Below are 56,476 nucleotides of genomic sequence, written 5' to 3' on the forward strand. Positions count from 1 at the left end.
GATGTCCTGCGCGAACATATTCACATCGACGGCATGCCGCTGCATGTGGTCGATACCGCCGGCCTGCGCGACACCACCGACCGGGTCGAGCAGATTGGCGTCCAGCGCGCCCTGGACGCCATCGCCGGCGCCGATCGGGTGCTGCTGGTGGTGGATGCCAGCGCGCCGGAAGCCCGGGATCCCCAGGCGCTCTGGCCGGAGCTGCTGAGCACCCGGCCGCCGCTGGACAAGCTGACGGTGATCCGCAACAAGGCCGATCTCACCGGCGAGGTTACCGGCCTGCTGGCCACCAGCGAACCGGTCGAGATCGCCCTCAGCGCCACCGATGGCGGCGGTGTCGAAGCCTTGCGCGAGCACCTCAAGGCCTGCATGGGCTTCGAGCAGACCACCGAGGGCGGCTTCAGCGCCCGGCGGCGTCACCTGGATGCCCTGCAAAGAGCCGCCAGTGCCCTGGACCATGGCTATCGTCAGCTCACCCTGGCCGGCTCCGGCGAGCTGCTGGCCGAAGACCTGCGCCAGGCCCAGCAGGTGCTCGGCGAGATCACCGGCGCTTTCAGCTCCGACGACCTGCTCGGCCGCATCTTCTCCAGCTTCTGTATCGGCAAGTAATTTCCCGCCCGCCGTTCCAGGCCTGTGCAAGGCAGGCCTTGACTGTCCTCATCTCTCCCTTCCAGAGCCCTGTTGATAACCCTGCCTGAGGTCTGCCCATAAATCGGTGCATGAGTTGTCCATGACTGCGCATGTGGATAAACAGGCAAAGGCTCCACAGGATGCTGAGAGCTTGTATCCATCCACAGCACAAGACATGCACGGGGCTCAGGTTTTCCCCAGCCCAGTGCTGACGAGGGCTGGATAACCTTATCCACAGCGAAGTGCCTGCATATACATAAGCTCTATATCAGTCCTTTTAAAACTTTCTTCCCTATTGTTTATATTGGAGGTCTCTCTTGACGGCTGGTCATTTTTTGGCCAGAACCCCTTCTGCAAGAGCCGCTCAGGCCTTATACTTGCCGGCTTTCCTTTGAATTCCTGCCAACAGGCACGAGGTGCGTGGTGGACTTTCCTTCCCGTTTCGACGTCATCGTGATCGGTGGCGGCCATGCCGGTACCGAAGCGGCCCTGGCGGCCGCTCGCATGGGTGTGCGCACCCTGCTGCTCACGCATAATGTGGAAACTCTCGGCCAGATGAGCTGCAACCCCGCCATTGGCGGCATCGGCAAGAGCCATCTGGTCAAGGAGATCGATGCCTTGGGCGGCGCCATGGCCGCGGCCACGGACCTCGCCGGCATTCAGTTCCGCATTCTCAACAGCCGCAAGGGACCTGCCGTGCGCGCCACTCGCGCCCAGGCCGACCGCGTGCTGTACAAGGCGGCCATCCGCCATACGCTGGAAAACCAGCCGAACCTGTGGATATTCCAGCAGGCCTGTGACGACCTCATCGTCGAAGGCGATCGCGTCGCCGGCGTGGTCACCCAGATGGGCCTGAAATTCCATGCCGACAACGTGGTGCTGACCGCCGGGACCTTCCTCGGTGGTCTTATCCACATCGGCCTGCAGAACCACAGCGGTGGACGAGCGGGCGATCCGCCGGCCATCGCCCTGGCTCAGCGCCTGCGGGAACTGCCGCTGCGGGTATCGCGGCTGAAGACCGGTACGCCACCGCGCATCGACGGCCGCTCGGTGGATTTCTCGGTGATGACCGAGCAGCCCGGAGATACCCCCCTGCCGGTGATGTCCTTTCTCGGCAATCGCGAGCAGCATCCGGCGCAGGTCAGCTGCTGGATCACCCATACCAACGCCCGCACCCACGACATCATCCGCGCCAACCTGGATCGTTCGCCCATGTACTCGGGCGTGATCGAAGGGGTAGGGCCGCGCTACTGCCCGTCCATCGAAGACAAGATCCATCGCTTCGCCGACAAGGACAGCCATCAGGTCTTTCTCGAACCCGAGGGCCTGACCACCCACGAGCTCTACCCCAACGGCATCTCCACCTCGCTGCCCTTCGATGTGCAGCTCGAGGTGGTGCGTTCCATGCGTGGCATGGAGAACGCCCACATCCTGCGGCCCGGCTACGCCATCGAATACGACTTCTTCGATCCGCGGGATCTCAAGTACAGCCTGGAAACCAAGGTCATCGCCGGCCTGTTCTTCGCCGGCCAGATCAATGGCACCACCGGTTACGAAGAAGCCGGCGCCCAGGGTCTGCTCGCCGGGGCCAACGCCGCGCTGCGCGCTCAGGGCCGTGAAGCCTGGTGTCCGCGCCGCGACGAGGCCTACCTCGGCGTCCTGGTGGATGACCTCATCACCCTGGGCACCCAGGAGCCCTACCGGATGTTCACCTCGCGCGCCGAGTACCGGCTGATCCTGCGCGAAGACAACGCCGACCTGCGCCTGACCGAAAAGGGCCGCGAGCTGGGCCTGGTGGACGACCAGCGCTGGGCGCTGTTCGAAGCCAAGCGCGAGGGCATCGTCCTGGAAGAGCAGCGTCTCAAGGCCACCTGGATCCGTCCGGGAACGCCCCAGGGCACGGCGGTCGCCGAGCGTTTCGGCACGCCGCTCAATCACGAATACAACCTGCAGAACCTGCTGGCCCGGCCGGAGATCGACTATGCCGGCCTGATGGCCGCGGTGGGCGAGACGCCGGCCGAGACCCAGGTCGCCGAGCAGATCGAGATCAAGACCAAGTACGCCGGCTACATCGATCGCCAGCAGGACGAGATCCAGCGACTGCGCGCCAGCGATGCCGTGGCGCTGCCCGCGGAGCTCGACTACGCCAGCATTTCCGGACTGTCCAAGGAGATCCAGCACAAGCTGGCCCAGGCCCGTCCCGAGACCCTGGGGCAGGCCTCGCGCATTCCCGGCGTCACGCCAGCGGCGGTCTCGCTGCTGCTGATCCACCTCAAGAAGCGCAGCGCCGGTCGCAGCCTGGAGCACAGCGCCTGATGGCCAGCGCGATCCAAGCCAACGAACTGCGTCAGGGCGCCGAGACCCTCGGCGTGGCCCTGACCGCCGCCGTGGAAGAGCGGTTGCTGGGCTACCTGGACCTGCTGGTCAAGTGGAACAAGGCCTACAACCTCACCGCGGTGCGCGATCCCAACGAGATGGTCTCGCGGCACCTGCTGGACAGCCTCAGCATCGTCCCCTACGTAGGCGCGGGGCAGTGGCTGGATGTCGGCAGCGGCGGCGGCATGCCGGGCATTCCCCTGGCGATCCTCTTTCCCGAATCACGCTTCACCTTGCTCGACAGCAACGGCAAGAAGACCCGCTTCCTGACCCAGGCCAGGATCGAACTGGGCCTGGCCAATCTCGACGTGGTCCACGCCCGCGTCGAGGCCTACCAGCCTGCCGCGCCCTTCACCGGCATCGTCTCGCGGGCGTTCAGCGCCATCGACGACTTCGCCACCTGGACGCGCCACCTGGGCGACAACCAAACACAGTGGCTGGCGATGAAGGGGCTGCACCCCGACGACGAACTGGCCAAGCTACCAGCGGATTTCCAAGTTGCGGCGGCGCACGTCCTCGCGGTTCCCGGTTGCCAAGGCCAGCGGCACTTGCTGATACTGCGCCGCACGAACGGAGAGGGGTAAGGCGGTACATGGCCAAGGTTTACGCGATAGCCAACCAGAAGGGCGGGGTGGGCAAGACCACCACGTGCATCAATCTCGCCGCTTCTCTGGCCGCCACCAACCGGCGCAAGGTGCTGCTGATCGACCTCGATCCCCAGGGTAACGCCACCATGGGCAGTGGGGTGGACAAGCATGCCCTGGAGCATTCGGTGCTGGACGTCCTCACCGGCGCCTGCGGTCTGCTCGACGCCATGCACTTCTCCGAGCACGGCGGCTACCAGCTGCTGCCCTCGAACCGCGACGTCACCGCCGCGGAAGTTGAGCTGCTGGAGATGAGCGGGCGCGAGAGTCGCCTACGCGACGCTCTGGCCCCCGTGCGGGACAACTACGACTACGTGCTCATCGACTGCCCGCCGTCGCTGTCCATGCTGACCATCAACGGGCTGGTGGCCGCCGACGGCGTGATCATCCCCATGCAGTGCGAATACTTCGCCCTGGAAGGCCTGACCGATCTGATCGGCAGCATCCAGCACATCGCCCAGCGGTTGAATCCGCAGCTCAAGATCGAAGGCCTGCTGCGCACCATGTTCGATCCGCGCATCGGCCTGGCCAACGACGTCGCCGCCCAGCTCAAGCAGCACTTCGGCGACGAGCTCTACGAAACCATCATTCCGCGCAACGTCCGCCTGGCCGAAGCCCCCAGCTACGGCATGCCCGCGCTGGTCTACGACAAGAGCTCCAAGGGGGCCGCGGCCTATCTGGAGCTGGCCAGCGAGCTGGTCAAACGTCAGCGCAAGGCGGCTCGCGTCGCCAAGACTGCCTAAGGAATCCCCATGGCTGTGAAGAAACGAGGTCTGGGCCGCGGTCTCGACGCCCTGCTCGGCGGTGCCAGCGTCAAGGTTCTGCAGGAGCAGGCCGCCGCTACCCCGGTCAGCGAACTGCAATCGCTGCCGGTGGACATCATCCAGCGCGGCAAGTACCAGCCGCGCCGGCACATGGATCCGACCGCTCTGGAAGAGCTGGCCAACTCCATTCGCGTCCAAGGGCTGATGCAGCCCATCGTGGTGCGTGCCATCGGCGAAGGCCGTTACGAGATCATCGCCGGTGAACGCCGCTGGCGTGCCAGCCAGCAGGCCGGCCTGGACCGCATCCCCGCCCTGGTGCGCGACGTCCCCGACCAGGTGGCCATCGCCCTGGCGCTGATCGAGAACATCCAGCGGCAGAATCTCAATCCGCTGGAAGAGGCCATGGCCCTGCAGCGGTTGCAGGACGAATTCGAGCTGACCCAGGCCCAGGTGGCCGAAGCCGTCGGCAAGTCGCGCTCGGGCGTGACCAATCTGCTGCGCCTGCTGGCGCTGGCCGAGGACGCCAAGGACCTGCTGGCCAAGGGCGAGCTGGAAATGGGCCATGCCCGGGCGCTGCTCGGTCTGCCCAAGGCCCGCCAGGCCGAAGGGGCGCGGCACGTTGTCGCACGGGGTCTCACCGTCCGCCAGACCGAGGCCCTGGTGCGCCAGTGGCTCAGCGGAACGGAGCCGGTTGAGAAGGCACCAGCCGTGGATCCGGACATCAGCCGTCTGGAGCAGCGTCTGGCCGAGCGTTTGGGCGCCAACGTGCAGATCCGCCATGGCGAGAAAGGCAAGGGTCAACTGGTGATCCGCTATACCTCTTTGGACGAACTTCAAGGCGTACTGGCGCACATTCGCTGACACAAATGCCTTCCGGCAATAAAGGCAATCTGTCCGGGGTGGCTTGAACCACCCCTGGCGCGCCCCTATACTTTGCCCGCTTTTTGTCGGCACAAAGCATGCCAGTGAAAACAACTATTAAGCCGACACCAGAGGACTTCGAGCCGATGGACCGCCGCACGCCCAAACGCCTGCCCTTCCATCATCAGCCTGCCTTTCGCCTGCTGCTCGTCCAACTGGCTGTCGCGTCGTGTGCCGCCGTTGTCTTGTATTGCTTCGTCGGTAAGGTCGCCGGTTATTCCGGATTGTTGGGTGGGCTGATTGCCTGGCTGCCCAATCTGTATTTTTCGTTCAAGGCGTTCCGCTATCGCGGCGCCCATGCCGCCCGAGACATCGTCCGTTCTTTCTACTCGGGCGAGGCGGGCAAACTGATTCTCACGGCAGTGCTCTTTGCACTGACGTTTGCCGGGGTAAAACCGCTTTCGGCTCCTGCACTGTTCGGCGTCTATCTGTTGACGCTGATGGTCAATGCTGGCGCGCCCTTGCTACTGAAAAAACCGACTAGACCTTAAGGCATTCGAGGCACACATGGCAGCAGACTCCGCTTCGGGCTACATCCAGCACCACCTGCAGAACCTGACCTATGGTATGCATCCGGTGAACGGCTGGAGCTTCGCCCACACCCCCGCTGAAGCTAAGGAAATGGGCTTCTGGGCCTTCCACGTGGACACCCTCGGCTGGTCGGTCGCCCTCGGCCTGATCTTCCTGGTGCTGTTCCGCAGCATCGCCAAGAAGGCCACCAGCGGTCAGCCCGGCGGCCTGCAGAACTTCGTCGAAGTGCTGGTGGAATTCGTCGACGGCAGCGTCCGTGACACCTTCCATGGCAAGAACGCCCTGATCGCGCCCCTGGCCCTGACCATCTTCGTCTGGATCTTCCTGATGAACCTGATGGACCTGGTGCCGGTGGACTGGCTGCCGTCCGTGGCCGGCATGCTGTTCGGCGAGCACACCTACTTCCGCGTGGTGCCCACCACCGACCCGAACGCCACCCTGGGCATGGCCCTGTCGGTGTTTGGCCTGATCATCTTCTACAGCATCAAGATGAAGGGTCTCGGCGGTTTCTTCGGCGAGCTGACCCTGCACCCCTTCAGCAGCAAGAATCCGCTGCTGCAGATCATCCTGATTCCGATCAACTTCCTGCTCGAATTCGTCACCCTGATCGCCAAGCCGATCTCGCTGGCACTGCGACTGTTCGGCAACATGTATGCGGGCGAGCTGATCTTCATCCTGATTGCCATCATGTTCGCCAACGGTCTGGCACTGGGCGGTCTGGGTATCGTGCTGCAGTGGGCGTGGGCGGTGTTCCACATCCTCATCATCACCCTGCAGGCCTTCATCTTCATGATGCTGACCATCGTCTACCTGTCGATGGCGCACGAAGAAAGTCACTAAGGAATGGCTTCCGGACGCTGCTGACGGCGTCCGGGGGCGGTTCTGCCGTGAGTCCCGGAGGACCTCGTCCGCCGGGTAACTTGGGAAAACTTTTTCGCTTCAACCTTAACCAAGACGACTAAAAAAGTCGGGAGGAAAGATGGAAACTGTAGTTGGTTTGACCGCGATCGCCGTTGCTCTGCTGATTGGCCTGGGCGCTCTGGGTACCGCCATTGGCTTCGGTCTGCTGGGTGGCAAGTTCCTCGAAGGCGCCGCTCGTCAGCCGGAAATGGTTCCGATGCTGCAAGTCAAGATGTTCATCGTCGCCGGTCTGCTCGACGCCGTGACCATGATCGGTGTTGGTATCGCCCTGTTCTTCACCTTCGCTAACCCCTTCGTTGGTCAGATCGCCGGCTGATCACCCTCGCGGGTGTAGGCAGGACTGATGGACAACGAACGAGCGAGGTGTTGGCGTGAACATTAATGCAACCCTGATAGGCCAGTCCGTTGCCTTCTTCATCTTCGTGCTCTTCTGCATGAAGTACGTGTGGCCGCCGATCATCTCGGCGCTGCGTGAGCGTGAGAAGAAGATTGCCGATGGCCTTGACGCTGCCAACCGCGCGGCTCGTGATCTGGAAGTGGCACAGCAGCAAGCCAACCAGAAAGTGAACGAAGCCAAGGGCCAAGCAGCCGAGATCATCGAGCAAGCCAACAAGCGTGCCGCTCAGATCGTCGAGGACGCACAGGCCAAGGCCCGTGCCGAAGGCGACCGGATCAAGGCGCAGGCTCAGGCGGAAATCGAGCAGGAAATCAACACCGCGAAGGACGCTCTGCGTGCTCGCGTCGGCGTGCTGGCCGTGGCCGGCGCCGAGAAGATCCTCGGATCGACCGTTGATGCCAATGCTCATGCCCAGTTGGTCGACCGACTGGCAGCGGAAATCTAAGCGAGGCCACCAATGGCAGAACTGAACACGCTGGCCCGGCCCTATGCCAAGGCGGCTTTCGAGTTCGCACAGTCCCAGCAGCAGCTGACCCAATGGTCGGCCGCGCTCGGGCTGCTCGCCGCGGTATCCCAAGATGGGACCGTGCGCCAGCTGCTTCAGCAGCCGCAGTTGACTGCGGACGCCAAGGCCGGATTGCTCATCGACGTATGTGGCGATCAGCTGGATGCACAGTCCCAGAACTTCGTTCGGACCGTGGCAGAAAACAACCGGATCGACCTGTTCCCGGCCATCGCCGAGATCTACGAGGCGTACAAGGCCGAGCAGGAAAAATCCATCGAGGCGGAAGTCACCAGTGCTTTCGCCCTGAGCGAAGAACAGCAAGACAAACTCGCCAAGGCTCTCAGCGCAAGGCTAGGTCGACACGTGCGACTTAATGCATCCGAGGATGCGAGCCTGATCGGTGGTGTGGTTATCCGCGCCGGCGACTTGGTAATCGATGGCTCCGTTCGCGGCAAGCTCGCGCAACTGGCCGAAGCGTTGAAACCTTGAGTTTGAAGGGGCAGTAGCATGCAGCAACTCAATCCTTCCGAAATTAGTGAAATCATCAAGGGTCGCATCGACAAGCTCGACGTGACCTCGCAAGCCCGCAACGAAGGCACCATCGTCAGCGTGTCCGACGGTATCGTGCGGATCTTCGGTCTGGCCGACGTCATGTACGGCGAAATGATCGAATTCCCGGGCGGCATCTACGGTATGGCGCTGAACCTGGAGCAAGACTCCGTCGGCGCCGTGGTCCTGGGTAGCTACCTGGGTCTGGCCGAAGGCATGAGCGCCAAGTGCACCGGCCGCATCCTGGAAGTCCCGGTCGGTCCGGAACTGCTGGGTCGCGTCGTCGACGCCCTGGGCAACCCCATCGATGGCAAGGGTCCGCTGAACGCCAGCGCCACCGACGCCGTCGAGAAGGTCGCGCCGGGCGTGATCTGGCGTCAGTCGGTCGACCAGCCGGTGCAGACCGGCTACAAGGCCGTCGATGCCATGATCCCGGTTGGTCGTGGTCAGCGTGAGCTGATCATCGGTGACCGTCAGATCGGCAAGACCGCCATGGCGATCGATGCCATCATCAACCAGAAGAACAGCGGCATCCGCTGCGTCTACGTCGCCATTGGTCAGAAGCAGTCGACCATCGCCAACGTGGTACGCAAGCTGGAAGAGAACGGCGCTCTGCACAACACCATCGTGGTGGCAGCCAGTGCGTCCGAATCGGCTGCCCTGCAGTTCCTGGCGCCCTACTCGGGTTGCACCATGGGCGAATACTTCCGCGACCGCGGTGAAGACGCCCTGATCGTCTATGACGATCTGTCCAAGCAGGCCGTGGCCTATCGCCAGATCTCCCTGCTGCTGCGTCGTCCGCCGGGCCGTGAAGCCTATCCCGGCGACGTGTTCTATCTCCACAGCCGTCTGCTCGAGCGCGCGTCCCGCGTCTCCGCCGACTACGTCGAGAAGTTCACCAACGGCGCCGTGACCGGCAAGACCGGCTCGCTGACCGCGCTGCCGATCATCGAGACCCAGGCCGGCGACGTGTCCGCCTTCGTTCCGACCAACGTGATCTCCATCACCGACGGCCAGATCTTCCTGGAAGCCGGCCTGTTCAACTCGGGCATCCGCCCGGCGGTCAACGCCGGTGTCTCGGTATCCCGTGTGGGTGGTGCGGCCCAGACCAAGATCATCAAGAAGCTGTCCGGCGGTATCCGTACCGCGCTGGCCCAGTACCGTGAACTGGCGGCCTTCGCCCAGTTCGCCTCGGACCTGGACGAAGCCACCCGCAAGCAGCTCGAGCATGGTCAGCGCGTCACCGAGCTGATGAAGCAGAAGCAGTACGCGCCCATGTCCATCGCCGAGATGTCCCTGAGCCTGTACGCCGCCGAGCGTGGTTTCCTGAGCGATGTGTCCCTGGACAAGATCGGTAGCTTCGAGCAGGCCCTGATCGCCTACTTCAACCGCGATCACGCCGACCTGATGGCCAAGATCAACGTGAAGGGCGACTTCAACGACGAGATCGACGCCGGCATCAAGGCGGGAATCGAGAAGTTCAAGGCCACGCAAACCTGGTAAGCCGCGACGGGGGCGCCAGCCCCCGTTTGCCAACCCGATAGGTGTCACATGGCAGGCGCAAAAGAGATTCGCGGCAAGATCGCGAGCATCAAAAGCACACAGAAGATCACCAGCGCCATGGAAAAGGTTGCGGTCAGCAAGATGCGTAAGGCTCAGGCCCGCATGGCTGCCAGCAAGCCTTATGCCGAGCGCATCCGCGCTGTGATCGGCCACCTGGCCAACGCCAACCCCGAGTACCGCCATGCCTTCATGGTGGAACGCGAGGTCAAGCGCGTCGGTTACATCGTGGTCAGCTCCGATCGGGGTCTGGCCGGTGGTCTGAACACCAACCTGTTCAAGGCTCTGGTCCGCGACATGAGCGACCAGCGCGGCAAGGGTGTGGAAATCGATCTGGCGGTGATCGGGGCCAAGGGTGCCTCCTTCTTCCGCAGCTTCGGCGGCAACGTGGTCGCGGCCATCAGCCACCTCGGCGAAGCCCCGGCGATCGGCGATCTGATCGGCAGCATCAAGGTGATGCTGGATGCCTACCTGAACGGCCGTATCGACCGTCTGTACGTGGTGTCCAACGTCTTCGTCAACACCATGACCCAAAAGCCGACCATCCAGCAGCTGGTGCCCCTGGTGCCGGCCGAGGGCGGTGAGCTGCAAGGCAAGCATTGGGACTATCTCTACGAGCCCGACGCCAAGACCCTGCTCGACGGTCTGCTGGTGCGCTACGTGGAATCCCAGGTGTACCAGGCCGTGGTCGAGAACGCTGCCAGCGAACAGGCCGCGCGGATGATCGCGATGAAGAACGCCACCGACAACGCCGGCGATCTCATCAAGGAGCTGCAGCTGGTCTACAACAAGGCTCGCCAGGCTGCGATCACCCAAGAAATTTCGGAAATCGTCGGCGGCGCCGCCGCGGTCTGACGGACAGCTTAAACATTCGAGGAACGCGAAATGAGTAGCGGACGTATCGTACAAATCATCGGCGCCGTGATCGACGTGGAATTCCCGCGCGACGCGGTACCGCGCGTCTTTGACGCCCTCAAGGTGCAGGGTGCCGAAACCACTCTGGAAGTCCAGCAGCAGCTGGGTGACGGCGTGGTCCGTACCATCGCCATGGGTAGCACCGAAGGCCTCAAGCGCGGCCTGAACGTCGGCAACACCGGCGAGGCCATCAAGGTCCCGGTCGGCGTCAAGACCCTCGGCCGCATCATGGACGTGCTGGGCAACCCCATCGACGAAGCCGGCCCCATCGGCGAGGAAGAGCGTTGGGAAATCCACCGCAAGGCCCCGTCCTATGCCGAGCAGGCAGGTGGTAACGACCTGCTGGAAACCGGCATCAAGGTCATCGACCTGGTCTGCCCCTTCGCCAAGGGCGGCAAGGTCGGCCTGTTCGGCGGCGCCGGCGTGGGCAAGACCGTCAACATGATGGAACTCATCCGTAACATCGCCATCGAGCACAGCGGTTATTCCGTGTTCGCCGGCGTGGGCGAGCGTACCCGTGAAGGGAACGACTTCTACCACGAGATGAAGGACTCCAACGTTCTGGACAAGGTCGCCCTGGTCTATGGCCAGATGAACGAGCCGCCGGGCAACCGTCTGCGCGTGGCCCTGACCGGTCTGACCATGGCCGAGAAATTCCGTGACGAAGGCCGTGACGTCCTGCTGTTCGTCGACAACATCTACCGCTACACCCTGGCCGGTACCGAAGTGTCCGCGCTGCTGGGTCGTATGCCGTCCGCGGTGGGCTACCAGCCGACCCTGGCCGAAGAGATGGGTGTCCTGCAGGAGCGCATCACCTCCACCAAGCTGGGTTCGATCACCTCCGTACAGGCCGTTTACGTCCCGGCGGATGACTTGACCGACCCGTCCCCGGCGACCACCTTCGCCCACCTGGACGCCACCGTGGTTCTGTCCCGTGACATCGCCTCCCTGGGTATCTACCCGGCGGTCGATCCCCTGGACTCCACCTCGCGCCAGCTGGACCCGAACGTGATCGGCCAGGAGCACTACGACACCGCTCGCGGCGTCCAGTACGTGCTGCAGCGCTACAAGGAGCTGAAGGACATCATCGCGATCCTGGGCATGGACGAACTGTCCGAGTCCGACAAGCAGCTGGTATCCCGCGCGCGTAAGATCCAGCGCTTCCTGTCCCAGCCGTTCTTCGTGGCCGAAGTCTTCACCGGTTCGCCCGGCAAGTACGTGTCCCTCAAGGACACCATCGCCGGCTTCTCCGGGATCCTGCGTGGCGACTACGATCACCTGCCCGAGCAGGCGTTCTACATGGTCGGCGGCATCGACGAAGCCATCGAGAAAGCCAAGAAACTGTAACTGCCGCGCCCGGCAACGGGCGCTCTTAGAGGCACGCTATGGCCAAGACAGTCCAATGCGACATCGTCAGCGCGGAAGGGGAAATCTTCTCCGGCGCGGTGGAGATGATCATCGCCCACGGCCACCTGGGTGATCTGGGTATCGCCCCGGGCCATGCGCCGCTGCTCACCGATCTGAAACCGGGCCCCATCCGCCTGGTCAAGGCCGGGGGCGCCGAGGAGGTGTTCTACATCTCCGGCGGTTTTCTGGAAGTGCAGCCGAATGTCGTCGAAGTGCTGGCCGATACCGCCAGCCGCGCCGGTGACATCGACGAAGCTGCCGCTCTGGAAGCCAAGCAGCGCGCCGAGGCAGCCCTGAGCGACAAGGGCACGGAGTTCGACTACACCGCTGCCGCCACTCAGCTCGCCGAAGCCGCCGCCCAGCTGCGCACCATCCAGCAGCTCAAGCGGCAAGCCAAGCGCTAAGCGCAAGGTCAGGCTGTAACGACAAGGGTAGCTTCGGCTACCCTTTTCTTTTGTCGCCCAAAAAGTGGGCGAGAAATTTCGCGTGGTCGGACTCGGAAGGCGCCTGTCGCCTTCGGTTACCGGCCCGTCTCTTCCCTCTGTCTCCGAGGTTCCGATGTCCCTGGAAATCGTCATCCTGGCTGCTGGCCAGGGCACCCGCATGAGATCCGCTCTACCCAAGGTGCTGCACCCCGTGGCCGGTCGCAGCATGCTGGGGCATGTCCTCGACCGCGCCCGCGAACTGCAGCCGGCGGGCATCCACGTCGTCATCGGCCATGGCGCCGACCAGGTTCGCAGCCAGCTGGCCGCCGACGACGTGAGCTTCGTGGTCCAGGCCGAGCAGCTCGGTACCGGCCATGCCGTGGCCCAGGCGGCGCCGGCGCTGACGGCGGAGCGGGTACTGATCCTCTATGGCGATGTCCCCCTGATCCAGACCGAGACCCTGCAACGCCTGCTGCAGCAGGTGGATGACCAGCACCTGGCGCTTTTGACCGTGGAGCTGGACGATCCCACCGGCTATGGCCGCATCCTGCGCGATGACCAGGGGCGGGTAACCGCCATCGTCGAGCACAAGGATGCCAGCGACGCCCAGCGTGCTATTCGCGAAGGCAATACCGGCATCCTCGCGGTGCCGGGTCGGCGGCTGGCGGACTGGTTGGGCCGCCTGTCCAACAGCAACGCTCAGGGCGAGTATTACCTGACCGACGTCATCGCCCTGGCAGTGGCGGATGGCCTGACCATCGCCACCAGCCAGCCGGCGGACGCCATGGAGGTCCAGGGCGCCAATGATCGCCGGCAACTGGCGCAGCTGGAGCGGCACTTCCAGCAGCGTGCCGCCGAGCGCCTGATGCTGCAGGGCGTGACCCTGCTGGATCCCCTGCGCTTCGATCAGCGCGGCGAGGTCGAGGCCGGCCGCGACGTCTCCATCGATGTCAACGTCATCCTCGAAGGTCGGGTAGTGCTGGAAGATGGCGTGAGCATCGGCCCGAATTGCGTGATCAAGGACAGCGTCCTCAAACGCGGCGCCATCATCAAGGCCAACAGTCATCTGGATGGTGCCGTGGTAGGGGAGGGCGCCGACGTCGGTCCCTTCGCTCGCCTGCGACCCGGCAGCGAACTGGGCAGCAAGGCCCATGTGGGTAACTTCGTCGAACTGAAGAACGCCCATTTGCAGGCCGGCGCCAAGGCCGGGCACCTGAGCTACCTGGGTGATGCCAGCATAGGTCCAGACAGCAACATAGGGGCAGGCACTATCACCTGCAACTACGATGGCGCCAACAAGTTTCGAACCGAAATCGGCGCGGACGTCTTCGTGGGTTCCAACAGTTCCCTGGTAGCGCCGGTTACCCTGGGTGCGGGGGCAACTACCGCTGCAGGTTCGGTCATCACTGCGGATGTACCAGAGGATACCCTGGCGCTGGGGCGGGCCCGCCAAGTCAACAAGACCGGCTGGCAGCGACCGAAGAAGGCCCCCAAGACTTGACGGCCGCTCGCTATTAGGTTTTGATTCGATCCATTATCTTTCGAATCGAAATTTATGACCCGTCGCAATACCGCACAGCGCCGTCATGCCATCCTCGCCCAGCTTCAGGAGCAGGGCGAGGTCAGCGTGGACGGGCTGGCCCGTCAGCTGGAGACCTCCGAGGTCACCATCCGCAAGGACCTGGCCGCCCTCGAGCGCAATGGCCTGCTCCTGCGTCGTTACGGCGGCGCGGTGGCCATGCCCCAGGAACTGCTGGCCGAGGCACCGCCTCAGGCGTCGCCCTTCAAGCAGGCCATCGCCCGGGCCGCGGCCCAGCGCCTGCGCGAACATGCACGGATCATCATCGACTGCGGCAGCACCACGGCGGCGCTGATTCCCCAGCTCGATCGCCGCCCCGGGCTGGTGGTCATGACCAATTCCCTGCAGGTGGCCATGGCGCTGCGCGAGCTGGAGCAGGAGCCCATGCTGCTGATGACCGGTGGCACCTGGGATCCGCATTCGGAATCCTTCCAGGGCCAGGTCGCCGAGCAGGTGCTCAGATCCTACGATTTCGACCAGCTGTTCATCGGCGCCGACGGCCTCGATCCGGAGCGGGGCACCACCACCTTCAACGAGCACCTGTCGCTGTCGCGGGTGATGGCCGAGGTGGCGCGGGAGGTAGTGGTCATGGCCGAAGCGAGCAAGCTGGGCAGGCGAATTCCCAATCTGGAACTACCTTGGGAAAGAGTGGATGTGCTCATCACCGATGAGCGACTGCCCGCCGAAGCGGCCCGGGCGATCGAAACTCGCGGGGTGCAGGTCATCTGCGCCCCGGTGGACAACTAGACAATCAGGTCATCCACAGCCGGCCCAGTCGGGTCGCTGTGGATAAGACCGGCAACGGGAGGTAAGCATGTGTGGAATCGTCGGCGCCATTGCCGAGCGTAACATCACCGCCATTCTGGTCGAGGGTCTCAAGCGCCTGGAATACCGCGGTTACGACAGTGCCGGCCTGGCGTTGCTGGATGCCCAGGGCGAGTTGCAGCGCCTGCGCCGTATCGGCAAGGTCAGCGAACTGGAAGCGGCCCTGCTGGCCGACCCCCTGGCCGGTCGCCTGGGCATCGCCCACACCCGCTGGGCTACCCACGGTGCACCCACCGAAGCCAATGCCCACCCGCATTTCTCCCAGGGTGACGTGGCGGTGGTGCACAACGGCATCATCGAGAACCACGAAACCCTGCGCGCCCAGCTCAAGGCTCAGGGGTATGTCTTCACCTCCCAGACCGATACCGAGGTCATCGTTCACCTGCTGCACCTCAAGCTGCAGGACAGTGGCGACCTGACCATGGCGCTCAAGGCAGCGGTCAAGGAGCTGCACGGTGCCTACGGCCTGGCGGCGGTCTGGCGCCAGCAGCCGGATCGCCTGGTGGCGACCCGCAGCGGCAGTCCCCTGGTGATCGGCCTCGGCCTTGGCGAGAACTACCTGGCCTCCGACCAACTGGCGCTGCGCCAGGTGACCGACCGCTTCGTCTACCTGGAAGAGGGCGACGTAGCCGAGATCCACCTGGATCAGGTCAATCTCTGGAATGTGGATGGCGAGCCGGTACAGCGCGAGACGGTGCAGTACCACGAAGGCAGCGAGGCCGCCGACAAGGGCGCCTATCGCCACTTTATGCTCAAGGAGATCCACGAGCAGCCCAGCGTGGTCCAGCGCACCCTGGAAGGGCGCCTCGGCGAAGGTCAGGTGCTGCCCGAAGCCTTTGGTCCGGCGGCCTCCGAGTTGTTCGCCAAGGTCCGTCAGGTCCAGATCGTCGCCTGCGGCACCAGCTTCCATGCCGGTTCGGTCGCGCGCTACTGGATCGAGGAATACGTGGGCATTCCCTGCCAGGTGGAGGTGGCCAGCGAATTCCGCTATCGCCGCGTCGCCGTCAGCCCGGACACCCTGTTCGTCACCATCTCTCAGTCCGGCGAGACCGCCGATACCCTGGCGGCCCTTCGCATGGCCAAGCAATCCGGCTATCTGAGCAGCCTGGCGATCTGCAACGTGGCGACCAGCTCGCTGGTGCGCGAATCCCAGTTGAGCTTTTTGACCCAGGCCGGTCCCGAGATCGGCGTGGCTTCGACCAAGGCCTTCACCACCCAGCTGGTTTCGCTGCTCCTGCTGACCCTGAGCTTGGGCCGCTGCCAGCAACGCCTGGATGCCGGCATCGAAGCCGAACTGGTGGCCGAGTTGCGCCGCCTGCCGGCGCGCCTGGACGAAGCCCTGGCCATGGACAAGACCGTGGAAAAGCTGGCGGAATCCTTTGCTGAAAAGCACCACACCCTGTTCCTCGGACGTGGCGAGCAGTACCCGGTGGCCATGGAGGGGGCGCTCAAGCTCAAGGAGATCTCCTACATCCACGCTGAGGCCTATCCGGCCGGTGAGCTCAAGCATGGTCCCCTGGCCCTGGTCGACGCCGATATGCCGGTGGTGACGGTTGCGCCCAACAACGAGTTGCTGGAAAAGCTCAAGTCCAACCTGCAGGAGGTACGGGCGCGGGGTGGCCAGTTGATCGTCTTCGCCGACGAGCGCGCGGCCTTCGAGGAAGGCGAAGGCACCCGCATCGTGCCCATGCCGCATATCCACGATGCCCTGTCGCCGATCCTCTACACCATACCGCTGCAGCTGCTGTCCTATCACGTAGCCGTGTTCAAGGGCACCGACGTGGACCAGCCGCGTAACCTGGCCAAGTCGGTGACCGTGGAATAAACGGTTCCACGTGGAACCTCAGGGCACGCGCCAGTTGCCCTGATTCTGCTGCCGGCAGGCGACGGCCAGGAAGCGGCCGTCGCCAGGTTCGCCGTAGTAGTGGATATTCTGTCGGTAGGGCACGCCCGGGCTGCGTGCGCCCTGACAGATGCCGATCTCACCGACCGGGCAGCGGTCGACGAAGTGGACCTCGGTCTGCTGGTCCTTGAGTTGCGGATGGCAGAAGCCGTCGCGGAACAGCTGGGCGGGGATGTCGATATTGCTCTGGCAGACCTGCACGTCCACACTGCCCTGGCGACTGCGGATCACGCAGGCATCGGCGAGCGCCAACGACGGCAACAGCAGCAGAGTCATCAGCAATCGCCACATTCCAGCCCATCTCCCTGATGAAATCGCCACTCTAGCATCCGACCTCTCGCCATGCGCCTCGCCGATATCAAGACCCATGTGATCGCCGGTCCCCTGGGCGCCGGCAAGACCACCCTGATCCGCCAGCTGTTCGCCCAGCGTCCCGCCAATGAGCGTTGGGCGATCCTGGTCAACGAATTCGGCCAGGTCGGTCTCGACGCTGCGCTCATGACTCGCGATGATGCGGGCCTGAGTATCGCCGAGGTCCCGGGTGGTTGCCTGTGCTGCGTCCAAGGCGTGCCCCTGCAGGTAGCCCTCACCCGGTTGCTCCGGCGCGCGCGACCGCAGCGGCTGTTCATCGAGCCTTCCGGCCTGGGCCATCCCGCCAGCCTCTATCGGCAACTCCAGGCGCCGCCCTGGACCGGGGTACTGACTCTGCAACCCCTGATCTGGGTGGTGGATGCCGGACAACTACTGGCAGGCCAGGCCCTGCCTGAGGCCCAACAACAGGCACTGGAGCAGGCTGGTCTGATCGTGCTCAACAAGAGCGCCGGCCTGGATCGGACGGGCTTGCCTGCGCGACTGGGCGACCGGCCACTGTATTGGACCGAAGGCGGGCGGATCACCCTGGCCGAACTGCCTTTGGTTGACGGTGAGGCGTCGGCTGACCATGAGGTACCCCAGCTCGGAGTGGCTTCCAGTCCCCAGGCACTGTTGCTACCCGGGCGCCCGCTGCGCTTTAGCCATACCCAGGAAGGACACCATGCCGTCGGTTGGCGCTGGCATCCCAGCCACCGCTTCGATGGCCCGGCGTTGCTGGCCCTGCTGGGTGGTCTCCCCGGGCTGCTCAGGCTGAAGGCGGTCCTGCAGTTGGCGGATGGTTGGCAGGCCTACAATGGTGTAGCTGAGCAGGGCGATTGGGAGTCGACCCTGTGGCGCCGCGACAATCGGCTGGAGTTGATCCTGGATGAGATGCCGGACCTAGAGGCGCTCGAAAAAGGCCTGCGCGGCACCATTCGCGACATTTGAGGTTGCCAAATCTTTTCAGTTAATGATAATGATTATTAAATTTACTTCCTCTGCGTATAGCTCCCATGGCTCCAACGTCCCTTGCCAAGCCTGAACCTCTCGTAGTTGCTGCGCGTTCCGACGGTGATGAGGTGGAATCCGTTCAGGGTCCCGTCAGGGCCGCCCTGGCAGGTGACGTGGAGCCCGTGGCGGGGGTCAATGCCAAGCGTAGCGAACCCTCGGCCACCATCCTGTCGTTCCGCATGCCCGAGCGTAACGAAGAGATCGTGACGCCGGTGCTGACCCCGGTTGGTGCGGCCGAGCCGGGCGAGCAGCTACCGCGCGGCCGCGGCTGGGGCACTGCCTCGGCGCTGTCGTTGATCATGCACGCCAGCATGGCGGTGGCCTTGTTCATGGTGGTTCAGGCGCCGCCAGAGTTGAAGATCGCCAAGGGCGATGAGCCCATGCAGGTCAGCTTCATCCAATTGCCCAAGCCGGTTCCCGAGCCGCCTGCGCCAACCCCGGCACCGCCCGCGCCGCCGCCACCGCAACCCGAACCGCCGCCACCGGAGCCGCCCAAGCCCGTGGAACCGCCGAAACCGGTGGAGCCACCCAAGCCGGTGGTGGAGAAGCCCAAACCCAAGCCGAAGCCCAAGCCGGTCGAGCACAGCCAGCAGAAGCCGCTGCCGAAAAAGGTCGAACCGGCCCCGGAGCCCGTGGCCCAGGCGACGCCGTCACCAGCACCGGCGGCAACAGCTGCGCCCAGTCAGCCGGCACCGGCCGTCGCGCCTTCCGGTCCGCCAAAGACCGCCGGCCTGCCCACTGGCAGTATCGACGACGCCGACATCCGGCCGATCAAGATGACACCGCCGGAGTATCCGGAAATGCTGCGTCGCCGCGGCGTGGGCGGCGAAGTAAGGGTGATGTTCACCGTGACCGCCGACGGTCGACTGGCTGACATCCAGGTACTGGAAGCCTCCAACAAGCAACTGGAGCGCGCCGTGCTCGACGTGCTGGGCGAATGGCGCTTCGCCCCCCGGGTTTCCGGCGGTCAGATCGTGCCGCGCAAGGCCACCAAGACCTTCAACTTCAAGATCCAGCGCCGCTAGGTCGCTAGGTCGCTAAGCGGCGGAGCCCCTGGGCGCCGCCTCATGTTCCCCGGGCCGCTCCAGGCCCAGATAGCGGAACATGCCATGGGCGATCTCGCGTTCGCCCATGATCACCTCATCCACGCCATGATTCTCCAGATGCCGGATCTCGTCATCGTGATGGGCACGGGCGAGGATATGCAGGTCCGGCGCCAGCTCGCGAGCGCGGCGGGCGATCTCGGCGGCCTCGAAGCCGTTGGGAATCGCCAGCAGCAGGGCGCGTGCCTCCTTGAGCTTGGCCCGCGCCAGCACCTTGTCCTGGGTCGCGTTGCCCAGGATCGCGGTGAAGCCCTGCTGGCGTAGCGCCGTGACGTGTTCCGGCTCGTCCGCGATCACGATCAGCGGCGGTCCCTGGCGATCCAGGCGATCGCAGATGTAGCGACCCACCCGTCCATAGCCCACCAGCACCAGGTGGCCGCTCTGCTCGATCTGCTCGGGTTCGTCGTCCAGTTCCGGTGCGTGCTTGCCCTTGGCATTGATCAGCCGACGACCTTCGCGGCGCTCCATCCACGGCTGCAGGCGATCGATACCGTGGAACAGCAGGGGATTGAGGATGATGGAGATGATGGCGGCGGCCAGGATGAGGTCGTGGGCGCCCTGGTCGATCAGTTTCAGCGATAGGCCGAGGCTGGCCAGGATGAAAGAGAACTCGCCAATCTGCGCCAGGCTGGCGGCGATGGTCAGGGCCACGCTCAGGGGGCGGCGATAGGCCAGGACGATCAGAGTCGCGGCGATGGACTTGCCGAGGACGATCACCGCCACCGTCGCCAGCACCGCCAGGGGTTGCTCCAGCAGGATCTCCGGATCGAACAGGCAACCTACGGAAAAGAAGAACAGCACGGCGAAGGCTTCGCGCAGGGGCAGCGAATTTTCCGCAGCGTCATGGCTGAGTTCCGATTCGTTGAGCACCACGCCGGCAAAGAAGGCGCCCAGGGCGAAGGACACCCCGAACAGCGAGGCCGAGCCATAGGCGATGCCCATGGCGATGGCCAGGGTCGCCAGGGTGAAGAGTTCGCGTGAACCGGTACGGACCACCCGGGCCAGCAGCCAGGGAATGACCCGCCGGCCCACCAGCAGCATCAGGGCGATGAAGGCACTCACCTTGAGCGCGGTGAGGCCCAGTTCCAGCCCCAGGCTCTGGCCCGGCTCTTCGCCGCTATCGCCACCCAGGGGCCCGGCCAGCGCCGGCAGGATCACCAGGGCCAACACCATCAGCAGGTCTTCCACGATCAGCCAGCCGACGGCGATCCGTCCGCGCCGGCTTTCCACCATCTGGCGTTCTTCCAGGGCCCGCAGCAGCACCACGGTACTGGCCACCGACAGCGACAGGCCAAAGACCAGGCCACTGCCCAGGCCCCAGCCCAGGAAGTGGCTCACCCCCATGCCCATGAGAGTGGCGGCGGCGATCTGCACGATGGCACCGGGAATGGCGATGCGTTTGACCGCCAGTAGATCCTTGATGGAAAAGTGCAGGCCCACACCGAACATCAGCAGGATGACGCCGATTTCGGTCAGTTCCTTGGACAGCTCGGGATCGGCGACGAAGCCGGGGGTGAAGGGGCCGGCGGCCACGCCGGCAAGCAGATAGCCGGCGATGGGCGGCAGGCGCAGGCGGGTGGCCAGGGTGCCGAAGGCGAAGGCCAGGACCAGGCCGATGGCCAGGGTGGATATCAGAGGGGTGTCATGGGACATGCTGGCTCCAAGGATTTGGATTGCCAGATCCTGGAGCCGCTGCCGTCGAACGACGGCGACCTAGCCGGCAAAACTCAAAAGGTTTCCTTGAGTGCCTGATAGCGCTCTTGAAGTTCCCGACGGATCTGCCGGCGCTGCTGGGCCTGCACACAGCGTCGCTTCTCGTCCGCGGTCACCGGTTCCAGCTGCGGGACCGGGCAGGACTTGCCGTTCTCGTCCACCGCCACCATGGTGAAGAAACAGCTGTTGGTGTGGCGCACCGAACGCTGCTGGATGTTCTCGGTGATCACCTTGACGCCGATTTCCATCGAGGTGGTCCCGGTGTAGTTCACCGAGGCGAGAAAGGTCACCAATTCGCCGACATGCACCGGCTCGCGAAAGATCACCTGATCCACCGAGAGGGTCACCACATAGCGTCCGGCATAGCGGCTGGCACAGGCGTAGGCCACTTCGTCGAGGTGCTTGAGCAGGGCGCCGCCGTGGACATTGCCGGAAAAGTTGGCCAGGTCCGGGGTCATCAGGATGGTCATGCTCAACTGGTGGTTGCCGGCTTCCATGGGCGAATCCTCGAGGGGGGAAAATCCTGTAGACGGCGCAACGGCGCCGTCTGTCACAGCCATCAACGGCCGGCGGAGAGCCCGAAGTCGATGGGCAGGTCGGCACCGGAAATGGCCGCCGCCTGGGGCTGACAGAGGAAATAGACAAACTCAGCCACTTCCTCCGGCTGGATGAAGCGAGCGGTATCGCCCTGGGGGTAGCGATTGAGCAGATTGCGACGATAACCGGCCGGGTCGCCGCTGCCATAGTGGGCGGCCTGAAAGTCCAGCATGGGCGTATCGATGTCGCCCGGCGAGACGGCATTGACCCGCACGCCATCGCGCGCCAGCTCTACCGCCAGATTCTGGCTGAAGAAACGCACTGCCGCCTTGGCGGCGCCATAGGCCGCGGCGCCCGCGATGGGCTGGCGCCCGGCCCCGCTGGCGACGTTGATGATGACGCCGCGATTTTCCTTGAGGAAGGGGATGGCCGCCGAGCACATGAAGAAGGTGGCCTTGAGATTGACCGCCATCACCAGGTCGTAGTCGTCCTCGGTAAAGGTCTCCACCTCGCCTTCGCGCCAGATGCCGGCCGCGTTGATCAGGGCGTCCAGGCGCCCGGTGCGGGCCATGACCTTGCTGACCAGGGAGCGGCAGCCTTCGGCGCTGGAGATATCGGCGGTCACGCTGGAATCCAGGCCGACGATGCCGTTGAGTCCGTGTAGGCCCTCGGCATCGCGGTCGGCGGCGGCGACGCGCCAGCGACTCTGGGCGAAGCGTTGCGCCAGGGCGCGGCCGAGGCCGCCCGCGGCACCGGTGATCAGGACGACGGGAGTGCTCATGACGCTTCCTCCGGAGTGATGGCCTTATCCAGACCCGTGTCAGGCAAGGTCGTTCAGTACCGGCTCGGTCAGCTTTCCAACCAGACGTCGCGAGCCCAGATCCAGACCGAATCCCAGGACTCGTCGGTCAGGTCACCGTCTTCCCACAACAGTACCTCGCCTTCCTGGCTGACGCAGTAGTAACCATCGTCGCTGGCGCAGAGAGGGATGTACTCCCGCGGCAGGCCTTCGTCCCAGGCGGTGGCAGCCACTTCCGGCAGATAGGTATGGGACTGGGGATCGGTGACGGTCACCGGTTCGATACGGCCATAGACCACGTCGCTGACGGTCAGCAGGAATTCGCGGAATTCCGGTGGCAGGCTGATGAGCAGTTCTTCCTCGATCTCGACCAGCAGGTCTTCGTCGGGCAGCTCCAGGGGTACGGGAACGGGTTCGTTTTCTTCACGCAGGCGTTCGATGACGTCTTCCATAGCAGGCCTCTCTCGGAATGCGCGCCGGATAAAGGGAAAGAGGCGCGCAAGGTTAGCAGTTCAGTCCGGGATAACGGCAGCTTCCGTACGGACTTGATAGCGGTTTCGAGAGATGTTCGGCAGGCGACGCCCATGAAAAAGCCCGGCGTAGAGCCGGGCTTTCGGGTAAAGCGCCGTTATCAGGCGTTCTGGCGGATACCGGCCAGCAGCCAAGGCTGGTTCTCGCCGGCCATGCGCTCCATGCGCCAGCTTTCGCTGAACGGCTGGCCCTGGTCGAAACGCGATTCCTTGGACACACCGTTGAAGGTGATGGTGGCGATGGTCTTGCCCTGCAGATCCTCGACACCGTCCAGGGTGGCGTTCAGGTTCTCGATGTAGGTGGACTGGAAGCCTTCGCCCAGCGCGGCGCGCTCGTCACGCAGCCATTGCAGCATCTGCGGGGTGACGAATTCGGAGATCTTGTCCATCTCGTTGGCGTCCCAGTGCTGCTGCAGGCTCATGAAGTGATCACGACCGGCGGCCACGAAGCGCTCGGCATTGAACCAGCTCGGCGCGTTGATCACCGGCGCGGCGCCAGCAGTGGCACCCCCGAACAGACCGCCATTGGTGGGCTGGTTGGGCATCTCACGCTGCATGGGCGCATGACCGGCCACGGCAGGCTGCGGACCGGCCTGCTGCTTGCGACGGGCGATCAGGCGGAAGATCACGAAGGCGATGAGCGCGAGGATCAGGAAGTCGAAGAACTGGAAGCCTTCGAAGCCGTCACCCATGAACATGGAGGCCAGCAGGCCACCGGCGGCGATACCGGCCAGCGGGCCGAGCCAGCGCGAGGCGCCACTGGGACGGGCGGCAGCGGCGGCGCCAGCACCAGCAGCGGGCGCGGCCATGCCCGGCTGCTGCGGCGGCGCGGCCTGGCGGGTCTGGTGAATGGGCGCGGCGCCAGCGGACTTGCCGCCGCCCATGCGCTTGGCGTTGGCGTCCAGGCTGAGCGTGAGGCCCAGGCACAGGATCATGAAGAAGCTCATCAGGCGTTGCATGTGGTGTTCTCTCTGTGAAGAGTCTGGTGTTGGATACATCTTGCGCTGCCCGGTCAAGTACAGCCAGCGTGAATTGTTTCGGTATTTTGCCCTTTGCGCTCGCCGCCTGGGCCACCAACGTCGCCCCCGCGGACAGCGCAAAATCTCTAGCCACATCAATCTATTACAGATTTTTGCAAAATCCGTCACAAGAGTTTGCAGATGCTAGTCTTGGACTCCAGTCAGCGCAGGTGTCGGGAGATAACCCGGCCCGTCATAGGAGGGCCCGGCCGATGCATGCTCTAGCTTTTATCCAGGACATGGCCGTCATCATGCTGGTGGCCGGCGTGGTGACCATCCTCTTCCACCGCCTCAAGCAACCCGTCGTCCTGGGCTACATCCTCGCCGGCTTCATCATCGGACCCCATACACCGCCATTCGGTCTGATCCACGACGAAGAAAGCATCAAGACCCTCGCCGAGGTGGGGGTGATCTTCCTGATGTTCAGCCTCGGCCTGGAATTCTCGTTGCGCAAGCTGTTCCGCGTAGGCGCCACGGCCTTCATCGCCGCCTTCCTGGAGATCAGCCTGATGCTCTGGCTGGGTTACCAAGTGGGGCAGATGTTCGGCTGGTCGCACATGGATTCGCTGTTCCTCGGCGCCATCCTGGCCATCTCCTCGACCACCATCATCGTCAAGGCGCTCAACGAACTGAAGATGAAGCACGAGCGCTTCGCCCAGCAGATCTTCGGCGTGCTGATCGTCGAGGACATCCTCGGCATCGGCATCATCGCCCTGCTGTCGGGCCTGGCGGTGAGCGGCTCGGTGGAGCCGGGCGCAGTGGCCTCGACCCTCGGCAAACTGAGTCTGTTCATGATCGTGGCGCTGGTGGTCGGCATCCTGCTGGTACCGCGCCTGCTGGCCTACGTGGCCACCTTCGAAAGCAACGAGATGCTGCTGATCACGGTGCTGGGGCTGTGCTTCGGTTTCTGCCTGCTGGTGGCCAAGCTGGAATACAGCGTGGTGCTGGGCGCCTTCCTGATCGGCGCCATCATGGCCGAGTCGCGCCAGCTGCTGCAGATCGAGAAGCTGGTGGAGCCGCTGCGCGACATGTTCAGCGCCATCTTCTTCGTCGCCATCGGCCTGCTGCTCGATCCCAAGGTGTTGGTGGAATACGCCTGGCCGATCACCGTGATCAGTGTCGTCGTGGTGCTGGGCAAGATCCTTGCCTGCAGCCTGGGAACCCTGATCGCCGGCAACGACGGTCGGACCTCGCTGCGGGTCGGCATGGGCCTGGCGCAGATCGGCGAGTTCTCCTTCATCATCGCCACCCTGGGAATCACCCTGGGCGTCACCAGTCACTTCCTCTATCCGGTGGCGGTGGCCGTCTCGGCGGTCACCACGCTGCTCACCCCCTATCTGATCAAGGCCGCCGATCCACTGGCGCTGTGGATCGGGCGTTGGCTGCCGCAGCCCATGCAACGGGTGCTGGGTATCTATGGCGAATGGCTGCGCAGTATCCAGCCCCAGGGCGAGAAGGCGGTCCTGGCCGGCATGATGAGGCGCATCCTGCTGCAGGTCGGCATCAACCTGTCGCTGGTCATCGCCATCTTCCTGGGCGGCGCCTATTTCGCCGGCGGGCTGGCGGGCTGGCTCAGCACCTGGATCGCCGATCCCGATCTGCAGAAGGCCTGCATCTGGGGTGGGGCGCTGCTGCTCTCACTGCCTTGCCTGATCGCCGCCTATCGCAAGCTCAAGGCGCTGGCCATGCTGATGGCCGAACTCAGCGTGCGACAGAACCAGGCCGGGCGCTATACCCAGCCGGTACGGCGACTGGTCAGCGAATTCATCCCGCTACTGTCGCTGGCCGGCATCCTGGTGCTACTCGCGGCCTTGAGTAGCAGCATCCTGCCGCGCGGCGAGCTGCTGCTGCTGATCGGCCTGGTCGCGGTGGTGGTGATCGCGGTGCTGTGGCGCTGGTTCATTCGCGTCCACTCGCGGCTGCAGATCGCCTTCATCGAAACCCTGGAGCAGGACAAGGGCGGACATCATTAGGCCGCTTTTGCGCAATCCAGCCATTGCCGGCTGGGGATCGACGCGGCAGAATCGCTCTAAGTCGCTCGTTTGAATAAGCGGGTCGATGGCAAAGGAATGCGCAATGCAGGAAATGGGCTTGGCCGCTTTCTGCCTTCCGGCAATCTCCCACCGGCGGTCAGGCCCTTTTCCTGCGCCCCTTCAAGGTCGCCAGGCAAGCAGCAGTACGCCCCCGCCAATGGCGGCGATGCCGCACCACTGGCGCAGGTCCAGGCGCTCGCCCAGCAGCGCCACACCAAAGATCGCCACCAGCACCACGCTCAACTTGTCCACCGGCGCCACCAGCGAGGCCGGGCCCAGCTTGAGCGCGCGGTAGTAGCACAGCCAGGACAAGCCGGTGGCCACGCCCGAGAGCAGCAGGAACAGATAGCTACGGCCGGCGATGCTGGCCAGGGGTTGCGCCTGCCCGGTAGCCAGGACGATGGCCGCTAGGACCACCACGACCACCAGGGTGCGTAACAGGGTGGCGAAGTCGGCGTTGACCTGTTCCACGCCGAGCTTGCCGAAGATGGCCGTGAGCGCGGCGAAGGCCGCTGCCAGGAGCGCCCAGAACAGCCAGGAACTGGTCATCGCCTAGAGCGGTTCGAGCTTGGCGTAGCTCACCATCAGCCACTTGCTGCCTTCGGACTTGAAGTTCACCTGCACCCGGGCATGGGCGCCGGAGCCCTCGTAGTTGAGGATGACACCGTCGCCGAACAGGGCATGACGCACCGGCTGGCCGAGGCTGAAGGTGGTTTCCGGCACCGGTGCCTGGGCGAAGAGGTTGGGACGGCTGCCGGCGAAGGGCTGCTTGACCGCATTGGACAGCCGCACCTCCTGGATCAGCCCGTCCGGTACCTCGCGGACGAAGCGCGAGACCTTGTTGTAGGTCTCGCTGCCATAGAGCCGGCGGGTTTCCGCATAGCTCATCACCAGCCGGTGCATGGCGCGGGTGATGCCGACATAGGCCAGGCGGCGTTCCTCTTCCAGCCGGCCAGGCTCTTCCAGGCTCATCTTGTGCGGGAACAGCCCTTCCTCCATGCCAGCCAGGAACACCAGGGGGAATTCCAGGCCCTTGGCGCTGTGCAGGGTCATCAACTGGACGCTGTCTTCATGGCTGTCGGCCTGGGTATCGCCGGACTCCAGCGCCGCGTGGTCGAGGAAGGCCGCCAGGGGCGTCATCTCCTCGTCGCCGCTGAAGTCGAAGGAGCGGGCGGCGCTGACCAGTTCTTCCAGGTTTTCCACCCGAGCCTGCCCCTTTTCGCCCTTTTCTTCCTTGTGGAAGGTGACCAGGCCGGTCTGTTCGATGATCTGCTGCACCAGATTGTGCAGGGACAGGTCCTCGGCCTTGAGCGCCAGGGTATCGACCAGCTCGACGAAGACGTTGAGCGCCGAGGCGGCGCGACCGGACACGGCGCGGGCGCCGACCAGGTCGTGCAGCGCCTGCCATAGCGAGGTGTTCTGGGCACGCGCGGCGGTGCGCAGCGCTTCCACGGTCTTTTCACCGATGCCCCGCGGCGGCACGTTGATCACTCGCTCCAGAGCTGCGTCGTCATGGCGATGCTGGATCAGCCGCAGGTAGGCCATGGCGTTCTTGATTTCGGCACGCTCGAAGAACCTCAGGCCGCCATAGATGCGATAGGGGATCTTCTCGCGCAGCAGTGCCTCTTCCAGCACCCGCGACTGGGCGTTGGAACGGTAGAGGATGGCCATCTCGCTGCGCCGGGTGCCCTTCTTGAACTCGCTCTCGATGGTCTCGACGATGTAGCGCGCCTCGTCGTGCTCGTTGAAGCCGGCATAGAGGGTGATGGCCTCGCCTTCGCCGGTATCGGTCCACAATTCCTTGCCGAGCCGGCCGAAGTTGTGGGCGATCAGACCGTTGGCGGCCTTGAGGATGGTGTCGGTGGAGCGGTAGTTCTGCTCCAGGCGGATGATCTCCGCCGAGAAGTCCTCGTTGAATTGCTGGATGTTCTCGATCTTGGCACCGCGCCAGCCATAGATGGACTGGTCGTCGTCGCCCACCACCATGAGACTGGCACCATTCTGGGCGAGGTGCTTGAGCCAGGCGTACTGGACGGCGTTGGTATCCTGGAATTCGTCCACCAAGAGATGCTGGAAGCGCCGCTGGTAGTGTTCCAGCAGGCTGGGATTGTTGCGCCAGAGATCCAGGGCGCGCAGCAACAGCTCGGAGAAGTCGATCACCCCGGCACGGGCGCAGGCCGCCTCGTAGGCTTCGTAGATGCTGCGCATGGTGCTGAGGAAGAGGTCACCGGCGGCCTGGATGTGCTGCGGCCGCAGGCCCTCGTCCTTCTGGCCATTGATGAACCACTGCGCCTGGCGCGCTGGCCAGCGCTGCTCGTCGAGGCCCAGTTCGCGGATCACCCGCTTGACGATGCGCTGCTGGTCATCGCTGTCGAGGATCTGGAAATTCTGCGACAGCCCCGCTTCCTGCCAGTGGGCACGCAGCAGACGGTGGGCCAGGCCGTGGAAGGTGCCGACCCACATGCCCTGCGGACTCATGCCCAGCAATTGCTCGATGCGGTGGCGCATCTCGGCGGCGGCCTTGTTGGTGAAGGTCACCGAGAGGATGGAGTGCGGCGAGGCGCGCTCGACCTGGATCAGCCAGGCGATGCGGTGCACCAGCACCCGGGTCTTGCCCGAGCCGGCACCGGCCAGGACCAGTTGGCGACCCAGGGGCGCGGCCACGGCCTGGCGCTGGGCATCGTTGAGGGAATTGAGCAGCAGGGAGATGTCGTCGTTCATCGCCGCATTCTACCGATGCGGTGAAAGGAGCGCCAAACCGGACGGATGGGAGGCGAAGCGGGTAGGGCAGGACAGCCGAACCCCGGCCAGCGGGTCTGGCCGGGGTTCGAAAGGACGCCTGTGATCGATGCGTCAGGCGGCGATCGGCGAGCGCCAGTCGTCGGAGCCGGAGGTGCCGGAGACCTCATGGGTCCAGACGATCTTGCGGTAGGTGAAGTAGACGTCTTCGAGGTGGGTGAAGTGCGCCATGCTCGGGTCCTGGCAGTTGGGCATGCGCGACTGGACGTCGACGATGATGGCGTCCTCCAGCTCGATGGTGAAGTAGTGCTCCTGGGTACCGGTGGCCGAGGTGCGGTACCACTCCAGGCGGCACTTGCCGAGGCGTTCGCCGGAGGTGAGGGCGTTGAAGATCAGCGGCGAGGCCTTGTCGAAGACCTTGGTGATCATCAGCGGCTTGTGCACGCGCTGGCCGGTGGGCTGACCGGACTGGGGATCGCGGGGAATGATCACCTGATGGTTGAAGGCCTGGACCAGGATCTGGTCTTCGTGGCCTTCCTGGAAGATGTTGCCGACCGAGTCCTCGGTAAAGGTGCCAGCGGTGATCAGGCCTTGCTTGGTGCCTTCGAGGGACAGGTACGCGGGGGTTGGCATGGTGCTCTCCTTGCCTGGTGATAGGGCTTCATGGCCCGGGTACCAAGACCTAACAAGGGTTGTGCCAGAACTGAAAAATCCTTTCTGATCAGTAGGTTGAAAAAAGACTACAGAGCACGGGCGGAGCGACTGTGCGCTCCTGCGCGGAAATCTGCGCAAGGCCTTGCGCAGAGCGGTTCAAAAGCTGCCCAGTTTCCGGTAGTGGCTTGTTCAGGCGACTACCTGGTGCCGGTACGACCGTGAGAAGGGCCCTGCTGAATCGTAATGACCAAGAGCCTTGGCGACCGTTATGTAGTATAAGTACGGCGCACTACATCCGCCCGCTAGACGAGACACGCCTGTGAACCTCATGCAACACATTGCTCAATCCCGCCACCTGCTGCGCAAGTCGGAGCTCAAGGTCGCCGAGCAGGTCATGGTGGATCCGGCTGCCGTCATGCACAGCTCCATGGCCGACCTCGCCCACAACGTTGGCGTCAGCGAGCCCACCATCGTGCGTTTCTGCCGGGCCATCGGCTGCGATGGATTCCAGGATCTCAAGCTGCGCCTGGCCCAGAGCCTGGCGGCGGGGGCCAGTTTCGGCCAGTTCGCCATCCACGAGAACGATGCGGTGGAGGACTTCAGCCTGAAGATCTTCGACACCACCTTGCACACCCTCATGGACGTGCGCGAGCGCCTGGACATGCGCGCCCTGGAAACGGCCATCGAGGCGATCGCCAAGGCCCAGCGGGTGATGTTCTACGGCTTTGGCGCCTCGGGTTCGGTGGCCAACGACGCCCAGCACAAGTTCTTTCGCCTGCAGCTCAGCGCCACCGCCTATTCCGATCCGCACATGCAGGCGATGTCGGCGGCGACCCTGACGCCTTCCGATGCGGCCATCTGCATCTCCCAGTCGGGGCGTTCCAAGGATCTGCTGATCACCGCCAATCTGGTGCGCGACAACGGCGCCGCGCTGATCACCATCTGCCCGGGGCAGACGCCGCTGGCCGATCTGTCCACGGTCAACATCGCCATCGACGTGCACGAGGACACCGACATCTATGTGCCCCTGACCTCGCGCATCGCCCACCTGGTGGTGATCGATGTGCTGGCCATGGGCGTGGCCATGTCCCGTGGTCCGGCGCTGGTCGAGCATCTCAAGAGCGTGAAGCGCAGCCTGCGCAGCTTGCGACTGTCGTCAAAGTCGACCAAGCACAGCGACACCCAATAGTCGTCTCGCTGTCGCCAAACCGTCACCTGTTAGGGTGAAGCTGCCCATTCCGATCCCAGCCCGGAGGAATTGGCATGACCGCTCTCATCCAGCAATCCAGCGTTCGTCTCGACAGCAAGACTCGCAGAAAGCTACAGGATCAACGGCGGATGAAATTCCGCCGTGCCATCGAGGCCCGAGCCGAAGAACAGCGGCTTGCCGTGGAGCTCGATGAACTGCTGTTTCTCAATCAGCTGCTGGACGAACGCCAGGCCCAGCGCCGACAGCAGGCTCCAGGGCAATACCTAACGCATTGATCAGGCTGCGCTGGCCGCGCAGATAGTCGACGAAGGCCTGGGCCACTGGCGACAGCGGCTTGCCACGGACCTGGACCACGCACCAGGAACGTCGCAGCGGCAATTCGGCGACGTCCAGCTCAACCAGGCTGCCGGCGGCGAGATCGCTGCGAATGGCCTGGCGCGGCAACAGGGCCAGCCCGAGGCCGGCGCGGACCGCTTCGCGTTGTGCCTCGAAGGCGCCGATCTCCAGTTGTTCGGCGAAGTGGGCGCGCTTCTGCTTGAGATAGTCCTCGCAGGCCTGGCGCGTGCCGGAGCCGACTTCGCGCACCAGCAGCGGATAGGTCGTCAGGTCGCGCAGGCTCAGCCCGCGGCGCCCGGCCAACGCATGGCCCGGGCGCGCCACGGCGACGATGGCGTTGTCCAGCAGCGGCAGGAACTCCAGATCCGTGCCGCTCGGCACGCCGGACATCAGCGCCACGTCTTCGCGATTCTCCGTCAGCCTTCGTAGCACCCGGGCATGGTTGCCCACGGTCAGCGCCAGATCGACCTGGGGATGGCTGCTACGAAACTGGCTGAACAGGTGCGGTGCCAGGTACTGGGCGCTGCTCTCCACCCCCAGGCGTAGCTGGCCGTGCAGTGCACCGCGCAGATTCGACAGCTGCATGTCCAGGCTGCCCAGCCGGGCGAAGAGATCGCGACCGGTCTGACGCAAGGCCTCGCCGGCCTCGGTGAGATAGAGGGTGCGATTGACGTAGTTGAACAGCGGCGCGCCCACCACCTCTTCGAGCTGGCGCACCTGCAGGCTCACCGCCGGCTGGGTGAGCGCCATGATGTCGGCCGCGCGGCTGTAGGAGCGGGCCTCGCAGACGGCCTCGAACACCTGCAGCTGGCGGAAGGTAAGTCGCATCAAGGGCTTGCGCATGGGCATCGGCGAGATCCATAAGGGATGACTTATGGAGTATCCAACAATTATTTATTTTCCATAAGAGAGGCCCTGGCGTAGCTTCGGATCACCGGCAATAACAAGCGGCTGCAGGTTGCAGCAGACAAGGAGCCAGGTGTGATCAAGAAGATACTTATCGCCAATCGGGGCGAGATCGCCGTGCGCATCGTGCGTGCCTGTGCCGAGATGGGCATCCGCTCGGTAGCGGTCTATTCCGACGCCGATCGCCAAGCGCTCCACGTGAAACGTGCCGACGAAGCCCATGGGATCGGCAGCGATCCGCTGGAGGGCTATCTCAACCCGCGCAAGCTGGTGAACCTGGCCGTGGAGACCGGCTGCGATGCCCTGCATCCCGGCTATGGCTTCCTTTCCGAAAACGCCGAACTGGCGGAAATCTGTGCCCAGCGCGGTATCCGCTTCATCGGGCCGTGCGCCGAGGTCATTCGCCGCATGGGCGACAAGACCGAAGCGCGGCGCAGCATGATCGCCGCCGGCGTGCCTTGCACCCCGGGCACCGAAGGCAACGTGGCGGACATCGCCGAGGCCCTGCGCGAAGGCGATCGTATCGGTTACCCGGTGATGCTCAAGGCTACCTCCGGCGGCGGCGGGCGCGGTATCCGCCGCTGCAACTCGCGTGAGGAGCTGGAGCAGGCCTATCCGCGGGTGATTTCCGAGGCGACCAAGGCCTTCGGCTCGGCCGAGGTGTTTCTCGAGAAGTGCATCGTCAATCCCAAGCACATCGAGGCGCAGATCCTCGCCGACAGCCACGGCAACACCGTGCATCTGTTCGAGCGCGACTGCTCCATCCAGCGGCGCAACCAGAAGCTGATCGAGATCGCCCCCAGCCCCCAGCTGACCCCCGAGCAGCGCGCCTACATCGGTGATCTCGCCGTGCGCGCCGCCAAGGCGGTGGGCTACGAGAACGCCGGTACCGTAGAATTCCTGCTCGCCGAGGGCGAGGTGTATTTCATGGAGATGAACACCCGGGTGCAGGTGGAGCACACCATCACCGAGGAAATCACCGGCATCGACATCGTCCGCGAGCAGATCCGCATCGCTTCCGGGCTGCCGCTGTCCTTTGCCCAGGAAGACGTCCAGCACCGCGGCTTCGCCCTGCAGTTCCGCATCAACGCCGAGGATCCCAAGAACAACTTCCTGCCGAGCTTCGGCAAGATCACCCGCTACTACGCGCCGGGCGGCCCGGGGGTGCGTACCGACACCGCCATCTACACCGGCTACGTAATACCGCCGTACTACGATTCCATGTGCCTCAAGCTGATCGTCTGGGCGCTGACCTGGGAAGAGGCCATGGACCGTGGCCTGCGCGCCCTGGACGACATGCGCGTGCAGGGGGTGAAGACCACCGCGCCCTATTACGAGGCCATCCTGCGCGATCCCGAATTCCGCAGCGGGCGCTTCAACACCAGCTTCGTGGAAAGCCATCCGGAGCTGACCCAGTACTCGATCAAGCGCAACCCGACGCACCTGGCCATCGCCATCGCCGCCGCCATCGCCGCCCATGCCGGTCTGTAAGGACAGAACAATGAAAACCATCCAGATCACCGACACCATCCTGCGCGACGCCCACCAATCGCTCCTGGCGACCCGCATGCGCACCGAAGACATGCTGCCGATCTGCGCCAAGCTTGACCAGGTCGGCTACTGGTCGCTGGAAGTCTGGGGTGGCGCGACCTTCGACGCCTGCGTGCGCTTCCTCAAGGAAGACCCCTGGGAGCGCCTGCGCCAGCTACGCCAGGCGCTGCCCAATACCCGGCTGCAGATGCTCCTGCGCGGGCAGAACCTGCTGGGCTACCGGCACTACAGCGACGACGTGGTCGAGGCCTTCGTCGAGCGCGCCGCGGCCAATGGCATCGACGTCTTCCGCATCTTCGACGCCATGAACGATGTGCGTAACCTGGAAACCGCTATCCGCGCGGTCAAGGCCAGCGGCAAGCACGCCCAGGGTACCCTCTGCTACACCACCAGCCCGGTGCACACCGTGAGCGCCTTCGTCGATCAGGCACGGCGCATGGCCGACCTGGGCGTGGATTCCATCGCCATCAAGGACATGGCCGGTCTGCTCACCCCCTATGCCACCGGCGAGCTGGTCAAGGCGCTCAAGGAGGCCCTGACGCTGGATGTGGTGGTGCACTCCCACGACACCGCCGGGGTGGCCGCCATGTGCCAGCTCAAGGCGGTGGAAAATGGCGCCGATCGCATCGACACGGCGATTTCCAGCCTGGCATGGGGCACCAGCCACCCGGGTACGGAATCCATGGTTGCGGCGCTGCGCGGCACGCCCTACGACACTGGTCTGAATCTGGAGCTGCTGCAGGAGATCGGCCTGTACTTCCATGCGGTGCGCAAGAAGTACCACCAGTTCGAGAGTGAATTCACCGGGGTCGACACTCGGGTGCAGGTCTACCAGGTGCCCGGCGGCATGATCTCCAACCTGGCCAACCAGCTGCGCGAGCAGGGCGCCCTCAATCGCATGAACGAGGTGCTGCAGGAGATCCCGCGGGTACGCCAGGACCTGGGCTATCCGCCCCTGGTGACCCCGACCTCACAGATCGTCGGCACCCAGGCCTTCTTCAACGTGTTGGCGGGTGAGCGCTACAAGACCATCACCAACGAGGTGAAGCTCTACCTGCAGGGCCGCTACGGCAAGGCGCCCGGAGCTATCTGCGAGCAGCTGCGCAAGCAGGCTATCGGCCAGGAAGAGGTCATCGAGGTACGCCCGGCCGATCTGCTCAGCCCCGAGTTGGCACGGTTGCGCGGCGAGATCGGCGACCTGGCCAAGAGCGAAGAGGACGTGATGACCTTCGCCATGTTCCCCGACATCGGACGCAAGTTCCTCGAGGAGCGTGCGGCCGGCACCCTGGTACCGGAAGCCCTGCTGCCCATGCCGTCGGCCGATGGCGTGGCGGCGGTCGGTGGTCAGGGTGTACCGACCGCCTTCAGTGTCGACGTACACGGTGAGACCTACCAGGTGGACATCACCGGTATCGGCCTCAAGAGCGAGGGCAAGCGGCACTTCTACCTGTCCATCGACGGCGTGCCGGAAGAGGTGGTGTTCGAAGCCAGCGGCGATTTCGTCGCCGAAGGCGGCCAGCGGCGGCGCCAGGCGGAGCGTCCGGGCGATGTCAGCACCACCATGCCGGGCAACATCGTCGAGGTGCTGGTCAAGGAAGGCGATCAGGTCAAGGCCGGGCAGGGCGTGCTGGTCACCGAAGCCATGAAGATGGAGACCGAGATCCAGGCGCCCATCGCCGGCACCGTCACCGCGGTGCGGGTGGCCAAGGGCGACCGGGTCAATCCGGGTGAAGTCTTGATTGAAATCGAAGGCTGAGATCACTTCGATTTCCCTCGGGGGCCACTAGGCCCCCTTTTTTATGGGCGGTTTCTATCCATTCGATTGAGAAAAAGCACTAACGCCTCTCGATAGGGTCTGCTATTTAATATAGCCAAGGCTATAACGATCCCGGGAGGATTCGCGATGCTGAAAGATCTCAAGAGACGTGCCTTGCGTGGTCTGCTGGACAAGCTGCTCGATCAGCCTGCCGAACGTCGTCCGCTGGAGCCCCAGCCCGAGCGGTCGCGCGTTGCCCTGGCGCACACCGCGCACTGACCTTCTACCTAGCAGGCAGGGCCGCTTGGTCCTGCCGCGCTGCCTCGCGTGCGTTCCTGCCGAGGCGCCTTTCCCTGCTCGTATCCCTGTCGAGCGTTCTCATCCCAGGTTACAAAGTCTCCCTGCACCTCTGATAGGTTGTGCTATCTAATTTAGCCAAGGCTATAACTACCGAGGGGCTGGCCGGATGCTGGAGAAGACGAAACGCTGGACCCTGATGGGTTTGTTGGGACTGCTGCTGGGCAACCCTGTCCAGGCGGCGGAGCCGTTCAAGGTGGTCACCACCTTCACGGTGATCGCCGACATGGCGCGCAACGTGACGGGCGACGCCGCCCAGGTGGAGTCCATCACCAAGCCCGGTGCCGAGATCCACAATTACCAGCCCACCCCGGGCGATCTGCTCAAGGCGCACGATGCCCAGCTGGTGCTGTGGAACGGCCTGAATCTGGAGCTCTGGTTCGAGCGTTTCTTCAGCCGCATGAAGGACGTGCCCAGCGCGGTGGTCTCCCAGGGCGTCGCGCCCATCGCCATCGCCCAGGGCCCCTATGCCGGCAAGCCCAATCCCCATGCCTGGATGTCGCCGCAGGCGGCGCTGGTCTACGTCGACAACATCCGCGATGCGCTGGTGCAGCACGATCCGGCCAATGCCGAGACCTACCGCCGTAACGCCGAGGCCTACAAGACGCGCATCACCGCCACCCTCGATCCCCTGCGCCAGCAGCTGCAGGGGATTCCCGAGCAGCGCCGCTGGCTGGTCTCCAGCGAGGGTGCCTTCAGCTATCTGGCGCGCGATCTGGGCCTCAAGGAGCTCTATCTCTGGCCAATCAACGCCGATGCCCAGGGCACCCCGCAGCAGGTGCGTCGGGTGATCGAGACAGTGCGCGCCGAGCGGATTCCGGCGGTGTTCAGCGAGAGCACCGTGTCCGCCGCAGCGGCCGAGCAGGTGGCGCGGGAGAGCGGTGCCCGCTACGGCGGGGTGCTCTATGTGGATTCCCTGAGCGCCGCCGACGGTCCGGTGCCCACCTATCTCGACCTGCTGCGGGTCACCACCGAAACCCTGGTCAAGGGGCTGGCGCCATGATCGCTCTCGACGGGGTCGGCGTGACCTATCGCAATGGCCATACCGCCCTGCGCGACGCCAGCCTGGTGGTGCCCGGCGGGTCCATCACCGCCCTGGTGGGCGTCAATGGCAGCGGCAAGTCCACCCTGTTCAAGGCGATCATGGGCTTCGTGCCCCTGCGCACCGGTCAGGTGCGGGTCGATGACCTGCCGGTGGCCCAGGCCCTGAAGCGTAATCTGGTCGCCTATGTGCCCCAGAGCGAAGACGTCGACTGGGACTTTCCGGTGCGGGTGGAAGACGTGGTGCTCATGGGGCGCTATGGCCGGATGAATTTCCTGCGCCTGGCGCGCGCCGCCGATCACCAGGCGGTGGCCGCCGCCCTGGCCCGGGTAGGGCTGACCGACTTGCGCAAACGGCAGATCGGTGAACTCTCCGGTGGCCAGAAGAAGCGCGTCTTCCTCGCCCGCGCCCTGGCCCAGGACAGCCGGGTGATCCTGCTGGACGAACCCTTCACCGGGGTGGACGCCACCTCCGAGCGCGCCATCATCGAATTGCTCCAGGCCCTGCGCGCCGAGGGTCGCTCGATGCTGGTCTCGACCCATGACCTGGCCAGCATCGAGCGCTTCTGCGACCGCACCGTGCTGCTCGATCGCACCGTGCTGGCCCAGGGGCCGACGGCCGAGGTCTTTACCCGGGAGAATCTGGAGCGGACCTTCGGTGGCGCCCTGCGCCTGTTCGAGGGGGGACGCCAGGCGTCGCAACCGCCCCAGTGGCGAGAGCGTGCCTGATGGAGTGGCTGCTGGAACCCCTGGCCTACGGCTACATGAAAAACGCCCTGGGCGCGGCGGCCCTGGTGGGTGGGCTATGCGCCTTTCTCTCCGCCTATCTGATGCTCAAGGGCTGGTCGCTGATCGGCGATGCCCTGTCCCATGCCGTGGTACCGGGGGTGGCCGGCGCCTATCTGCTCGGGCTGCCGCTGGCCCTGGGCGCCTTTCTCGCCGGCGGCGCGGCGGCTGGCGCCATGCTCGGGCTGCGGCACTACACCCGACTCAAGGAAGACGTCATCATCGGCCTGATCTTCAGCGCCTTCTTTGGTGGCGGGCTGTTCCTGGTCTCGCTGGCGCCGGTCGCGGTGGACATCCAGACCATCGTCTTCGGCAACATCCTGGCCATTACCCCCGAGGCCAGTCGCCAGTTGCTGACTATCGCCGCCGTCTCGCTGCTGGTGCTGCTGCTCAAGTGGCGCGACCTGCTGCTGGTGTTTTTCGACGAGGGCCAGGCGCGCGCCTGCGGTCTCAATCCCACCCTGTACCGGCTGCTGTTCTTTACCCTGCTGGCGCTGAGCACCGTGGCGGCGATGCAGACGGTGGGCGCCTTCCTGGTCATCGCCCTGGTGGTGACGCCGGGGGCGACGGCTTATCTGCTCAGTGATCGCTTCTCGCGGGTGGTGCTGATCAGCGTCGCCATCGGCGTTGGCAGCGGGCTCTTGGGCACCTATCTCAGCTATTTCCTCGACGGCGCCACTGGGGGCTGCGTAGTGGTCTTGCAGACCCTGATCTTTCTGCTGGCCTTCGTCCTGGCGCCGCGTCACGGCCTGCTGGCCAACCGGCGCCGGGCGCGGCAGACGGCGGAGGCGGGCTGATGGACTGGCTGCTGCTGACCCTCGAAGTCGACTTCCTGCGCCAGGCATTGCTGATGGCCGTGCTGGTGGCGGTGCCCACGGCGCTGCTGTCCTGTTTCCTGGTGCTCAAGGGCTGGGCGCTGCTGGGCGATGCCATCGCCCACGCGGTCTTTCCCGGCCTGGTGCTGGCCTCGGCGCTGGGGGCACCGCTGGTGGCGGGCGCCTTCGTCGCGGGGCTGGGTTGCGCCCTGGCCACCGGCTATCTCAAGCGCCACAGCCGGGTAAAGCAGGACACCCTCATGGGCGTGGTCTTTTCCGGCATGTTCGGCCTGGGCCTGGTGCTGCACGCCAGGCTGCCCACCGAGCTGCACCTGGACCACATCCTGCTCGGCGACCTGCTGGGGGTGTCCCCGGCGGCCTTCTGGCAGATGGCGGTGATCGCCGGCCTGGTAGTGCTGGCGCTGGCCTGCCGCTGGCGCGACCTGCTGGTGTTGGCCTTCGACGCGGCCCAGGCCCGGGCCCTGGGCCTACGGGTAGGGCTGCTGCACTACGGCCTGCTCGGCCTGATCGCCCTGACCGTGGTCGGCGCCCTGCAGGCGGTGGGCATGGTGCCGGTGGTGGCGCTGCTGATCGCCCCCGGTGCCACCGCCTTTCTGCTGACCCGTTCCTTTGGCTGGATGCTGCTGCTGGCCACCACCCTGGCCGTGACGGCGGCCCTGGGCGGGGTGCTGCTGAGCCTGGTCTGGGACAGCGCCCCGGCGCCCACCCTGGTGATGCTGCTGACGGCCGGTTTCCTGCTGGCCCTGGCATGGCGCCTGTGGCGGGATCGACGTCGTTCGGGCGACAAGGGCGTTCAGGTGGCCTGATGTAATCGGCTGACCGGCCCTGCCAGGCACCTCCGGTCACGCTCGTCTCACCTCAGGAGAACCACAATGAAAACCGTCGCCCAGTTGCTTGCCCTGAAGACCCAGCAGGACGTCTACACCATCGCCCCCGACGCCTGGGTGCTCGACGCCCTGCGTCTGATGGCGGAAAAGAACGTCGGGGCGCTGCCGGTGGTGCGAGACGGCGAACTGGTGGGCATCGTCAGCGAGCGCGACTATGCGCGCAAGGTGGCCTTGCAGGGGCGCTCCTCCTATGCGACCCCGGTCAGCGAAATCATGACCGAGGCGGTCATCATCGTACTGCCGCAGCAGACCGTGGGCGACTGCATGCAGATGATGACCGACCACCACCTGCGCCACCTGCCGGTGATGGGCAACGGCAAGCTGATCGGGCTGCTGTCCATCGGCGATCTGGTCAAGGCGACCACCGTCCAGCAGGCGGAGCTGATCCGCCACCTGGAGGGTTATATCCGCGGCGAGTGAGTGTCGCTGTCCCAACCTGTCCCAATTTTCGTAACGCCAATCATTACCATCCATGCCCTTTCACCGGAGGGCATGGCTCATGGCCAGGTTGCAACGTTTCATCGCTACGCCGCTGGCGCTCGGCCTGGCCGCCGCCAGCCTGGCGGTCCAAGCCGAAGAGATCACCGATCTCGACACCACGGTGGTCACCGCCGCCGGCTTCGAACAGCGTCTGGAGGACGCACCCGCTTCAGTCACCGTGATCGACGCCGAGACCCTGCGCAAGCGCCCGATCCGCGATCTGGGCGACGCCCTGCGCGACGTCGAGGGCGTGGTGGTCAACGGCGCGGCCAACGAGACCGACATCTCCATCCGCGGCATGCCGGGGGACTACACCCTGATCCTGGTCGACGGCAAGCGGCAAAGCGCGCGGGAGTCACGGGTCAACGGCAATCGCGGCTACGAGCAGAGCTTCATCCCGCCAGCCGCGGCCATCGAGCGCATCGAGGTGGTGCGGGGTCCCATGTCCTCGCTGTACGGCTCCGATGCTATCGGTGGGGTGATCAACATCATCACCAAGAAGAACACCGCCACCTGGCATGGCGCCCTGACCACTGACTACATCGCCCAGCAGCACAGCGATCAGGGCAATTCGCGCCAGGGCCAGTTCTTTCTCAGCGGGCCGCTGCACAGCGAATTGCTCGGCCTGCAGCTGTGGGGCCGCTACCTGGATCGCCAGGCCGACGACGACATCGAGCAGACCCAGGGCTTCAGCAAGGCGCGCCATCGCGACCTGACCGGGCGCCTGGCCTTCACCCCGAACGAGAATCATGAATTTCTGCTGGAGGCCGGGCAGACACGTCTGCGCAACGGCGACGGCCTGAGCGACAACTGGGCGACCCGCCAACAGGACAACGACCGCGATCACTGGTCGCTGAGTCATACTGGCCACTGGGCCGGCGGGCTGCGTTCGGACGTGTCGCTACTGCACGAGGAGACCTCCCGCGAAGGCCTGGCCACGCCGGCGCAGACCGATGTCTATGGGCGCAAGCCGCAGGTCGAGAACACCGTGTTCGACGCCAAGCTGGTGACGCCACTGGACGACCACCTGCTCACCACCGGTCTGCAATACAACCGCGGGGAGGTGCAGGACTGGAACCAGGGGCTGAACGATCGCCGTCAGTACTCCTTCGCGGTGACCCAGCAGGCCTTGTTCGCCGAGGACGAGTGGGCCATCACCGACAGCTTCGCCCTCACCGGCGGGCTGCGCCTGGATCACCACGAGCTGTATGGCAATCACTGGAGTCCGCGGCTCTATGGGGTCTGGCATGCGACCCCCGAGTGGACCTTCAAGGGCGGCGTCTCGCGCGGCTTCAAGGCACCGGAAATCCGCGCCGTGGCGCCGGGTTATGCCTATCTGCGGCGCAACCGCTTCGTCATGCTCGGCAATCCGGATCTCAAGCCGGAAACCAGCACCAACTACGAGGTGGCGGCGCTCTGGTCCAACCGGCGCAATCTGGAGGCGGCGGCGACGCTGTTCTACAACGACTTCCAGGACAAGCTGTCCACGGTCACCACCACCGAGCGCTGGAATGGCTATATCCGCATGGACCGCATCAACGTCGACGAGGCGGTGATCCGCGGTGTGGAGCTCAGCGGTGGCTGGGACATCACCGAGGCCCTGCGTCTGGGCGGCAACTTCACCTATCTCGACTCGGAGCAGCGCAGCGGCCCCAACCAGGGTGCGCCCCTGGCCCTGACCCCGGAGCGCAAGGCCAACGTCCGCCTGGACTGGACCCTGTCGGACCGCCTCAACCTGTGGACGGCGCTGGACTACTACGGTGAAGAGTACGACGCCACCCTGACCGGCGAGGCCGCCCCGGCCTATACCACCTGGGACGTGGGCGGTGGCTTCGTGGCGACGCGCAACCTGAGCTTCAATGCCGCCATCCGCAACCTGAACGACCGCCGCCTGGACGACGAGACCTATGGCACGGTGAACTACGGCCGGCATCTCTGGGTGAGTGCGACCTTGAGTTTCTAAGGGAGCCAGATGCTCCACGTGGAACCTCCACTGTGGTGGACGCGCGTTGGTGCCGGAACCGTAGCGTGGGAAACGGCGGAGCTTTTTCCACTTGGGACTTCGCTGTGAGGCGCGCCCCGGAGGGAGAGGGCGCTATTCGAGCAGGCGGTCATCTCCAGCATCAGCCAGATCCTGATCGATCAAGGTGGCGCTACCTTGGGAGCCATTGTCCTGGCGCGACAAGGTCTTTTGTTTGGACGATCGCGGCCATGGGCCGCTCCTACGGGATATCTGGCTGCTAGGAGGTCGACGGCAGCAGGATCCGGGCGCAGAGGCCGCCTTGCGGGCGATTGCGTAGCTGCAGCTCGCCGCCGTGGGCGAGGATACAGGCCCGGGCGATGGCCAGGCCGAGACCGAGGCCACGAGCGGTGTCCTGGCCCGGAGGCCGGTAGAAGGGCTCGAAGACCCGTTCCAGCTGGTTTTCCGGCAGGCCGGGGCCGTCGTCGAGGATGTCCAGGCGGAGCAGCTGTGGCGCGGGGCACGAGAGCTCCAGTGCGGCGCTGCTACCGTGCTGCAGGGCGTTGTCGAGCAGATTGCCCAGGGCGCGCTTGAGGGCCAGTGGGCGACCGCGGAGCATTGCCGCGCCGGTGCCCGACCAGGTCACCGTCTGGCCCAATGCCTGATAGCGATCCTGCAATGCCTGCAGCAGGGCGACGAGGTCGACATCCTGGTGGCTTTCGGTCCGGCGCTCGCCACGGATGAAGTTGAGGGTTTCCTGCACCATGGCGTCCAGTTCGGCCAGGCTTTCTTCCATGTCGTCGCGCTCGACCGAAGGCTCCAGCAGGGCCAATTGCACCCGCAGCGCAGCCAGTGGAGTGTTGAAGTCGTGGCTGATGGCGGCCAGCATGCGCACCCGATCATCCAGGTGGCGCAGCAGCCGTTCCTGCATCAGCTCGAAGGCCGCGGCCAGCTCCCTGGCTTCGCGTGGGCCCTGACGGACCTCCAGGCGACTGCGCTCGCCCCGGCTGAGTCCCTCCGCGGCGCGGGTGAGCCGTTGGAGCGGCCGTACCAATTGGCCGATCAGCAGCCAGGCCAGCAGCAGCACCGGCAGGGCGCCCAGCAGCAGCGACCAGCCCAGGGCGGTCAGCCAGCCGTCGCTACGTGCCGGATACTGCACGGCATTGAGCCAGCGACCGTCCGGCAGGCGCACGCTGCTGCGCAAGCGCAGGGGTGCCCAGCCGGCCGGGGTCAGCGGCGAGGCGCGGGCGGCGTCGCCAGCGAGGCCTTCCAGCTGCATCACCAGACCCTCTTCGGCCTGTCCAAGGCGCTGCGCCAGATCCCGGGTCAGGCGGCGTTCTTCCGCGAGCATGGGGAAGGGCGCCACCTCCGGCGTCGTGGCCACCCAGACCTGCGCCGGTGCCTCGGCCAGCACCCGTAGCAGGGCCTGCGCCTGTACCGTCGGCAGGCGTTCGACCGCGGTACGGGCCACCGCCAGGCGCTCCAAGGCCTGACCATAGGACAGCGGATGGACCAGCGCGCCGGTCTGGTGCAGGACCAGCGCCGCGGCCGCGTGCGCCAGCAGCAAGGCGGCGCAGAACAGCAGACAGAGGCGCGGCGTGATGCCCTGCAGCCAGCGCCGCCAAGGAGCGATCATGGCCCGTCCAGTGCCTCTACCGGGCAATCCAGCAGATAGCCGCGGCCCCAGACGGTGCGCAGCGGCGACTCGCCGGCCGGATCGGCCAGGCGCAGGCGCAGCCGACTGACCTGGCGATCCAGGCTGCGGTCCTCCAACTCGCGATCGGGCGGTCGCACCCGGTCCAGCAAGAGATCGCGATGCAGCACGGTCTGGGGCTGACACAGGAACGCCAGCAGCAGGCGGGCCTCCGCCTGGCCCAGGCGGCGGGTGCTGCCATCGGGATACTGCAGGCGCTGGCTGACGGCGGCGTAGTGCCAACCCGCGAAACGATAGATTGCCGCTGGGATGGACTCGCGCGGAGGCGGCGGCGCGGTCGTTCGGGAGCGACGATGCAGGGTGCGAATTCGCGCCACCAATTCACGCGGTTCGAACGGCTTGGTCAGGTAGTCGTCGGCGCCCTGTTCCAGGCCCAGCACCCGATCGTCCAGTTCGCCCCGGGCGGTGAGCAGGATCACCGGCGTCGTGTCGCGCTGGCGCAGCTCACGGCAGAGACTGAAGCCGTCGCCATCCGGCAGCATCACGTCGAGGACGATGACGTCGAAGCGCTGCTGCGCGAGCAGCGCCTTCATTCGCGTGGCATCGGCCGCGGTGGTGGCCTCGAACCCCTGGCGCCGCAAGTAGATCGCCAGGGGTTCGCGCAGCTTGCGGTGGTCGTCGACGAGTAGGACGTGGATGGCGGTCACGGCAAAGGAGACTGGTGGTAGCAACCTCTCTAGGATAACGCTTTGCCTGCTCCGTTGGTATTGCTTCTCATTTGCCGGGCGTGACGGCCAGGGCGCTGAGCTGGCGCCCTTCGGCATCGAAATTTTCCGCCGCCAGCCAGCGCCGGAAGCCGGCGTCCACCATGGGCCATTCGTGATCCAGCAGGCTGAACCAGGCGGTGTCGCGGTTGCGGCCCTTGACCACCCGGTGCTGCCGGAACAGCCCCTCATGGCGCATTCCCAACCGCTCGGCGGCGCGTTTCGAGCGGGCATTGGCATCGTCGCACTTCCACTCCAGGCGCCGATAGCCGAGGGCGAAGGCTTCCTGCATCAGCAGATAGAAGGCTTCGGTGGCCAGGGGCGTGCGCTGCAGGCGCCCGCCAAAGGCGACATGGCCGATCTCGATGCTGCCGTGTTCAGGGACGATGCTCATCAAGCTGAGCTGCCCCAGGGCACGGCTGTCGCGGGGATCCACCACGGCGTAGAACAGCGGATCGCGACCTTCGGCCAGGCCCGCCAGCCAGCCGTCGAAGGCCGCCTGCTCGGTGAAGGGGCCATAGGGCAGATAGTCCCACAGGGCCGGGTCCTGGTCGTGCAGGGCCTCCCAGAGATCGTCGCCGTGACGCTGAGGGTCCAGGGGTTCCAGGCGTACATGGCGACCCTGCAGCAAGCGGGGCTGGGGCAGCTGGGCCGGGGTCCAGTCGAGCGGGGTCATGGTCTGTCTCCCAGCAGGTGGCGGTACTGGATGAAACCGGAGCGGGTGGCGATGCGATCATAGAGCTGGCGTCCCGGGTAATTGGTCTCCTGGGTCAGCCAGTGCACCCGATCGCAGCCGTCGGCTCTGGCGCGGGCATAGACGTGCTCGATCAGGGCGCGGCCCAGGCCGCCACCACGATGGCCTTCAGCGACATAGAGATCCTGCAGGTAGCAGTAGTCGCCCTCGGTCCAGCAGGACGGGTGATAGATGAAATGCACCAGGCCCAGGGGGCGCTCGCCGTCCCAGGCCAGGGCGCCGTGCAGGGGCTGGGCGGGATCGAGCAGCCGTTGCCAGGTGCGGGCATAGGTGGTTTCCGGCAGCCGGGTCTCGTAGAAGGCCAGGTAGGCCTGCCACAACGTGTGCCAGACGGCGTGATCGGCTTCGCTCAGGGGGCGGATGGTCATGGGTGGCTCCAAGGTCAGGCGGGAGAGGGGATCAGGGCGGCCAGGGCCTGGTCGCCGGGTACAGGGCTGGCGGCCAGCCCCTGGCGGACGCCTTCGCGGTCGGCGGCGGTGCGATTCTGGCTGAGCTTGGCGATGCCCTGGAGGCTGTCCAGCGGCAGGCGCAGACCACGGATGGCGCGCAGCATGCCCCGCACGAAGTCCGCTGGCGCATCCGCGACCTGCCAGGGCCGGGCGCGCCCGGCTTCGTGCCGGTCGGTGAGGCGCTCCAGCAGCGGTAGCAGGCGCTCGGGATCGTCGAACACCTCGACGCGGCCGCGGGCGTGCACCGCCTGGTAGTTCCAGGTCGGCACCACCCGGCCATGTTCGGTCTTGCCGGGATAGAAGGCCGGGCTGACATAGGCCTGGGGTCCCTGGAACACCGCCAGTACCTGTCCCGCCTCGACCAGCGCCGGGGCCTGGGGATTGCTGCGCGCTAGATGGCCGTAGAGGGTGCCATAGGGGCCCTCGTCGGGCTCAAGCCAGAACGGCAGATGGCTCACCAGCGGACCGGTGTCGGTCTGGCTGATGAGCAGCGCCAGGGCGTGATCGCGCAGGTGCTGGTGCAGCCTGGGCAGGTCGTCGAGGCGGAAGGCGGGATTGGGATACATGGGCAGGAACTCCAGTGACGTTCGGCCATGCTAAGGTCGGCTTTGGCTCCCTGTAAGAGCCAATTTCCATGACTTTCAGGGTGCCAATCCATGCTGGGATTCGAGCCGTCGGGGCTGTTGCTGGAATCGGGTCAGGGCCTGGCGCGCCAGCTCTACCAGGGCCTGCGCGAGCGCATCCTGGCCAGTGAGCTGGCCGCTGGAGTGCGGCTACCCGCCAGTCGCGAACTGGCGCGGCTGCTAGGCGTGTCGCGCAATACCGTAACCGCCGCCTACGAGCAGCTCTTGGCCGAGGGTTTTCTCGACAGCCGTCCGGGTGACGGCACCTATGTCGCGCCCGTGACCCGGGCGCTGGCTGCTCCCGAAGCCACGGCCAGTGCGACACTCGTGCCCCTGGCCAGCGTGCCGCCCGGCGCGCCGTGCGCCTTTCGGGTCGGCTTGCCGGCGGTGGACCTGTTTCCCTTCGCCACCTGGGCGCGGTTGCAGCAGCGCTTCTGGCGCCAGCCGGAGCCGGCGCTGCTGGGCTATCGCGAACCCGGCGGCGAACCGCGGCTGCGCCGCCTGCTGAGCGCTTACCTGCGCCAGGCGCGGGGCCTGGTCTGCGCACCCGAGCAGATCCTCATCACCAGCGGTGCCCAGCAGGCCATCGAACTCTGCGCCCGGTTGCTGCTGGCGCCCGGAGCCCGGGCGGCCATGGAGGATCCCGGCTATCGCGCCGCGGGCCTGGCCTTGCAGAGTGGCGGGGCGCGGTTGCAGGGCGTTGCGGTGGATGGGGCCGGGCTGATGGTAGAGCAGCTGGCAGGGCTGCCGGACTGCCGGCTGGTCTATGTCACCCCGTCGCACCAGTATCCCACCGGCGCGGTACTGTCCCTGCCGCGCCGCCTGGCGCTGCTGGACTGGGCGCGCCAGCGGGACGGCTGGATCATCGAGGACGACTACGACGGCGAGTATCGCTACCAGGGCGCGCCGCTGGCGCCCCTGGCCGCGCTGGATCGCCACAGTCGGGTGCTCTATGTCGGCACCTTTTCCAAGATCGCCTTTCCCGGCCTGCGCCTGGGCTATCTGGTGGCCCCGCCCGCGCTGCTGCCGGCGCTGCTGGAACTGCAACGGGCCGGCATCCGCCATCTCGACAGCGCCACCCAGACGGTCATGGCCGATTTCATCGAACAGGGCCATTTCCAGCGCCATATCCGGCGCATGCGACGTGCGGCGCGTAGCCGCCGCGATGCCCTGCTGGCCGGCTGGCCCGCGGTCGCTGGTTGCGCCGCGCCGGGCGTGCCGGTGGCCGGCTTGCATCTGTGCCTGCCGGTCACCCATCCGGCCCGCGAAGCCGAACTGGTAGAGCGGGCAGCCGCGGTCGGGGTGGAGCTCAATGCGCTGTCGCGCTACTGGCTACCGGAGGGCCCGACCCCGCCCGACGCCCGCGCCGGGTTGGTGCTGGGTTTTGCTGCGGTGCCGGAGGCGCGGATCGTCGAGGCACTGGCCAGGTTGCGTGGGGCCTGGACCTAATATTCTCTATAGGGCATGTCACAATGGCGCGCTAGGCGCGGCCGCATGAATCACTATTTACTGTGTCATTAGCCAGTGGAATACCCTAGTGACGATCGGCGGATTTATTTAGCGTTGGGCAGAACTCTCGATGCAGTAAATCACATCTTAGCTGCCCCGCCCTAGAGATAAGGAAGGAGCCTTGGTTCGGGGCTATATTATATTTGAAACTTATTAATTGTGTGGATATAACTGAGCCAAAATTGCTTTTATAAAGATCAAGCTCAATGGTGACGCATTCTATGAGTGGCAGTCCGTGTAATAATTTAAGAAATAGTTTGTTAGTCTGTTTTAAAAAAAGATGAAATATTTAATAGTATAAATTCAGGGTTGCATCTGAGATTTAAAATATAGTTATAAATTAAGTAACTAATATGTATTGGGATTGGAATGCTTGCTGTTTTTGCTGTTTTTGCTGTTTTTGCTGTTTTTGCTGTGAGATGATTGGGTTTCGAGTTGTTTATTATATGTAACGATAGAGTGTGTTATTTGCATAATGAGCATTTGCGATTTTAATTTTTGATAATTATAAATTGGCAGGATTAATGAGTAATAATGTGGTAGGTCGTGATAATAAACTGATGATCTAAAGCTTTTCGCACCCTGCGGTGATTTTTGAGGTAAGTCTAGATGAAAGAAATGGAAGTCCACGTCGTAGATGGTCTGCTGGCAACGGATACCAAGTTGTCTTTCGGCAGAGATAGATTTTCGTCAAGCGTCGAGCCTATGTTGCAGCAAATCCGCCAAGAGGCACTGCGTGAGATAGTTTCGGATAGGCAACGCACGTCAAATGTCGATGAGGTCGTCAGTTGGTTGCGTGACTGTTATCGTAAGAACCCACTCGTTGGCGATATCGCACGGGCGATATTTGTGGTCAAAGAGGACTTATTAGTGGCTGAAGCCGAGTTACCTTCTCCCGACGAAGTGCTAAGTCAGCTTCAACGACTTGAGACGTTAAAGCTGAGCCAAGAGTTCTTTGTTTCTTCCACGTTCGAGAGCCGTCCCTGTGGCGTACTATTCCGGCGTTCGGAAATGGAGAAAGGTGGAGTTCTATTTGAAATAACGGCTTTTGGGCGCGAAGGATTGGCTGGCGAAGTGGCACATTTGAACCTACAGCTATCTAGTGCTCGGCCGGAGCATTTCATATCTATGTGTACCGCGCAAGGTTGGATCTACCTCGAGCGCGAGCGCGCAGTTAAGATGGCGCACGTTATGTTCCTGTTGCAATGCCTGTATGAGTACAAAAGGTACCTTTACCCAATAGTACCTCTGACGTCCATTGTCGATACCCGTAGCGACCGTCCTAAGGATAATCCATATCTGGTTAAGCTTGTTGCACAGGCATACCGTGGTCAAGTGGCTTGCACTCGAGTTAAAGTCAATCTGGCTTTGATATGCCCTAGAGATGTCGACTACGCCTTGCGTATTTCAAATGAAGATATTAGTCGGTTCATTGTTCATGCTAGAACTACCGACCTTCTCTTGTACGAGGAGAAGGGCCGATTGATTATGGATGATGACTATTTGGTTTATATGGCATGCAGGGCGCTTGGCCTGAAGCGCGTAAATGCAGTGATCGTCGGTTCCTTCTATCAGCCACTGGTTGAGGTACTAAAAGTAGGGGGAAGCGAATTGCTCCCTCCTATAGGCATTTCGCGCCAAGATAATCGTGAGCACTGGAATAGTGTCGACAAGCAACATCTGTTGGAGCGTAAGGTAACGGCGTTACGGCCGAAAATATCTCAGTCGGCCAAGCTCGAGCACAGCTTCATCGAGTTTTGCTGGCTATTGGGCAGAGTCAGCACTCGCGAAAAAGACCTGCACAGTTTTCTCAAGCGAAATGCTCAAGTGCTGGATTCCTATGTGGCGGCGGTCTACAGCGAAGTTCGCATTGGTAAATATCGCGCAGATCTCGTGCTTCAATACCGACAGTCAGATAAGCGTTTGGTGTTAGTGGAGCTTGAGCCTCATAGTGCGCAGATATTTACCAAGCGTAATAGCCAGCGGCATAAGGTTACCCACGCCGTGCAACAGGTGCAGGACTGGATTAGAGAGATCCATAACAACGCAAGCAACCTGCCGCAATGGCTAGCGGGAAATTACACTGCAGAAGGAATGGTTGTAATCGGGCGCTCTAAAGATCTGACACAAGAGCAGAAAGACATTTTGATGATCCATAATGCTAAGTCCGACATCAAAATTCTTACCTATGATGATCTTTTAGAGCGTTTCCAACGCTTGATCGAGATACTCGATGATGAATGACTAAGCTTCAGGCTCTATCTAATTTAATATCAGATCTGCTATTTGACGGTTAAGCGATAGTCCAAGTTTCGTAGCTATTGTAGATATTGCTTTGTTTCGGAGCTCAAGGCTCTATATGCTTGATTTTGTGTAATACATATGGAGCACCGAAAATTTTGGATGCCTTTTAGTTTTGGTGGATAACAGGGGCATGGATGAGTATGGGTTATGCCAATTCATGTTTAAATTACTCACTCCTGCGACGAGTAGTTTGATCAGAAATCAGTACTTCGACTCAATATAGCCCCCGCTGACCCTAACGCCCCCGATACGCCTTCCCATAGTGCCGCTCCAGGCGCGACTGCATGAATTCCATGGCCAGGGACATCAGCCAGTAGAGCACCGCCGCGGTGGTGAGCATTTCCAGATAGCGATAGCTGGAGCGGCCATAGGACTGGGCGAGGAACATCACCTCCCAGACGCCCATCACCGAAACCAGGGAGGAGTCCTTGAGCATGGAGATGAACTGGCTGGTGGTGGGCGGGATGATGCTGCGCATGGCCTGGGGCAGGGTGACGCGCCAGAAGATCACCCGCGGCGACAGGCCCAGGGCCAGGGCCGCCTCGCGCTGACCGGCGGGGACGCCGAGCAGGCCGGCGCGGAAGATCTCGCTGAGGTAGGCGCCGTAGTTCAGCGACAGGGCGAGGATGCCGGCGCTGATGGCCCCGGGGACCACGCCGATCTGCGGCAGGCCCAGGTAGATCAGCAGAATCTGGATCAGCAGCGGGGTGCCGCGAAAGAAGGAGGCGTAGAAGGTCGCCACGCCATAGGCCAGGGCACTGGACGACAGCCGCCCCAGGGCCGCGGCGAAGCCCAGCAGCACCGACACCAGGATGGAGCTGAGGCTGAGGAACAGGGTCAGGGCCGCGCCCTGGAGGAAGCCGTTGGGGCCCAGGCGCCAGCCCACCAGGTTGGGCAGGCGCGGCCAGACGCTGGCGAACTTGAGGTCGAAGCCGAGCACGAAGACCACGCCCCCGGCCAGCAGCGCCAGCCAGGTCAGCCAGACACGGGTACGAAAGCTCAGCAGCGGACGCGATTCGACCGGGGGCGGTAACTGACTCATTGGCTGATGTCGGCACCGATCCACTTGTCGGAGATCCGCTTGAGGGTGCCGTCCTGGCGCAGCCCCTCGATGATCTCGCGCAGCTTGGCAGCGAATTCCGCATCACCCTTCTCGATGGCCACGGCGTTGGGCTCGGCATAGAGCGGCGCGCCCGCCAGCTTGAACTTGCTGTCCTGGGCCAGGCGCGGCTGGGCGGTCACCAGGTTGGTCAGCACCGCGTCCAGGCGTTTGCCGGCGCCCAGGCCCAGGTCCTGGAAGGCGACGTTGTCGTCGGGGAAGGGCACCACCTGCACCTGGTCGAAGGGATAGCTCAGCGGCTTGTCCTCCTGGCCTTCGATGGTCAGGTCCTTGTTCAGGTAGCCTTCGTAGGAGGAGGCGCTGGTAACGCCGACCTTCTTGCCGGAGAGGTCCTTGGCACCGTGGATGCGGTCGTCACCGGCGTTGACCACGATCACCGCTGGCGAGGCGTAGTAGTTGACCGGGAAATCGAACACCTGGGCGCGAGCCTGGCTGGGCGTCATGGAGCAGATGCAGACGTCGTAGCGACCGCTCCAGCGACCGGCGGCGATCACGTCCCAGGAAGGGGTTTCCAGGCGCAGCTTGACGCCGAGCTTGTCGGCCACGGCCTTGGCCACGTCGACGTCGAAGCCTTCCAGCTGATTCTGGGCATTGAGCTGGGAGAAGGGCGGATAGCTCTCCATGAGCACATTGACCAGCTCGCCCTTGGCCTTGATGCGGTCCAGAGTGGCGCCGGCCGAGGCCGAGGTGGCGGCCAGCGCCAGGGTCAGGCCGAGGGCCGATAGCAGAGCGGTTCTCATGGGGGCGTCCTTTGCAAAGGGAAAGAGGGCCTGGTATTAGAGAGATATGAGAACCGATATTGAACTCTGTTTTGGTTATAAGGAAAAGTGAAATAGCTATATGGCCAACATGAATCTTGTTCTGCTCGACGGTGGCATGGGCCGCGAGCTACAGCGCCGTGGCGCGCCCTTTCGCCAGCCGGAGTGGTCGGCCCTGGCCCTGAGCGAGGCGCCGGAGCAGGTGGAGGCGGTGCATCGGGCCTATATCGAGGCGGGTGCCCAGGTGATCACCAGCAACAGCTATGCGGTGGTGCCCTTCCATATTGGCGAGGAGCGCTTCGCCACCGAAGGCGAGAGCCTGGCCGCGCGCGCCGGCCAACTGGCGCGGCAGGCCGTGGCAGCCAGCGGTCAGCCGGTGCGGGTGGCGGGCTCCCTGCCGCCGCTGTTCGGTTCCTATCGCCCCGATCTGTTCGAGCCGGCGCGGGTGGACGAGCTGCTGCAGCCGCTGATCCGCGGCCTGGCGCCCCATGTCGATCTCTGGCTGGCGGAAACCCAGAGCTCCCTGGCCGAGGTGCGCGCCATCGCCGCCGGCCTGCCCGACGACGGCAAGCCGCTGTGGCTGTCCTTTACCCTGAAGGACGAAGACGTCGACGAGATCCCACGGCTGAGATCCGGCGAGCCGGTGGCCGAGGCCGCGCAACTGGCCGTGGCACTGGGCGCTGGGGCACTGCTGTTCAATTGCAGCCAGCCCGAGGTGATGGCCGCGGCGTTGGATACCGCGCGGGCGACCTTTGCCGCGGCGGGTGTCGAGATTCCCTTTGGCGCCTATGCCAACGCCTTCCCGCCCCAGCCGGAAGAGGCCACCGCCAACGACGGCCTCGACCCCTTGCGTCCGGACCTGGATCCGCCCGGCTACCTGAGCTTCGCCCAGGACTGGCAGGCGCGTGGCGCGAGCCTGATCGGCGGCTGCTGCGGCATCGGCCCGGAGCACATCGCCGTGCTCAACACGCGACTGCGCGGCTGACGCCCGCATTCAGTCAGTGAAAAAGCGGACCGTGCCCCGAGCGCGGTCCGCTTTTTTCTTGCCGCCAGGTGTCATTCAGATCGGCGCCTGGGCCCTCTCGGCGCGCAGGTGGTCCACCAGGATCCAGAGCCCGCTCGATTGCTGCATCGAGCAGCTGAGCGTTTTGTACTGGCAGCGGGGCGGCTAACCCCTTCCTTCATGTCCGCTTCGTGACATCCGGCAACATCCATTCGCCACCACGCAAGGCTGGCGAAAGGTTGACCTCTTAGGATCCGCTCAAGACCCGCCCCCGTGAGCGGGCGACGTGCCTACAAAAATAACCAGGATTCTTGCCATGTCGTATCTGTCCTTCCAGGCGTCCCCGCGCGCCCGCCTCCCCTGGATTTTCGCCCTCACCGCGCCCTTGCGCCGCGGCTGAACCCTCCTTCTCTTCGCGAAAATTCAGAGGTATTCCCATGCTGACTTTCCTCGGCTTCGCCATGGTCATGACCTTCATGTACCTGATCATGACCAAGCGCCTGTCTCCGCTGATCGCCCTGACCATGGTGCCGATCGCCTTCGCCGTGCTGGCCTGGGCGCTGTCCAGCGAATTCGCCAGCCTCGGCCACGTCAAGCTCGACGCCCTCGGCCCGATGATGCTCGACGGTATCCGCAAACTGGCGCCCACCGGCGTGATGCTGTTGTTCGCGATCCTCTACTTCGCGGTGATGATCGACACCGGCCTGTTCGATCCGGCGGTGCGCTGGATCCTCAAGCTGGTCAAGGGCGATCCGCTCAAGGTGGCCATGGGCACCGTCTTCCTGACCCTGGTGGTCTCCCTGGACGGTGACGGCTCGACCACCTACATGATCTGCGTGGCGGCCATGTTCCCGCTGTACCGGCGCCTGGGCATGAATCCGCTGATCATGACCTGCCTGATGCTGCTCTCCAGTGGCGTGATGAACCTGACCCCCTGGGGCGGTCCGACCGCGCGCGCCGCCAGTGCCCTGCACGTGGATCCGGCCGACGTCTTCGTGCCCATGATCGCGCCCATGCTGCTGGCCATCGCCTGGCTGTTCTTCCTGGCCTACCTCTATGGCCGCAGCGAGCGCGCGCGCCTGGGCATCCTGCAGATCGGCGAGACCGAAGGCGCCGACGTCACCGTCTCCCAGTGCGCCGAGGCCCGCCGCCCGCACCTGCGCTGGTTCAACGGCCTGCTGACCCTGGCGCTGATGGCCGCGCTGATCATGGGCGTGCTGCCGATGCCGGTGCTGTTCATGATCGCCTTCGGCATCGCCATGACCGTCAACTACCGTTGCCTGAACATGCAGAAGCAGCGCATCGCCGCCCATGCCGAAAACGTCCTGGCGGTGGTCTCGCTGATCTTCGCCGCGGGCATCTTCACCGGCATCCTCTCGGGTACCGGCATGGTCGACGCCATGTCCAAGGGCCTGCTGGCGGTGATCCCGGACGCCCTGGGGCCGTACATGGCGGTGATCACCGCCCTGGTCAGCCTGCCGTTCACCTTCTTCATCTCCAACGACGCCTTCTACTTCGGCGTGCTGCCGGTGCTGGCCGAGGCCGCCGCGGCCTATGGCATCAGTCCGGTGGAGATCGCCCGGGCCTCCATCGTCGGTCAGCCCGTGCACCTGCTCAGCCCGCTGGTGCCCTCGACCTACCTGCTGGTGGGCCTGGCCAAGGTGGAATTCGGCGACCATCAGCGCTTCACCCTGAAGTGGGCTACCGTGACCTGCATGTTCCTGCTGGTCGGCGCTTTGTTACTGGGTGTGTTTCCGCTGTACAGCCGCTAGAGTTTTGCCAGAGCTACGACTAGCCTTGCCGGCTGTTCGAAAACGGCGCGTCGCCCGATGCGCCTTTTCCATTAGAGCGCGCGCCCGAGTGCGCCTTAGCTACGAGAGGATTTGCAATGGACTGGTTGACCAACCCGGAAATCTGGGTCGCCTTCTTTACCCTGACGGCCCTGGAGATCGTCCTCGGCATCGACAACATCATCATGATCTCCATCCTGGTCAGCCGCATGCCCAAGCACATGCAGGCGCGGACCCGGTTCTTCGGCCTGGCCCTGGCCATGGTCACCCGCATCCTGCTGCTGCTGTCCATCACCTGGGTCATGCGCCTCACCGCCGACCTGTTCTTCGTCTTCGGCCAGGGCATCTCCGGCCGTGACCTCATCCTCTTCTTCGGCGGCCTGTTCCTCCTGTGGAAGAGCAGCGCCGAGATCTACCACGGCCTGGAAGGCGAGGAAGAGCAGGACGAAGACGCGTCCACGAAGAAGGGCAGCGGCTTCATCGGCACCATCATCCAGATCGCCATCATCGACATCGTCTTCTCGCTGGACTCGGTGATCACCGCGGTCGGCATGGTCAGCCACGTGCCGGTCATGGTCGCGGCGATCATCGTCGCGGTGCTGGTGATGATGCTGGCGGCCGGCGCCATCAGCACTTTCATCGACAAGCACCCGAGTCTGAAGATGCTGGCGCTGTCCTTCCTGATCGTGGTCGGCACCGTGCTCATCGCCGAGGCCTTCGAGGTCCACGTGCCCAAGGGCTACGTCTACTTCGCCATGGCCTTCTCGCTGGCGGTGGAAGCCATCAACATCCGCCTGCGCGGCAAGGCCAAGGCCCGCGAAGCGGTCAAGCTGCGCAAAGAGCAGATCTGATCGCGGCGGCGGAACCCACCCGGCTCTCCGCCGCCTAATCCAGCAAGTCCCCACGAGCCCGAAGGTGCCCTGCCTTCGGGCTCGTGCGTCTGTGCAGAACGGTCATTACGATTTTGTGACAAGCTCGCCAGGAGCTCTTGGACACGCGCCGGGAGGGCGCCACGATGCTGACACTGCTCAATCTGCTATCCGCTGTGGCCCTGCTGGTGTGGGGCACCCATATCGTGCGCACCGGCATCCTGCGGGTATACGGCGCCAGCCTGCGCCGGGTGCTCAGCCGCAGCATGCAGCGCATGCCGCTGGCCTTTCTTTCCGGTATCGCCGTCACCGCCCTGGTGCAGAGCAGCAACGCCACGGCGCTGCTGGTGACCTCCTTCGTCGCCCAGGGCCTGGTGCCGCTCACCCCGGCGCTGGCCATCATGCTCGGCGCCGACGTGGGCACCGCGCTGATGGCGCGGGTGCTGACCTTCGACCTGTCCTGGCTGTCGCCGCTGCTGATCTTTCTGGGCGTGGTGTTCTTTCTCGGTCGCAAGCAGACCCGCGCCGGCCAGCTCGGCCGGGTCGCCATCGGCCTGGGGCTGATCATTCTGGCGCTGCAGCTGATCGTCGAAGCGGCCTCGCCCATGACCCACGCCGCCGGGGTCAAGGTGCTGTTCTCTTCGCTGACCGGTGATCAACTACTGGATGCCCTGACCGGCGCGGTCTTCGCCATGGTGTCCTATTCCAGCCTGGCAGCGGTGCTGCTCACCGCTACCTTGGCCGGCTCCGGGGTCATCTCGCTCAAGGTGGCGCTGTGCCTGGTGGTGGGTGCCAACCTGGGCAGCGGCGTGCTGGCGCTGATGGGCGCGGCCAAGCAGGGCGTGGAGGCGCGGCGGGTGGCGGTGGGCAGCCTGCTGTTCAAGCTCGCCGGCTGCATCCTGGTGCTGCCCTGGATCGGCCTGCTGGCCGACTGGCTGCAGGGCTACGACTTCAACGACGCCGAGGTGGTGATCGGTTTCCACGTCGCCTACAACTTGGTGCGCTGCCTGCTGTTCCTGCCGCTGACCGGGCCCCTGGCGCGCTTCTGCACCGCCATGCTGCCGGCCAAGGACAGCGCCGAGACCATCCTGCGGCCGCGCCACCTGGACACCGCCGCCCTGGACACCCCGGCCCTGGCACTGACCAACGCCTCCCGCGAACTGCTGCGCATGGGCGACGTCGTCGAGCAGATGCTGCAGCACCTGCTGGTGCTGATCAACGCCGGCGACAAGCAGCTGGCCCGCGAGGTGCGCCGCCTCGACGATGATGTCGACGCCCTCTACACGGCGATCAAGCTGTACCTGGCGCGCATGCCGCGTGACGACCTCGACGAGCGCGACAGCCGGCGCTGGGCCGAGACCATCGAACTGGCGATCAACCTGGAGCAGGCCGGCGATCTGATCGAGCGCATGGCCAGCGACGTGGACAGCAA

The 56,476-nt window shown here is 64.4% G+C and carries 54 protein-coding genes (2 of these 54 cut by a window edge); 37 read left to right on the top strand and 17 right to left on the bottom strand.

The genetic code is table 11. The annotated features are described in order from the left end of the window. The 17 genes from mnmE to glmS form a co-directional block, all read left to right on the top strand. Positions 1 to 609, top strand: the final stretch of a protein-coding gene (mnmE, locus tag FEZ61_RS11990) for a tRNA uridine-5-carboxymethylaminomethyl(34) synthesis GTPase MnmE (protein WP_064307086.1). 756 nt of this gene lie to the left of the window's left edge; the window shows 609 of its 1,365 coding nt (coding positions 757–1,365); its start codon lies off the left edge, out of view; the stop codon is at positions 607 to 609. A 444-nt stretch (positions 610 to 1,053) separates the two neighbouring features. Next, complete coding sequence (mnmG, locus tag FEZ61_RS11995; RefSeq protein WP_064307085.1) at positions 1,054 to 2,946, top strand: tRNA uridine-5-carboxymethylaminomethyl(34) synthesis enzyme MnmG; 1,893 nt, start codon at positions 1,054 to 1,056, stop codon at positions 2,944 to 2,946. After that, positions 2,946 to 3,590 carry a 16S rRNA (guanine(527)-N(7))-methyltransferase RsmG gene (rsmG, locus tag FEZ61_RS12000; protein WP_068384413.1) on the top strand — a complete coding sequence of 215 codons (645 nt, stop codon included), beginning with the start codon at positions 2,946 to 2,948 and terminating at the stop codon, positions 3,588 to 3,590. Before mnmG ends, rsmG begins: the two co-directional genes overlap by 1 nt. Before the next feature lie 8 nt (positions 3,591 to 3,598). After that, positions 3,599 to 4,393 carry a ParA family protein gene (locus tag FEZ61_RS12005; protein WP_007160127.1) on the top strand — a complete coding sequence of 265 codons (795 nt, stop codon included), beginning with the start codon at positions 3,599 to 3,601 and terminating at the stop codon, positions 4,391 to 4,393. Positions 4,394 to 4,402: 9 nt separating this feature from the next. Beyond that, positions 4,403 to 5,275, top strand: coding sequence for a ParB/RepB/Spo0J family partition protein (locus FEZ61_RS12010; protein ID WP_017641470.1), 873 nt, complete (start codon positions 4,403 to 4,405; stop codon positions 5,273 to 5,275). A gap of 146 nt (positions 5,276 to 5,421) precedes the next feature. Further along, positions 5,422 to 5,826, top strand: a complete 405-nt coding sequence (locus FEZ61_RS12015; RefSeq protein WP_017641469.1) for a F0F1 ATP synthase subunit I — start codon at positions 5,422 to 5,424, stop codon at positions 5,824 to 5,826. A gap of 16 nt (positions 5,827 to 5,842) precedes the next feature. Continuing rightward, positions 5,843 to 6,706: a F0F1 ATP synthase subunit A gene (gene atpB, locus FEZ61_RS12020; protein WP_007160124.1), complete on the top strand. Its 864-nt coding sequence runs from the start codon at positions 5,843 to 5,845 to the stop codon at positions 6,704 to 6,706. A gap of 139 nt (positions 6,707 to 6,845) precedes the next feature. After that, complete coding sequence (gene atpE, locus FEZ61_RS12025) at positions 6,846 to 7,103, top strand: F0F1 ATP synthase subunit C (RefSeq protein WP_003097235.1); 258 nt, start codon at positions 6,846 to 6,848, stop codon at positions 7,101 to 7,103. Positions 7,104 to 7,158: 55 nt separating this feature from the next. Next, a complete protein-coding gene (locus FEZ61_RS12030; RefSeq protein ID WP_007160122.1) occupies positions 7,159 to 7,629 on the top strand; it encodes a F0F1 ATP synthase subunit B in 471 nt (156 codons plus the stop codon). Between the two features lie 12 nt (positions 7,630 to 7,641). Continuing rightward, entirely contained in the window at positions 7,642 to 8,178 is a 537-nt protein-coding gene (locus tag FEZ61_RS12035; protein ID WP_017641468.1) for a F0F1 ATP synthase subunit delta, read from the top strand. An 18-nt stretch (positions 8,179 to 8,196) separates the two neighbouring features. Beyond that, complete coding sequence (atpA, locus tag FEZ61_RS12040; protein WP_017641467.1) at positions 8,197 to 9,741, top strand: F0F1 ATP synthase subunit alpha; 1,545 nt, start codon at positions 8,197 to 8,199, stop codon at positions 9,739 to 9,741. 48 nt (positions 9,742 to 9,789) lie between these two features. Beyond that, positions 9,790 to 10,653, top strand: coding sequence for a F0F1 ATP synthase subunit gamma (gene atpG, locus FEZ61_RS12045; protein ID WP_007160119.1), 864 nt, complete (start codon positions 9,790 to 9,792; stop codon positions 10,651 to 10,653). 30 nt (positions 10,654 to 10,683) lie between these two features. After that, the gene (gene atpD, locus FEZ61_RS12050) at positions 10,684 to 12,060 is read left to right on the top strand and encodes a F0F1 ATP synthase subunit beta (protein ID WP_017641466.1); all 1,377 of its coding nucleotides are present in this window, start codon (positions 10,684 to 10,686) and stop codon (positions 12,058 to 12,060) included. Between the two features lie 38 nt (positions 12,061 to 12,098). After that, positions 12,099 to 12,524 carry a F0F1 ATP synthase subunit epsilon gene (locus FEZ61_RS12055; RefSeq protein ID WP_007160117.1) on the top strand — a complete coding sequence of 142 codons (426 nt, stop codon included), beginning with the start codon at positions 12,099 to 12,101 and terminating at the stop codon, positions 12,522 to 12,524. Positions 12,525 to 12,678: 154 nt separating this feature from the next. Next, positions 12,679 to 14,046, top strand: coding sequence for a bifunctional UDP-N-acetylglucosamine diphosphorylase/glucosamine-1-phosphate N-acetyltransferase GlmU (gene glmU / locus FEZ61_RS12060; protein WP_173148783.1), 1,368 nt, complete (start codon positions 12,679 to 12,681; stop codon positions 14,044 to 14,046). Between the two features lie 54 nt (positions 14,047 to 14,100). Further along, on the top strand, positions 14,101 to 14,871 hold the full coding sequence (locus tag FEZ61_RS12065; protein ID WP_173148785.1) for a DeoR family transcriptional regulator: 771 nt from the start codon (positions 14,101 to 14,103) through the stop codon (positions 14,869 to 14,871). A 67-nt stretch (positions 14,872 to 14,938) separates the two neighbouring features. After that, on the top strand, positions 14,939 to 16,774 hold the full coding sequence (gene glmS, locus FEZ61_RS12070; RefSeq protein ID WP_173148787.1) for a glutamine--fructose-6-phosphate transaminase (isomerizing): 1,836 nt from the start codon (positions 14,939 to 14,941) through the stop codon (positions 16,772 to 16,774). Positions 16,775 to 16,792: 18 nt separating this feature from the next. Here the strand turns inward: glmS and FEZ61_RS12075 are convergent, their stop codons facing one another. Next, positions 16,793 to 17,128: an NADH:ubiquinone oxidoreductase gene (locus tag FEZ61_RS12075; protein ID WP_242455154.1), complete on the bottom strand. Its 336-nt coding sequence runs from the start codon at positions 17,126 to 17,128 to the stop codon at positions 16,793 to 16,795. Between the two features lie 66 nt (positions 17,129 to 17,194). Between FEZ61_RS12075 and FEZ61_RS12080 the strand changes: the two genes are divergently transcribed. Beyond that, complete coding sequence (locus FEZ61_RS12080) at positions 17,195 to 18,151, top strand: CobW-like GTP-binding protein (RefSeq protein ID WP_173148791.1); 957 nt, start codon at positions 17,195 to 17,197, stop codon at positions 18,149 to 18,151. A gap of 131 nt (positions 18,152 to 18,282) precedes the next feature. Beyond that, complete coding sequence (locus tag FEZ61_RS12085; RefSeq protein WP_173148793.1) at positions 18,283 to 19,239, top strand: TonB family protein; 957 nt, start codon at positions 18,283 to 18,285, stop codon at positions 19,237 to 19,239. A 12-nt stretch (positions 19,240 to 19,251) separates the two neighbouring features. On the opposite strand, the gene ybaL is transcribed toward FEZ61_RS12085, so the two are convergent. The 5 genes from ybaL to FEZ61_RS12110 form a co-directional block, all read right to left on the bottom strand. Then, entirely contained in the window at positions 19,252 to 20,970 is a 1,719-nt protein-coding gene (gene ybaL / locus FEZ61_RS12090; RefSeq protein WP_173148795.1) for a YbaL family putative K(+) efflux transporter, read from the bottom strand. A gap of 74 nt (positions 20,971 to 21,044) precedes the next feature. Continuing rightward, entirely contained in the window at positions 21,045 to 21,527 is a 483-nt protein-coding gene (locus FEZ61_RS12095) for an acyl-CoA thioesterase (protein ID WP_007160109.1), read from the bottom strand. A gap of 62 nt (positions 21,528 to 21,589) precedes the next feature. Continuing rightward, positions 21,590 to 22,348 (bottom strand): SDR family oxidoreductase, encoded by a 759-nt coding sequence (locus FEZ61_RS12100; protein WP_007160108.1) that lies wholly within the window; start codon positions 22,346 to 22,348, stop codon positions 21,590 to 21,592. A 68-nt stretch (positions 22,349 to 22,416) separates the two neighbouring features. Beyond that, on the bottom strand, positions 22,417 to 22,818 hold the full coding sequence (locus tag FEZ61_RS12105; RefSeq protein ID WP_017639163.1) for an SMI1/KNR4 family protein: 402 nt from the start codon (positions 22,816 to 22,818) through the stop codon (positions 22,417 to 22,419). A gap of 179 nt (positions 22,819 to 22,997) precedes the next feature. Next, positions 22,998 to 23,855 (bottom strand): Tim44 domain-containing protein, encoded by an 858-nt coding sequence (locus tag FEZ61_RS12110; protein WP_017639164.1) that lies wholly within the window; start codon positions 23,853 to 23,855, stop codon positions 22,998 to 23,000. A 272-nt stretch (positions 23,856 to 24,127) separates the two neighbouring features. Here FEZ61_RS12110 and FEZ61_RS12115 point away from each other — a divergent pair, with 272 nt between their 5' ends. After that, a complete protein-coding gene (locus FEZ61_RS12115; protein WP_026083623.1) occupies positions 24,128 to 25,888 on the top strand; it encodes a cation:proton antiporter in 1,761 nt (586 codons plus the stop codon). Between the two features lie 180 nt (positions 25,889 to 26,068). Here the strand turns inward: FEZ61_RS12115 and FEZ61_RS12120 are convergent, their stop codons facing one another. From FEZ61_RS12120 to FEZ61_RS12130, 3 genes are all read right to left on the bottom strand, one after another. Continuing rightward, entirely contained in the window at positions 26,069 to 26,497 is a 429-nt protein-coding gene (locus tag FEZ61_RS12120) for an EamA family transporter (protein WP_017639166.1), read from the bottom strand. 3 nt (positions 26,498 to 26,500) lie between these two features. Beyond that, entirely contained in the window at positions 26,501 to 28,669 is a 2,169-nt protein-coding gene (uvrD, locus tag FEZ61_RS12125; RefSeq protein ID WP_173148797.1) for a DNA helicase II, read from the bottom strand. A gap of 132 nt (positions 28,670 to 28,801) precedes the next feature. After that, positions 28,802 to 29,320, bottom strand: a complete 519-nt coding sequence (locus FEZ61_RS12130; protein WP_017639168.1) for an Hcp family type VI secretion system effector — start codon at positions 29,318 to 29,320, stop codon at positions 28,802 to 28,804. 340 nt (positions 29,321 to 29,660) lie between these two features. On the opposite strand from FEZ61_RS12130, the gene hexR reads away from it, so the two are divergent. After that, positions 29,661 to 30,530, top strand: coding sequence for a transcriptional regulator HexR (gene hexR / locus FEZ61_RS12135; RefSeq protein WP_017639169.1), 870 nt, complete (start codon positions 29,661 to 29,663; stop codon positions 30,528 to 30,530). A 74-nt stretch (positions 30,531 to 30,604) separates the two neighbouring features. Then, a complete protein-coding gene (locus FEZ61_RS24405) occupies positions 30,605 to 30,826 on the top strand; it encodes a hypothetical protein (RefSeq protein ID WP_081594569.1) in 222 nt (73 codons plus the stop codon). Here FEZ61_RS24405 and FEZ61_RS12140 read toward each other — a convergent pair. Then, positions 30,756 to 31,730 (bottom strand): LysR family transcriptional regulator, encoded by a 975-nt coding sequence (locus FEZ61_RS12140; RefSeq protein ID WP_173148799.1) that lies wholly within the window; start codon positions 31,728 to 31,730, stop codon positions 30,756 to 30,758. The two genes, FEZ61_RS24405 and FEZ61_RS12140, sit on opposite strands and share 71 nt — an antisense overlap. A 138-nt stretch (positions 31,731 to 31,868) precedes the next feature. Here FEZ61_RS12140 and FEZ61_RS12145 point away from each other — a divergent pair, with 138 nt between their 5' ends. From FEZ61_RS12145 to FEZ61_RS12180, 9 genes are all read left to right on the top strand, one after another. Continuing rightward, the gene (locus FEZ61_RS12145) at positions 31,869 to 33,284 is read left to right on the top strand and encodes an acetyl-CoA carboxylase biotin carboxylase subunit (protein ID WP_173148801.1); all 1,416 of its coding nucleotides are present in this window, start codon (positions 31,869 to 31,871) and stop codon (positions 33,282 to 33,284) included. Positions 33,285 to 33,294: 10 nt separating this feature from the next. Continuing rightward, positions 33,295 to 35,100 (top strand): sodium-extruding oxaloacetate decarboxylase subunit alpha, encoded by a 1,806-nt coding sequence (gene oadA, locus FEZ61_RS12150; protein WP_173148803.1) that lies wholly within the window; start codon positions 33,295 to 33,297, stop codon positions 35,098 to 35,100. Between the two features lie 147 nt (positions 35,101 to 35,247). Then, positions 35,248 to 35,379, top strand: coding sequence for a hypothetical protein (locus tag FEZ61_RS24615; protein WP_017639174.1), 132 nt, complete (start codon positions 35,248 to 35,250; stop codon positions 35,377 to 35,379). Positions 35,380 to 35,566: 187 nt separating this feature from the next. Next, positions 35,567 to 36,460, top strand: a complete 894-nt coding sequence (locus FEZ61_RS12155) for a metal ABC transporter substrate-binding protein (protein ID WP_173148805.1) — start codon at positions 35,567 to 35,569, stop codon at positions 36,458 to 36,460. After that, positions 36,457 to 37,227 carry an ATP-binding cassette domain-containing protein gene (locus FEZ61_RS12160; RefSeq protein WP_064307070.1) on the top strand — a complete coding sequence of 257 codons (771 nt, stop codon included), beginning with the start codon at positions 36,457 to 36,459 and terminating at the stop codon, positions 37,225 to 37,227. Before FEZ61_RS12155 ends, FEZ61_RS12160 begins: the two co-directional genes overlap by 4 nt. Next, positions 37,227 to 38,081, top strand: coding sequence for a metal ABC transporter permease (locus tag FEZ61_RS12165; RefSeq protein ID WP_068384444.1), 855 nt, complete (start codon positions 37,227 to 37,229; stop codon positions 38,079 to 38,081). The genes FEZ61_RS12160 and FEZ61_RS12165 overlap by 1 nt, the downstream gene beginning before the upstream one ends. After that, entirely contained in the window at positions 38,081 to 38,926 is an 846-nt protein-coding gene (locus tag FEZ61_RS12170) for a metal ABC transporter permease (protein ID WP_042134935.1), read from the top strand. The genes FEZ61_RS12165 and FEZ61_RS12170 overlap by 1 nt, the downstream gene beginning before the upstream one ends. A gap of 66 nt (positions 38,927 to 38,992) precedes the next feature. After that, positions 38,993 to 39,427, top strand: coding sequence for a CBS domain-containing protein (locus tag FEZ61_RS12175; protein WP_068384446.1), 435 nt, complete (start codon positions 38,993 to 38,995; stop codon positions 39,425 to 39,427). Between the two features lie 79 nt (positions 39,428 to 39,506). Further along, on the top strand, positions 39,507 to 41,450 hold the full coding sequence (locus FEZ61_RS12180; protein ID WP_173148807.1) for a TonB-dependent receptor: 1,944 nt from the start codon (positions 39,507 to 39,509) through the stop codon (positions 41,448 to 41,450). Between the two features lie 277 nt (positions 41,451 to 41,727). Here FEZ61_RS12180 and FEZ61_RS12185 read toward each other — a convergent pair whose 3' ends face one another. The 5 genes from FEZ61_RS12185 to FEZ61_RS12205 all read right to left on the bottom strand — a co-directional run bounded on the left by FEZ61_RS12185 (position 41,728) and on the right by FEZ61_RS12205 (position 45,634). Continuing rightward, positions 41,728 to 43,083 (bottom strand): HAMP domain-containing sensor histidine kinase, encoded by a 1,356-nt coding sequence (locus FEZ61_RS12185; protein WP_173148809.1) that lies wholly within the window; start codon positions 43,081 to 43,083, stop codon positions 41,728 to 41,730. Further along, on the bottom strand, positions 43,080 to 43,808 hold the full coding sequence (locus FEZ61_RS12190; RefSeq protein ID WP_173148811.1) for a response regulator: 729 nt from the start codon (positions 43,806 to 43,808) through the stop codon (positions 43,080 to 43,082). Before FEZ61_RS12190 ends, FEZ61_RS12185 begins: the two co-directional genes overlap by 4 nt. 67 nt (positions 43,809 to 43,875) lie before the next feature. After that, positions 43,876 to 44,541 carry a GNAT family protein gene (locus FEZ61_RS12195; RefSeq protein WP_068384454.1) on the bottom strand — a complete coding sequence of 222 codons (666 nt, stop codon included), beginning with the start codon at positions 44,539 to 44,541 and terminating at the stop codon, positions 43,876 to 43,878. Beyond that, positions 44,538 to 44,987 carry a GNAT family N-acetyltransferase gene (locus tag FEZ61_RS12200; protein ID WP_068384455.1) on the bottom strand — a complete coding sequence of 150 codons (450 nt, stop codon included), beginning with the start codon at positions 44,985 to 44,987 and terminating at the stop codon, positions 44,538 to 44,540. Before FEZ61_RS12200 ends, FEZ61_RS12195 begins: the two co-directional genes overlap by 4 nt. A 14-nt stretch (positions 44,988 to 45,001) precedes the next feature. Continuing rightward, on the bottom strand, positions 45,002 to 45,634 hold the full coding sequence (locus FEZ61_RS12205; RefSeq protein ID WP_173148813.1) for an FMN-binding negative transcriptional regulator: 633 nt from the start codon (positions 45,632 to 45,634) through the stop codon (positions 45,002 to 45,004). A gap of 90 nt (positions 45,635 to 45,724) precedes the next feature. On the opposite strand from FEZ61_RS12205, the gene FEZ61_RS12210 reads away from it, so the two are divergent. Further along, positions 45,725 to 47,140 carry a PLP-dependent aminotransferase family protein gene (locus FEZ61_RS12210; protein ID WP_173148815.1) on the top strand — a complete coding sequence of 472 codons (1,416 nt, stop codon included), beginning with the start codon at positions 45,725 to 45,727 and terminating at the stop codon, positions 47,138 to 47,140. Positions 47,141 to 47,809: 669 nt separating this feature from the next. Beyond that, positions 47,810 to 49,444 carry a Shedu anti-phage system protein SduA domain-containing protein gene (locus tag FEZ61_RS12215; RefSeq protein WP_173148817.1) on the top strand — a complete coding sequence of 545 codons (1,635 nt, stop codon included), beginning with the start codon at positions 47,810 to 47,812 and terminating at the stop codon, positions 49,442 to 49,444. Positions 49,445 to 49,739: 295 nt separating this feature from the next. Here FEZ61_RS12215 and FEZ61_RS12220 read toward each other — a convergent pair whose 3' ends face one another. Further along, on the bottom strand, positions 49,740 to 50,546 hold the full coding sequence (locus FEZ61_RS12220) for an amino acid ABC transporter permease (protein ID WP_173148819.1): 807 nt from the start codon (positions 50,544 to 50,546) through the stop codon (positions 49,740 to 49,742). Then, positions 50,543 to 51,364, bottom strand: a complete 822-nt coding sequence (locus FEZ61_RS12225) for a transporter substrate-binding domain-containing protein (protein ID WP_017639192.1) — start codon at positions 51,362 to 51,364, stop codon at positions 50,543 to 50,545. Before FEZ61_RS12225 ends, FEZ61_RS12220 begins: the two co-directional genes overlap by 4 nt. Before the next feature lie 100 nt (positions 51,365 to 51,464). Here FEZ61_RS12225 and FEZ61_RS12230 point away from each other — a divergent pair, with 100 nt between their 5' ends. The 4 genes from FEZ61_RS12230 to FEZ61_RS12245 all read left to right on the top strand — a co-directional run. Continuing rightward, positions 51,465 to 52,367: a homocysteine S-methyltransferase family protein gene (locus FEZ61_RS12230; protein WP_017639193.1), complete on the top strand. Its 903-nt coding sequence runs from the start codon at positions 51,465 to 51,467 to the stop codon at positions 52,365 to 52,367. A 455-nt stretch (positions 52,368 to 52,822) separates the two neighbouring features. Next, positions 52,823 to 54,157 (top strand): CitMHS family transporter, encoded by a 1,335-nt coding sequence (locus FEZ61_RS12235; protein ID WP_027598679.1) that lies wholly within the window; start codon positions 52,823 to 52,825, stop codon positions 54,155 to 54,157. Positions 54,158 to 54,273: 116 nt separating this feature from the next. Next, a complete protein-coding gene (locus FEZ61_RS12240; RefSeq protein WP_173148821.1) occupies positions 54,274 to 55,026 on the top strand; it encodes a TerC family protein in 753 nt (250 codons plus the stop codon). 164 nt (positions 55,027 to 55,190) lie between these two features. Continuing rightward, on the top strand, positions 55,191 to 56,476 hold the 5' portion of the coding sequence (locus tag FEZ61_RS12245; protein WP_068384469.1) for a Na/Pi cotransporter family protein. Its footprint extends 385 nt past the window's final position; only the first 1,286 of its 1,671 coding nucleotides appear in the window; its start codon is at positions 55,191 to 55,193; its stop codon lies off the right edge, out of view.

Source organism: Pseudomonas sp. MS15a(2019) (genome assembly GCF_013277805.1).
Lineage (GTDB): Bacteria > Pseudomonadota > Gammaproteobacteria > Pseudomonadales > Pseudomonadaceae > Chryseomonas > Chryseomonas benzopyrenica.

Coding starts and splice junctions, on each gene's coding strand:
- FEZ61_RS12160 (WP_064307070.1), top strand. CDS start 36,457: ATGATCGCTCTCGACGGGGTCGGCGTGACCTATCGCAATGGCCATACC.
- atpG (WP_007160119.1), top strand. CDS start 9,790: ATGGCAGGCGCAAAAGAGATTCGCGGCAAGATCGCGAGCATCAAAAGC.
- FEZ61_RS12230 (WP_017639193.1), top strand. CDS start 51,465: ATGGCCAACATGAATCTTGTTCTGCTCGACGGTGGCATGGGCCGCGAG.
- uvrD (WP_173148797.1), bottom strand. CDS start 28,669: ATGAACGACGACATCTCCCTGCTGCTCAATTCCCTCAACGATGCCCAG.
- FEZ61_RS12235 (WP_027598679.1), top strand. CDS start 52,823: ATGCTGACTTTCCTCGGCTTCGCCATGGTCATGACCTTCATGTACCTG.
- FEZ61_RS12075 (WP_242455154.1), bottom strand. CDS start 17,128: ATGACTCTGCTGCTGTTGCCGTCGTTGGCGCTCGCCGATGCCTGCGTG.
- FEZ61_RS12240 (WP_173148821.1), top strand. CDS start 54,274: ATGGACTGGTTGACCAACCCGGAAATCTGGGTCGCCTTCTTTACCCTG.
- FEZ61_RS12120 (WP_017639166.1), bottom strand. CDS start 26,497: ATGACCAGTTCCTGGCTGTTCTGGGCGCTCCTGGCAGCGGCCTTCGCC.
- FEZ61_RS12130 (WP_017639168.1), bottom strand. CDS start 29,320: ATGCCAACCCCCGCGTACCTGTCCCTCGAAGGCACCAAGCAAGGCCTG.
- FEZ61_RS12180 (WP_173148807.1), top strand. CDS start 39,507: ATGGCCAGGTTGCAACGTTTCATCGCTACGCCGCTGGCGCTCGGCCTG.
- FEZ61_RS12155 (WP_173148805.1), top strand. CDS start 35,567: ATGCTGGAGAAGACGAAACGCTGGACCCTGATGGGTTTGTTGGGACTG.
- FEZ61_RS12200 (WP_068384455.1), bottom strand. CDS start 44,987: ATGACCATCCGCCCCCTGAGCGAAGCCGATCACGCCGTCTGGCACACG.
- atpE (WP_003097235.1), top strand. CDS start 6,846: ATGGAAACTGTAGTTGGTTTGACCGCGATCGCCGTTGCTCTGCTGATT.
- FEZ61_RS12185 (WP_173148809.1), bottom strand. CDS start 43,083: ATGATCGCTCCTTGGCGGCGCTGGCTGCAGGGCATCACGCCGCGCCTC.
- ybaL (WP_173148795.1), bottom strand. CDS start 20,970: ATGTCCCATGACACCCCTCTGATATCCACCCTGGCCATCGGCCTGGTC.
- FEZ61_RS12005 (WP_007160127.1), top strand. CDS start 3,599: ATGGCCAAGGTTTACGCGATAGCCAACCAGAAGGGCGGGGTGGGCAAG.
- atpD (WP_017641466.1), top strand. CDS start 10,684: ATGAGTAGCGGACGTATCGTACAAATCATCGGCGCCGTGATCGACGTG.
- FEZ61_RS12215 (WP_173148817.1), top strand. CDS start 47,810: ATGAAAGAAATGGAAGTCCACGTCGTAGATGGTCTGCTGGCAACGGAT.
- FEZ61_RS12010 (WP_017641470.1), top strand. CDS start 4,403: ATGGCTGTGAAGAAACGAGGTCTGGGCCGCGGTCTCGACGCCCTGCTC.
- FEZ61_RS12210 (WP_173148815.1), top strand. CDS start 45,725: ATGCTGGGATTCGAGCCGTCGGGGCTGTTGCTGGAATCGGGTCAGGGC.
- FEZ61_RS12055 (WP_007160117.1), top strand. CDS start 12,099: ATGGCCAAGACAGTCCAATGCGACATCGTCAGCGCGGAAGGGGAAATC.
- glmU (WP_173148783.1), top strand. CDS start 12,679: ATGTCCCTGGAAATCGTCATCCTGGCTGCTGGCCAGGGCACCCGCATG.
- FEZ61_RS24405 (WP_081594569.1), top strand. CDS start 30,605: ATGACCGCTCTCATCCAGCAATCCAGCGTTCGTCTCGACAGCAAGACT.
- glmS (WP_173148787.1), top strand. CDS start 14,939: ATGTGTGGAATCGTCGGCGCCATTGCCGAGCGTAACATCACCGCCATT.
- atpB (WP_007160124.1), top strand. CDS start 5,843: ATGGCAGCAGACTCCGCTTCGGGCTACATCCAGCACCACCTGCAGAAC.
- FEZ61_RS12165 (WP_068384444.1), top strand. CDS start 37,227: ATGGAGTGGCTGCTGGAACCCCTGGCCTACGGCTACATGAAAAACGCC.
- FEZ61_RS12015 (WP_017641469.1), top strand. CDS start 5,422: ATGGACCGCCGCACGCCCAAACGCCTGCCCTTCCATCATCAGCCTGCC.
- FEZ61_RS12205 (WP_173148813.1), bottom strand. CDS start 45,634: ATGTATCCCAATCCCGCCTTCCGCCTCGACGACCTGCCCAGGCTGCAC.
- FEZ61_RS12035 (WP_017641468.1), top strand. CDS start 7,642: ATGGCAGAACTGAACACGCTGGCCCGGCCCTATGCCAAGGCGGCTTTC.
- FEZ61_RS12225 (WP_017639192.1), bottom strand. CDS start 51,364: ATGAGAACCGCTCTGCTATCGGCCCTCGGCCTGACCCTGGCGCTGGCC.
- FEZ61_RS12220 (WP_173148819.1), bottom strand. CDS start 50,546: ATGAGTCAGTTACCGCCCCCGGTCGAATCGCGTCCGCTGCTGAGCTTT.
- rsmG (WP_068384413.1), top strand. CDS start 2,946: ATGGCCAGCGCGATCCAAGCCAACGAACTGCGTCAGGGCGCCGAGACC.
- FEZ61_RS12175 (WP_068384446.1), top strand. CDS start 38,993: ATGAAAACCGTCGCCCAGTTGCTTGCCCTGAAGACCCAGCAGGACGTC.
- FEZ61_RS12065 (WP_173148785.1), top strand. CDS start 14,101: ATGACCCGTCGCAATACCGCACAGCGCCGTCATGCCATCCTCGCCCAG.
- FEZ61_RS12170 (WP_042134935.1), top strand. CDS start 38,081: ATGGACTGGCTGCTGCTGACCCTCGAAGTCGACTTCCTGCGCCAGGCA.
- FEZ61_RS12110 (WP_017639164.1), bottom strand. CDS start 23,855: ATGCAACGCCTGATGAGCTTCTTCATGATCCTGTGCCTGGGCCTCACG.
- FEZ61_RS12195 (WP_068384454.1), bottom strand. CDS start 44,541: ATGACCCCGCTCGACTGGACCCCGGCCCAGCTGCCCCAGCCCCGCTTG.
- FEZ61_RS12115 (WP_026083623.1), top strand. CDS start 24,128: ATGCATGCTCTAGCTTTTATCCAGGACATGGCCGTCATCATGCTGGTG.
- FEZ61_RS12140 (WP_173148799.1), bottom strand. CDS start 31,730: ATGCGCAAGCCCTTGATGCGACTTACCTTCCGCCAGCTGCAGGTGTTC.
- atpA (WP_017641467.1), top strand. CDS start 8,197: ATGCAGCAACTCAATCCTTCCGAAATTAGTGAAATCATCAAGGGTCGC.
- FEZ61_RS24615 (WP_017639174.1), top strand. CDS start 35,248: ATGCTGAAAGATCTCAAGAGACGTGCCTTGCGTGGTCTGCTGGACAAG.
- oadA (WP_173148803.1), top strand. CDS start 33,295: ATGAAAACCATCCAGATCACCGACACCATCCTGCGCGACGCCCACCAA.
- FEZ61_RS12080 (WP_173148791.1), top strand. CDS start 17,195: ATGCGCCTCGCCGATATCAAGACCCATGTGATCGCCGGTCCCCTGGGC.
- FEZ61_RS12095 (WP_007160109.1), bottom strand. CDS start 21,527: ATGGAAGCCGGCAACCACCAGTTGAGCATGACCATCCTGATGACCCCG.
- FEZ61_RS12100 (WP_007160108.1), bottom strand. CDS start 22,348: ATGAGCACTCCCGTCGTCCTGATCACCGGTGCCGCGGGCGGCCTCGGC.
- FEZ61_RS12105 (WP_017639163.1), bottom strand. CDS start 22,818: ATGGAAGACGTCATCGAACGCCTGCGTGAAGAAAACGAACCCGTTCCC.